Origin of the sequence: Pontixanthobacter sp. (assembly GCF_049682855.1) — a bacterium.
In the GTDB taxonomy this organism is placed as follows: Bacteria; Pseudomonadota; Alphaproteobacteria; order Sphingomonadales; family Sphingomonadaceae; genus Pontixanthobacter.
On record NZ_JBAUIK010000008.1, the window covers coordinates 115343 to 171324 of the forward strand.

62 protein-coding genes (1 of these 62 cut by a window edge) are annotated in these 55982 nt (G+C 57.6%); 33 read left to right on the plus strand and 29 right to left on the minus strand.

Annotation, left to right across the window (positions count from 1 at the left end; all coding sequences use genetic code 11):
- Positions 1-20: 20 nt before the first annotated feature.
- Complete coding sequence (locus WA922_RS04315) at positions 21-350, plus strand: hypothetical protein (protein ID WP_424770447.1); 330 nt, start codon at positions 21-23, stop codon at positions 348-350.
- Positions 351-360: 10 nt separating this feature from the next.
- On the opposite strand, the gene WA922_RS04320 is transcribed toward WA922_RS04315, so the two are convergent.
- Genes WA922_RS04320 through WA922_RS04340 form a run of 5 tightly spaced genes read right to left on the minus strand, consistent with a single transcriptional unit; the run spans position 361 to position 3710 of the window.
- A complete protein-coding gene (locus tag WA922_RS04320; protein ID WP_424770448.1) occupies positions 361-1557 on the minus strand; it encodes a GNAT family N-acetyltransferase in 1197 nt (398 codons plus the stop codon).
- Positions 1554-2327, minus strand: a complete 774-nt coding sequence (locus WA922_RS04325) for a glycerophosphodiester phosphodiesterase family protein (protein ID WP_424770449.1) — start codon at positions 2325-2327, stop codon at positions 1554-1556. Before WA922_RS04325 ends, WA922_RS04320 begins: the two co-directional genes overlap by 4 nt.
- Positions 2299-2760: a RidA family protein gene (locus WA922_RS04330; protein ID WP_424770450.1), complete on the minus strand. Its 462-nt coding sequence runs from the start codon at positions 2758-2760 to the stop codon at positions 2299-2301. The genes WA922_RS04325 and WA922_RS04330 overlap by 29 nt, the downstream gene beginning before the upstream one ends.
- A 3-nt stretch (positions 2761-2763) precedes the next feature.
- Positions 2764-3387 carry an HAD family hydrolase gene (locus tag WA922_RS04335; protein ID WP_424770451.1) on the minus strand — a complete coding sequence of 208 codons (624 nt, stop codon included), beginning with the start codon at positions 3385-3387 and terminating at the stop codon, positions 2764-2766.
- A complete protein-coding gene (locus WA922_RS04340; protein ID WP_424770452.1) occupies positions 3384-3710 on the minus strand; it encodes a DUF3572 domain-containing protein in 327 nt (108 codons plus the stop codon). Before WA922_RS04340 ends, WA922_RS04335 begins: the two co-directional genes overlap by 4 nt.
- Positions 3711-3747: 37 nt before the next feature.
- Between WA922_RS04340 and WA922_RS04345 the strand changes: the two genes are divergently transcribed.
- From WA922_RS04345 to spt, 3 genes are all read left to right on the plus strand, one after another.
- On the plus strand, positions 3748-4116 hold the full coding sequence (locus WA922_RS04345; RefSeq protein WP_424770453.1) for a response regulator: 369 nt from the start codon (positions 3748-3750) through the stop codon (positions 4114-4116).
- A 214-nt stretch (positions 4117-4330) separates the two neighbouring features.
- Entirely contained in the window at positions 4331-4570 is a 240-nt protein-coding gene (locus WA922_RS04350) for an acyl carrier protein (protein WP_424770454.1), read from the plus strand.
- Between the two features lie 2 nt (positions 4571-4572).
- Complete coding sequence (spt, locus tag WA922_RS04355; protein ID WP_424770455.1) at positions 4573-5811, plus strand: serine palmitoyltransferase; 1239 nt, start codon at positions 4573-4575, stop codon at positions 5809-5811.
- A 265-nt stretch (positions 5812-6076) separates the two neighbouring features.
- Here the strand turns inward: spt and WA922_RS04360 are convergent, their stop codons facing one another.
- Complete coding sequence (locus WA922_RS04360) at positions 6077-6718, minus strand: YqaA family protein (RefSeq protein WP_424770711.1); 642 nt, start codon at positions 6716-6718, stop codon at positions 6077-6079.
- A gap of 229 nt (positions 6719-6947) precedes the next feature.
- On the opposite strand from WA922_RS04360, the gene WA922_RS04365 reads away from it, so the two are divergent.
- The 19 genes from WA922_RS04365 (at position 6948) to WA922_RS04455 (ending at position 22715) form a co-directional block, all read left to right on the plus strand.
- Complete coding sequence (locus WA922_RS04365) at positions 6948-7421, plus strand: hypothetical protein (protein WP_424770456.1); 474 nt, start codon at positions 6948-6950, stop codon at positions 7419-7421.
- A 29-nt stretch (positions 7422-7450) separates the two neighbouring features.
- Positions 7451-8767: a DNA-packaging protein gene (locus tag WA922_RS04370; RefSeq protein ID WP_424770712.1), complete on the plus strand. Its 1317-nt coding sequence runs from the start codon at positions 7451-7453 to the stop codon at positions 8765-8767.
- Positions 8768-8811: 44 nt separating this feature from the next.
- Positions 8812-10008, plus strand: a complete 1197-nt coding sequence (locus WA922_RS04375) for a phage portal protein (protein WP_424770457.1) — start codon at positions 8812-8814, stop codon at positions 10006-10008.
- The gene (locus WA922_RS04380; protein WP_424770458.1) at positions 10005-10394 is read left to right on the plus strand and encodes an HK97 family phage prohead protease; all 390 of its coding nucleotides are present in this window, start codon (positions 10005-10007) and stop codon (positions 10392-10394) included. Before WA922_RS04375 ends, WA922_RS04380 begins: the two co-directional genes overlap by 4 nt.
- Before the next feature lie 62 nt (positions 10395-10456).
- On the plus strand, positions 10457-11623 hold the full coding sequence (locus WA922_RS04385) for a phage major capsid protein (protein WP_424770459.1): 1167 nt from the start codon (positions 10457-10459) through the stop codon (positions 11621-11623).
- A gap of 126 nt (positions 11624-11749) precedes the next feature.
- Entirely contained in the window at positions 11750-12295 is a 546-nt protein-coding gene (locus tag WA922_RS04390) for a head-tail connector protein (RefSeq protein WP_424770460.1), read from the plus strand.
- The gene (locus WA922_RS04395; protein ID WP_424770461.1) at positions 12292-12462 is read left to right on the plus strand and encodes a hypothetical protein; all 171 of its coding nucleotides are present in this window, start codon (positions 12292-12294) and stop codon (positions 12460-12462) included. Before WA922_RS04390 ends, WA922_RS04395 begins: the two co-directional genes overlap by 4 nt.
- 6 nt (positions 12463-12468) lie before the next feature.
- Positions 12469-12867: a tail completion protein gp17 gene (gene gp17 / locus WA922_RS04400; protein ID WP_424770462.1), complete on the plus strand. Its 399-nt coding sequence runs from the start codon at positions 12469-12471 to the stop codon at positions 12865-12867.
- A 6-nt stretch (positions 12868-12873) separates the two neighbouring features.
- A complete protein-coding gene (locus WA922_RS04405) occupies positions 12874-13281 on the plus strand; it encodes a phage major tail protein, TP901-1 family (protein ID WP_424770463.1) in 408 nt (135 codons plus the stop codon).
- Positions 13278-13661 (plus strand): gene transfer agent family protein, encoded by a 384-nt coding sequence (locus WA922_RS04410; protein WP_424770464.1) that lies wholly within the window; start codon positions 13278-13280, stop codon positions 13659-13661. Before WA922_RS04405 ends, WA922_RS04410 begins: the two co-directional genes overlap by 4 nt.
- Positions 13658-13855: a phage tail assembly chaperone gene (locus WA922_RS04415; RefSeq protein ID WP_424770465.1), complete on the plus strand. Its 198-nt coding sequence runs from the start codon at positions 13658-13660 to the stop codon at positions 13853-13855. The genes WA922_RS04410 and WA922_RS04415 overlap by 4 nt, the downstream gene beginning before the upstream one ends.
- Complete coding sequence (locus WA922_RS04420) at positions 13845-14423, plus strand: tail tape measure protein (RefSeq protein ID WP_424770466.1); 579 nt, start codon at positions 13845-13847, stop codon at positions 14421-14423. The genes WA922_RS04415 and WA922_RS04420 overlap by 11 nt, the downstream gene beginning before the upstream one ends.
- A 44-nt stretch (positions 14424-14467) precedes the next feature.
- Positions 14468-16801 carry a DUF2460 domain-containing protein gene (locus tag WA922_RS04425; RefSeq protein WP_424770467.1) on the plus strand — a complete coding sequence of 778 codons (2334 nt, stop codon included), beginning with the start codon at positions 14468-14470 and terminating at the stop codon, positions 16799-16801.
- Positions 16798-17613, plus strand: a complete 816-nt coding sequence (locus WA922_RS04430; protein WP_424770468.1) for a DUF2163 domain-containing protein — start codon at positions 16798-16800, stop codon at positions 17611-17613. Before WA922_RS04425 ends, WA922_RS04430 begins: the two co-directional genes overlap by 4 nt.
- A complete protein-coding gene (locus tag WA922_RS04435) occupies positions 17610-18023 on the plus strand; it encodes an NlpC/P60 family protein (protein WP_424770469.1) in 414 nt (137 codons plus the stop codon). The genes WA922_RS04430 and WA922_RS04435 overlap by 4 nt, the downstream gene beginning before the upstream one ends.
- A gap of 4 nt (positions 18024-18027) precedes the next feature.
- Entirely contained in the window at positions 18028-20214 is a 2187-nt protein-coding gene (locus tag WA922_RS04440; protein WP_424770470.1) for a phage tail baseplate protein, read from the plus strand.
- 61 nt (positions 20215-20275) lie between these two features.
- Entirely contained in the window at positions 20276-20734 is a 459-nt protein-coding gene (locus tag WA922_RS04445) for a DUF2793 domain-containing protein (RefSeq protein ID WP_424770471.1), read from the plus strand.
- Positions 20735-20930: 196 nt separating this feature from the next.
- Positions 20931-22058 carry an OmpA family protein gene (locus WA922_RS04450; RefSeq protein WP_424770472.1) on the plus strand — a complete coding sequence of 376 codons (1128 nt, stop codon included), beginning with the start codon at positions 20931-20933 and terminating at the stop codon, positions 22056-22058.
- Between the two features lie 165 nt (positions 22059-22223).
- Complete coding sequence (locus tag WA922_RS04455) at positions 22224-22715, plus strand: superoxide dismutase family protein (RefSeq protein WP_424770473.1); 492 nt, start codon at positions 22224-22226, stop codon at positions 22713-22715.
- On the opposite strand, the gene WA922_RS04460 is transcribed toward WA922_RS04455, so the two are convergent.
- The 6 genes from WA922_RS04460 to WA922_RS04485 form a co-directional block, all read right to left on the minus strand.
- Entirely contained in the window at positions 22712-24343 is a 1632-nt protein-coding gene (locus WA922_RS04460) for a spinster family MFS transporter (RefSeq protein WP_424770474.1), read from the minus strand. The two genes, WA922_RS04455 and WA922_RS04460, sit on opposite strands and share 4 nt — an antisense overlap.
- A complete protein-coding gene (gene queC / locus WA922_RS04465; RefSeq protein ID WP_424770475.1) occupies positions 24333-25028 on the minus strand; it encodes a 7-cyano-7-deazaguanine synthase QueC in 696 nt (231 codons plus the stop codon). The genes WA922_RS04460 and queC overlap by 11 nt, the downstream gene beginning before the upstream one ends.
- Positions 25029-25575: 547 nt before the next feature.
- Entirely contained in the window at positions 25576-26469 is an 894-nt protein-coding gene (locus tag WA922_RS04470; protein ID WP_424770476.1) for an Hsp33 family molecular chaperone HslO, read from the minus strand.
- 46 nt (positions 26470-26515) lie between these two features.
- A complete protein-coding gene (gene argF / locus WA922_RS04475) occupies positions 26516-27457 on the minus strand; it encodes an ornithine carbamoyltransferase (protein ID WP_424770477.1) in 942 nt (313 codons plus the stop codon).
- Entirely contained in the window at positions 27457-28647 is a 1191-nt protein-coding gene (locus WA922_RS04480; protein ID WP_424770478.1) for an aspartate aminotransferase family protein, read from the minus strand. The genes argF and WA922_RS04480 overlap by 1 nt, the downstream gene beginning before the upstream one ends.
- Positions 28648-28806: 159 nt before the next feature.
- On the minus strand, positions 28807-29556 hold the full coding sequence (locus WA922_RS04485) for a cold-shock protein (protein WP_424770479.1): 750 nt from the start codon (positions 29554-29556) through the stop codon (positions 28807-28809).
- 304 nt (positions 29557-29860) lie between these two features.
- Between WA922_RS04485 and WA922_RS04490 the strand changes: the two genes are divergently transcribed.
- The 4 genes from WA922_RS04490 to WA922_RS04505 all read left to right on the plus strand — a co-directional run bounded on the left by WA922_RS04490 (position 29861) and on the right by WA922_RS04505 (position 33392).
- Entirely contained in the window at positions 29861-30298 is a 438-nt protein-coding gene (locus WA922_RS04490) for a TIGR01244 family sulfur transferase (protein ID WP_424770480.1), read from the plus strand.
- A 102-nt stretch (positions 30299-30400) separates the two neighbouring features.
- Entirely contained in the window at positions 30401-30808 is a 408-nt protein-coding gene (locus WA922_RS04495; RefSeq protein WP_424770481.1) for a hypothetical protein, read from the plus strand.
- Positions 30801-31781, plus strand: a complete 981-nt coding sequence (locus WA922_RS04500) for a sterol desaturase family protein (protein ID WP_424770482.1) — start codon at positions 30801-30803, stop codon at positions 31779-31781. Before WA922_RS04495 ends, WA922_RS04500 begins: the two co-directional genes overlap by 8 nt.
- Before the next feature lie 24 nt (positions 31782-31805).
- Entirely contained in the window at positions 31806-33392 is a 1587-nt protein-coding gene (locus WA922_RS04505) for a GMC family oxidoreductase (protein WP_424770483.1), read from the plus strand.
- Positions 33393-33661: 269 nt separating this feature from the next.
- On the opposite strand, the gene WA922_RS04510 is transcribed toward WA922_RS04505, so the two are convergent.
- The 11 genes from WA922_RS04510 to WA922_RS04560 all read right to left on the minus strand — a co-directional run bounded on the left by WA922_RS04510 (position 33662) and on the right by WA922_RS04560 (position 44343).
- Positions 33662-34999: an ammonium transporter gene (locus tag WA922_RS04510; protein ID WP_424770484.1), complete on the minus strand. Its 1338-nt coding sequence runs from the start codon at positions 34997-34999 to the stop codon at positions 33662-33664.
- A gap of 29 nt (positions 35000-35028) precedes the next feature.
- Positions 35029-35367 (minus strand): P-II family nitrogen regulator, encoded by a 339-nt coding sequence (locus tag WA922_RS04515; protein WP_170014114.1) that lies wholly within the window; start codon positions 35365-35367, stop codon positions 35029-35031.
- Positions 35368-35529: 162 nt separating this feature from the next.
- Complete coding sequence (locus WA922_RS04520; protein ID WP_424770485.1) at positions 35530-36228, minus strand: endonuclease/exonuclease/phosphatase family protein; 699 nt, start codon at positions 36226-36228, stop codon at positions 35530-35532.
- Positions 36229-36238: 10 nt separating this feature from the next.
- Positions 36239-36829: a pyridoxamine 5'-phosphate oxidase family protein gene (locus tag WA922_RS04525; RefSeq protein ID WP_424770486.1), complete on the minus strand. Its 591-nt coding sequence runs from the start codon at positions 36827-36829 to the stop codon at positions 36239-36241.
- 46 nt (positions 36830-36875) lie between these two features.
- Positions 36876-37187 (minus strand): GFA family protein, encoded by a 312-nt coding sequence (locus WA922_RS04530; protein WP_424770487.1) that lies wholly within the window; start codon positions 37185-37187, stop codon positions 36876-36878.
- A 52-nt stretch (positions 37188-37239) separates the two neighbouring features.
- Entirely contained in the window at positions 37240-38766 is a 1527-nt protein-coding gene (locus tag WA922_RS04535; RefSeq protein ID WP_424770488.1) for a peptide chain release factor 3, read from the minus strand.
- A 3-nt stretch (positions 38767-38769) separates the two neighbouring features.
- Positions 38770-41181 carry a phenylalanine--tRNA ligase subunit beta gene (gene pheT, locus WA922_RS04540; RefSeq protein ID WP_424770489.1) on the minus strand — a complete coding sequence of 804 codons (2412 nt, stop codon included), beginning with the start codon at positions 41179-41181 and terminating at the stop codon, positions 38770-38772.
- On the minus strand, positions 41178-42278 hold the full coding sequence (gene pheS, locus WA922_RS04545; protein WP_424770490.1) for a phenylalanine--tRNA ligase subunit alpha: 1101 nt from the start codon (positions 42276-42278) through the stop codon (positions 41178-41180). Before pheS ends, pheT begins: the two co-directional genes overlap by 4 nt.
- Before the next feature lie 178 nt (positions 42279-42456).
- Positions 42457-42816, minus strand: a complete 360-nt coding sequence (gene rplT, locus WA922_RS04550) for a 50S ribosomal protein L20 (RefSeq protein ID WP_424770491.1) — start codon at positions 42814-42816, stop codon at positions 42457-42459.
- Between the two features lie 33 nt (positions 42817-42849).
- Positions 42850-43053, minus strand: a complete 204-nt coding sequence (gene rpmI / locus WA922_RS04555; protein ID WP_424770492.1) for a 50S ribosomal protein L35 — start codon at positions 43051-43053, stop codon at positions 42850-42852.
- Between the two features lie 504 nt (positions 43054-43557).
- Entirely contained in the window at positions 43558-44343 is a 786-nt protein-coding gene (locus WA922_RS04560) for an inositol monophosphatase family protein (protein ID WP_424770493.1), read from the minus strand.
- Between the two features lie 230 nt (positions 44344-44573).
- Between WA922_RS04560 and WA922_RS04565 the strand changes: the two genes are divergently transcribed.
- On the plus strand, positions 44574-45515 hold the full coding sequence (locus tag WA922_RS04565) for a helix-turn-helix domain-containing protein (protein WP_424770494.1): 942 nt from the start codon (positions 44574-44576) through the stop codon (positions 45513-45515).
- Between the two features lie 12 nt (positions 45516-45527).
- Here the strand turns inward: WA922_RS04565 and WA922_RS04570 are convergent, their stop codons facing one another.
- Both WA922_RS04570 and glpX read right to left on the minus strand, forming a co-directional pair.
- Positions 45528-46463, minus strand: a complete 936-nt coding sequence (locus WA922_RS04570) for a ribose-phosphate pyrophosphokinase (RefSeq protein ID WP_424770495.1) — start codon at positions 46461-46463, stop codon at positions 45528-45530.
- A gap of 139 nt (positions 46464-46602) precedes the next feature.
- On the minus strand, positions 46603-47586 hold the full coding sequence (glpX, locus tag WA922_RS04575; protein WP_424770496.1) for a class II fructose-bisphosphatase: 984 nt from the start codon (positions 47584-47586) through the stop codon (positions 46603-46605).
- Positions 47587-47653: 67 nt separating this feature from the next.
- Between glpX and WA922_RS04580 the strand changes: the two genes are divergently transcribed.
- A complete protein-coding gene (locus tag WA922_RS04580) occupies positions 47654-48103 on the plus strand; it encodes a hypothetical protein (protein WP_424770497.1) in 450 nt (149 codons plus the stop codon).
- Between the two features lie 31 nt (positions 48104-48134).
- Here WA922_RS04580 and WA922_RS04585 read toward each other — a convergent pair whose 3' ends face one another.
- The 3 genes from WA922_RS04585 to WA922_RS04595 all read right to left on the minus strand — a co-directional run bounded on the left by WA922_RS04585 (position 48135) and on the right by WA922_RS04595 (position 51058).
- Entirely contained in the window at positions 48135-49460 is a 1326-nt protein-coding gene (locus WA922_RS04585) for a homoserine dehydrogenase (RefSeq protein WP_424770498.1), read from the minus strand.
- A 26-nt stretch (positions 49461-49486) separates the two neighbouring features.
- Positions 49487-49906, minus strand: a complete 420-nt coding sequence (locus WA922_RS04590) for an acyl-CoA thioesterase (RefSeq protein WP_424770499.1) — start codon at positions 49904-49906, stop codon at positions 49487-49489.
- A gap of 306 nt (positions 49907-50212) precedes the next feature.
- Positions 50213-51058, minus strand: a complete 846-nt coding sequence (locus WA922_RS04595; RefSeq protein WP_424770500.1) for a hypothetical protein — start codon at positions 51056-51058, stop codon at positions 50213-50215.
- 335 nt (positions 51059-51393) lie between these two features.
- Here WA922_RS04595 and WA922_RS04600 point away from each other — a divergent pair, with 335 nt between their 5' ends.
- From WA922_RS04600 to WA922_RS04615, 4 genes are all read left to right on the plus strand, one after another.
- Positions 51394-52080 (plus strand): energy transducer TonB, encoded by a 687-nt coding sequence (locus WA922_RS04600; protein WP_424770501.1) that lies wholly within the window; start codon positions 51394-51396, stop codon positions 52078-52080.
- A gap of 77 nt (positions 52081-52157) precedes the next feature.
- Complete coding sequence (locus WA922_RS04605; protein ID WP_424770502.1) at positions 52158-52937, plus strand: MotA/TolQ/ExbB proton channel family protein; 780 nt, start codon at positions 52158-52160, stop codon at positions 52935-52937.
- A gap of 87 nt (positions 52938-53024) precedes the next feature.
- Positions 53025-53567 carry an ExbD/TolR family protein gene (locus WA922_RS04610; protein WP_424770503.1) on the plus strand — a complete coding sequence of 181 codons (543 nt, stop codon included), beginning with the start codon at positions 53025-53027 and terminating at the stop codon, positions 53565-53567.
- Positions 53568-53605: 38 nt separating this feature from the next.
- Positions 53606-54055, plus strand: coding sequence for an ExbD/TolR family protein (locus WA922_RS04615; protein ID WP_424770504.1), 450 nt, complete (start codon positions 53606-53608; stop codon positions 54053-54055).
- 115 nt (positions 54056-54170) lie between these two features.
- On the opposite strand, the gene WA922_RS04620 is transcribed toward WA922_RS04615, so the two are convergent.
- Positions 54171-55982, minus strand: partial view of a ligase-associated DNA damage response DEXH box helicase gene (locus WA922_RS04620; RefSeq protein WP_424770505.1) — the 3' portion only. The gene runs 648 nt beyond the window's last position; 1812 of the gene's 2460 nt are visible here — the last part of the coding sequence; its start codon lies off the right edge, out of view; the stop codon is at positions 54171-54173.

Genomic DNA, 55982 nt, shown 5'->3' on the forward strand with positions numbered 1-55982 from the left:
ATTCAAATGGGGGAAAGACCATGAAATTTACTACAGTCGATGCCAGCACGGCCGTCCCGGCCGATACCAAAATTGCTGACTTGCTCGTTGCCAACTGCCTTGCCGCAGCCGCGCAGGGCGACATTGGCGCTTATTATGATCTGGGCGTCGCATTCTCCACCGGAAGCCACGGCGCACCGTGCGATATGATCGAAGCGCATAAATGGTTCAATCTGGCCGCAACCAAGGGTCATGAAGAGGCCGCTTGGTGCCGCGCCGATATTTCTGACGAAATGACGGCCCGCGAAATTGCCGAAGCCCAGCGCCGCGCGCGCGAATGGCTGCGGTCCGGTGAGCGCAAAGCTGCCTGATTTTTTCCAGCTATGGTCCGTCAGGCCTTGGGTAGTCAGTGCGGCCTTTCTTGAACGGCGTCCGCCGATCAAGCACTGTCTGGTCCATCGCCACACCCCTGCGTTCGCGCTCCAGAAACTCGGCGACCGCATCGCGAAATCCGGGATCGGCAATCCAGTGCGCTGACCAGGTTTGCACCGGTTCATAACCGCGCGCCAGCTTGTGTCCCCCTTGCGCGCCCGCTTCAACGCGCGGCAAACCGCGTTCAATCGCCACATCGATGGCCTGATAATAACACAGTTCGAAATGAAGGAAGCGTTTGTCGCGGCTGCACCCCCAATAGCGGCCATAGAGCGCGGCCTTGCCAGCAAAATTAAGCGCCCCGGCAATCGGTTCGCCATTGTCCAGCGCAAGCATCAGAATGATCTGGTCACCCATCGCCCTGCCCATCATCGTGAATGCCTCGCGGGTGAGATAGGGCTGCCCCCATTTGCGCGCGCCAGTGTCTTGGTAAAACATCCAGAACGCATCCCAATGGTGCTCCTTGATATCGTCACCGATTAGATGGATGATATCCACGCCTGATTGTGCCGCAGCCCGCTCTTTGCGCACGGCCTTGCGTTTGCGTGATGCCAAAACGGCAAGAAAATCGTCAAAACTGGCGTAACCGCGGTTTTCCCAGTGGAATTGGATATCGCTGCGGCGCATCCACCCGGCCTTTTCAAACAACGGCAATTGGTCCGGTTCGACAAAAGTCGCATGCGCCGACGAAAAACCGTTTGCTTCACAGAGCTGCTCTGCCGCGCGCAGTAATGGCACCGCATAAATTGGATCGCGCATTAACAGCCGCGGGCCAGTGGCCGGTGTGAACGGCGCGGCAATTTGCAGTTTCGGGTAATATTCGCCGCCCGCACGCTGATAGGCATCGGCCCAGGCGTGATCGAAGACATATTCCCCTTGGCTGTGCCCTTTCAAGAATGCGGGCATCGCGGCAAGCAGTTCGCCGGCCTCGTTCTCGATGATGATTGGCGTGCTTTGCCAGCCCGTGCCCGGACCAACGCTGCCCGATTGCTCCAACGCGTGGAGAAATGCGTGGGAAACGAACGGGTTGCCGCCGCCGGCCAATGCATCCCACTGTTTTTGAGGCAACGCGCCGACAGATCCAGCCACTTTTGCGACCAGGCCGTTTGCGCTGGCGGCTTCACCGATCTGCGCGCCCCGTGTCACGAACGCTTCTCAAGTTCTGCGATCAACGCATCGGCATGTTTCATCGCGGTTTTGCGCAGCGCGTCGGTCTTCACAGTCCATGCCAGTACCGGCATCCCCCGTTTACGCTGGCTGGCGGCAAACCTGCTCGGTAAGTCGATCACGTTATACGCCAGAAAATCAGGTTTCGCGTGCCACAATGCGCGGTGCTGCTTGCGCGCTGAGCGCAATGCGGGATGGCCGGTTTCACGCATCACCAGCCCGCGCACCGTATGGGGCGAGTGTTGCCGAAACCAGCTTGAGACACTGGGGTCAAAGCTCATCACGGCATGCTGGCCCTGATACCCTTCCAGAGCGCGCTGGACGGCCAGACATAAGGATGCTGTGCGCCGATCAAAGGCAGATTTCAGTTCAATCAGAACCGGGACTTTCCCGCCAATCTGATCGAGTGTACGGCTAAGCTGGGGGATCGCGTCACTGCTGCCAGAGAGCATAATTGTTCCGATCGCAGCAGCATCGCGTTTGCCGATCAGACCCGTTTCATCGGTCAGGCGGTCCAGTTCCCAATCGTGAAACACAATTGCCCGCCCGTCGCGGCTGCGCTGCACGTCCAGTTCGATACCCAGGCCGCGGGCCATTGCATCAGCGAAACCCGAAGGTGAATTTTCCGGTACATTCCCTCCATGCAGACCGCGATGGGCATAATCCCATTCGGTCAGCCAGTGCACTCTGCCGGGATCAGGCGCTGGGGCGCGCCAATTATCAAGCGGGGTCCAAGGCAATGATTGCATCCACCTCTACTGCGGCGTGCAGCGGCAATACGGGCACCCCGACCGCGCTGCGCGCATGGCGGCCTTTTTCGCCGAATATGTCAAACATCAATTGCGAGGCACCATTGGCCACTTTCGGCTGATCGGCAAAATCATCTGCCGAGCATATGAACGCGCCCAGCTTGATAAGCTGTGCAACTCTGTCAAGCGGAATACCGGACCCGACCAGCTGCGCCAAGATCATCATGCCGCACGCCCGCGCGGCATCCGTGCCGCGTTCCATCGAAACGTTTTCACCCAGCTTGCCGGTCACCAGATTGCCATCAATAAACGGCAATTGGCCTGAGATATAAGCAATATTATCATGCACCACCACCGGGACATAACTGGCCACAGGCGCGGCAGCTTTGGGCAACACAATGCCCAGCCTGGTCAAACGTGCATCAATGCTCATAGATTATTCTCCGTGCAATTCTTTCAATAGCCAGGGCAGCGCCGCATCCCACTCATCGATCCGCGCATGGGCATGACCTGCTTCATGCGCGCAGTCGATATAGGGTGCAAGCATAGGCTCTCCGCACAGGTGCAGCCGTTTGACCTGCGGAACATCGAGCGAGACCGATTGATGATGCTGCGGCAGATCGTCGATGAAAATCGTGGTGCCGGGCCGGTATTCATCGACAATCCGTGCCAGAGCCGGTCCCTTGGGACCCTGGTTGGTGAATACGCGCGCATGCAGCCCATGTTTGGCGAGCTGCTCTGTCCGCATTTTCTGGCGTTCATCAGTAAGATTGGTCAGGATGACCACGTCGGCGTCCTGCGCGATGATGTTCATGCTCTCAATCGCACCTGCGATGGGGTTTTGCCGATCCATCTCCGTATCGAAGAAGCCGCCGAGCAGCCGCCAGATATCCTCTTCCGCGACGACATTGCCGCTATCGGTCCAGCGCATCGCATTGGCGAAATTGTTTCCCTCCATCTTGAACGTGACGCCTTGGCTTTCCGCCAGCCAATCGCGAAATGGCGCGACCATATGCAGCAACACTTCGTCACAGTCAGATATGAGCAGAGGCTTGGTCATCGTCGGGTCAGACTTTCATGCGCGGAAACAATATCATCGGGTTCAATATGCAAATCATCCGCCGCCTTGACCAGATCGGGTTCATGCGCGAGCAGAAATTCCAGTATAGCGACAAGGACACCCGGATCATCCAAACGCTCCCGCAAGATATCGGGAGTCAGCCCGGTCAGCGATAACAGCCTATCCGCGCGGTTCCCATCGCCCAATACCCACCCCAGCAACGCCAGCGTCAAAGTTTCTGGGCTGGCCTGATTTGAAGAGTGTTCGGGTGAAATAATTGTCAGCTTTCGATAAGGGGAATACAGCGCATCCGAATACGGCATATGCTTATGCCAAACATCGCAGGGAATACCGATGCCAATGCCAAAGAGAATACTGGTTGTCGAGGATAACGACCTCAACCGCAAATTGTTTTGCGATGTCCTGAAAGCCAAGGGATTTGAGACCGAACCTGTCGCCGATGGCGAGCTTGCCGTGAACGCAGCGCGCGCTTTTGCGCCGGATCTGGTGATTATGGATATCCAGCTGCCCAATATTTCGGGGCTGGACCTGATAAGCGCATTCAAGGCCGATCAAAGCCTGTCCGATGCGCCGATCCTGGCGGTAACGGCCTATGCGGGGAAGGGTGATGAGGAGCGTATCCGCGATGCAGGCGCAGAGGGCTATCTAAGCAAACCGGTATCCATCAATCCATTCATGTCCGCTGTGAACAAACTGCTGGGCGGCTAACCGCGATCTGGACGGTCTGGTGCGTATGTGTATCCTGCGGTGAATGCCGTGGGTGAATATCGATATGCGGCCCGGACCGCTATTTATGCGTGCACTGGTCTGTCATTGCGGCTATCGCCGGGCGATCACCGGGCCGGACCACAGTTCGGCCCTGTCATGCGGCGGGAAGCAGACAAGCCCCGCCCATCATAATTGTAGGATTGGAAATAGCCGCATGGACCGCGCTGATGTAGATACAAAAATCCGCGATTTGATCGCCCCGTTCAACAAAAAAGATGTCGAACTGACCGCGGGCACCACTTTTGCAAATGATCTTGAGTTTGATAGTCTGACAGTGATGGATTTTGTCGCCGAGATCGAAGACGCATTCGACATCATTATCACCATGAATCAGCAGGCTGATATCGAAACATACGGACAGCTTGTTGATGCCGTTACGAAAATGCAGGACTGACCATGAACGCGCAATCCGATATTGAAGCTGGCACTGCCGAAGCAGGTGATCTGTTCAGCAAGTTTGATGACATCATTGCAATGCGCGAAGGATTATTGGCCAGCGGCGTGAGCGACCCGTTCAGCCTGGTGATGGAAAAAGTGCTCTCCCCCACCCGCGCGATCTGCAACGGCAAGGATACCATTCTGCTGGGCACCTATAATTACATGGGCATGACGTTCGACCCTGATGTGATCGATGCCGGCAAACAGGCTCTGGCTGATTTCGGCACGGGCACGACCGGCAGCCGCGTTCTTAATGGGACGTATCAAGGCCATAAGGAATGCGAGGATGCGCTAAAAGAATTCTACGCGATGGATCATGCTATGGTCTTTTCGACGGGATATCTGGCGAATCTCGGCATCATCTCGACCATCGCGGGCAAAGGCGATTATATCATCCTCGATATCGACAGCCATGCCAGCATCTGGGACGGCTGCGCTATGGGCAAGGCGGAAATTGTGCCGTTCAAACATAACGATGTCGAAGCGTTGGAGAAACGCCTGAAGCGCGTCCCGGATGGCGCTGGCAAATTGGTTATCCTGGAGGGCGTCTATTCGATGCTCGGCGATGTTGCGCCGCTGAAAGAAATGGTTGAAATCGCCAAGAAATACGGCGCGATGGTGCTGGTTGATGAAGCGCACTCGATGGGTTTCATCGGCGAGAATGGCCGCGGTGTGTGCGAAGAGGCCGGGATTATTGATGAGTGCGATTTCATCATTGGAACCTTTTCCAAAAGCGTGGGCACCGTCGGCGGATTTTGTGTCTCCAACCATCCCAAATTTGAGATCATGCGGCTGGTATGCCGTCCATATGTGTTCACCGCGTCTTTGCCGCCAAGCGTGGTTGCCACTGCGGCGACCAGCATCCGCAAGCTGCACCACGGCCATAATAAGCGCGCGCATTTGTGGGAGAATTCCAAGCGGCTTCACAAGGGTCTGGCGGATCTGGGGTTTCAACTGGGTACTGCCGAACCGCAAAGCGCGATTGTCGCCGTCATTATGCCCGACTTGCACAAGGGCGCAGCGATGTGGGAGGCGCTGCTGGAGGAAGGCCTGTACGTCAACCTCGCCCGCCCCCCGGCGACACCGGCCAATATGACGCTGCTGCGCTGCTCCCTATGCGCAGAACATAGCGACGAGGAAGTCGGGACCATTCTGGATATGTTCGAACGCGCCGGAAAAATAACCGGAATTATCTGACCCTGACTGGCCATTATCCAGCAGCCGTCAGCTCTATCGCGCGGTAGCCGGTCAAGGCGCGACCTGCGATCTAACCAAAATGGTACGCCGTGCGACGGCCCGGCTCGAATAATGCGGGAAACCCATCATCAATACCCGGCACGGCATAATCCGCGCCGACAGCCTCATTGCTGGGCTGCTGCATATATGGCTGCGGATGCAGAGACGGGCGACCCGCCACTTACCGGCTGAATGCCCGCTTTCACGCCAGACAGGGGCGCCTGTATCAATCCGCCTCAATCTGGACGGCTTCTCGCTCGCATTTGTCGACGGTTTCCTTCGTACCCCCAGTAAGAAATGCGAGAGCCAGAAAACCGCCCACCACCAGAACAACGAACAGCGCAGTCACCATGCCCAGATATTGGTCAATGATCCGCTTGATCGGCGCACCAAACAGCTGAAACAGCACACCCACGGACATGAAGATGATCGAGCGCCCGGTCAAGCTGGCCCAAAAAAAGGTGACCAGATCCATCTCGATAAAGCCGGCGGTGATGGTCAGCAATTTGAACGGCACCGGGGTGGTCGCCGCGAGAATGACCGCCTCGGCGCCATATTCGCGCAAGGTGCAGGCCGCGACGGGGAAGCTCTCTTCCAGCCCCAGCATACCGATAATCCAGCCGCCGACACTGTCATACAGGCCCCATCCGATCGCATAGCCAAGCAAAGCCCCGGCAACCGATGCCGCAGTGGCAATAGCGGCAAAGCGCAATGCCTTTTTTGGTTCGGCAAGGCACATCAGGCCCAGCAACGGATGCGGGGGGATGGGGAAGAAACTCGATTCGATGAAACAGAAAAACACCAGCCACCACACGGCGCGGCGATGCGCAGCCTTGTCCATTGTCCAATCATACAGGCCGCGCAGCACATTCATCGCATGTTCCCCGATAATTCCGCCCGATTACGGCACCTGCACACCGCGTGCAATCGAATAATAATAACCTATATGGTACTTTCTTATTGACATCGTGACGCTCTTTGGTTAGAGGTACGGAACATCGCAACAGACCGATTCGAAACGGGCGGCCCTTAATTGGGTTCGCCCGTTTTGCGTTGCTGCGTCAATGTGCTGACCCACAATTGAATAAGGTACAATTATGACCAAGCCCCGCGGGTCCCGGACCAAAATCAAGCGCGCGCTAAAGACTGGTGAGAAGGATAAGCTAAACCGCCACTGGCGCGGCCTGTTTCTTGATAAGCTGGCCGAAACATCGAATGTCAGCGAAGCGGCCAAGGCTGCCGGAGTTAATCCGAGTCGCGCCTACAAAGTCCGGCGCGAAGAACAGGCCTTTGCCCGCCAATGGCACACCGCATTGGTAGAAGGATATGAGCACCTCGAGCTCGATTTGCTAGCTAGGCTTCGTTCCGGTGAAGCGAAAGAAGGCCCAAAATTCGATAATGGCGCGGCGCTACGTTTGCTCGCCCTGCACCGCGATACAATGGCGTTGGAGCACGCACAACGACGCAATCTGGACGTGATTTCTGCCCGTGCGCTCATTGATCAAAAGCTCGATGAATTGCGCCAACGTGTCTTGGCCCGGCGAGACGCGAATGGAGAGACTATTCAGTGAGCGGAACCACCGACGCACCCTATGATCCGATGGAGTTCATTGTCAGCGCAAAGCGTGAAGACATTGAAACTGCGCTCAATTCGCTGGATGAAGAAGACGCCAACCGGTTACTCAAAAATTGGGATGGTCATTTCGTAAATTTCGCCCACCCCGGACAAGTGGCTCCCAAAGGTGACTGGCGCATATGGCTGGTTATGGGCGGGCGCGGATTTGGCAAGACACGCGCCGGGGCAGAGTGGGTCTGCTCGATTGCTGAAGGCAATGCCTATGCGCGTATAGCACTTGTGGCGACGACGCTGGGCGAAGCGCGCAGCGTTATGGTGGAAGGGGAGAGCGGCGTGATTGCATGTTCTCCGCCTGACAGCACGCCGCGATTTGAACCGTCGCTTCACCGGCTGCGCTGGCCCAATGGCGCGCAGGCGTTTCTCTATTCGGCCAGCGAACCAGAAAGCCTGCGCGGGCCGCAGCACAGCCACGCCTGGTGTGACGAGATCGGCAAATGGTCACAGTCGCATCAGCGCGCGACGCGGTGCTGGGATAATCTGATGCTGGGAATGCGGCTGGGCCAAGACCAGCGCATCACCGCCACCACCACGCCGCGCAGTACCGCGTTAGTGAAACGGTTGCTGGATAGCGAAGACACTGTCGTCAGCGGCGGTGCAACGAAGGAGAACGCCGCCAATTTGCCGCCTGCTTTCCTTGGCGCAATGGACCGTGAATTTGGCGGATCAATACTGGCCCGGCAGGAACTCGGCGGTGAAATGCTGATGGATATCGAAGGCGCTTTGTGGACCAGATCGCTGCTAGAAAAATGCCGTATCTCCGGCCCTGATCTGCCGCCCGTAAGGGTGGTTGTGGCGGTTGATCCACCCGCTTGCGCGCATGGTGATGAGTGCGGAATTGTGGTTGCCGCACTGGATGAAGGCGGCAGCGGTATCGTGCTGGCCGATAGCTCGGTCAGCAAAGCCAGCCCCGAACGCTGGGCGCGCGCCGTCGCTGACACGTCAGAAGCCTGGTCTGCTGACCGCGTGGTGGCAGAGGCCAATCAAGGCGGCGCGATGGTCGCCAGCGTCTTGCGCGCGGCCAATATCAACCTGCCGGTCAAGCTGGTTCACGCCAGCCGGGGCAAGGTCGCGCGGGCAGAACCGGTTGCCGCGCTTTACGAGGCAGGCCGTGTCAAACATGCCGGGATGTTCGCCGAACTGGAGGATCAGCTGTGCGGATTGATGGCCGGCGGCACCTATGAAGGCCCCGGCCGCAGCCCCGACCGCGCCGATGCGCTGGTCTGGGCTTTAAGTGAATTGATGCTGGGCAGGACAGCGCAGCCGCGCATCGCCCAGATTTAGAAATACGCCGTCTTACTACACGCTCATTTCATTGGGGAAATCCTATGTCCTTCCTGTCCAATATCGCCTCTGCCTTCAAAGGCGGGGGCGCTGCCCGTGTGCCGCTTGCGCGCGGGTTTATCTCGCCCTGGGCGACCGCATTTGATGGCGGCAGCGCGCGTGCGCCATTTGATTACGGAAATGCTGTCCGGCGCAGCTTTGTGGAAAATCCCGTGGCGCAGCGGGCCGCGCGTATCGTCGCCGAGGGGGTCGGCAACGCGCCGGTAACGTCGGGCAACCCACATCTGCTGTCCCTGGTCAGCGCATCGAGTGCCGGGCAAAGCCTGATCGAAACGCTGGCTTTGCACGTGTTGCTGCACGGCAATGGTTTCGTCCAGATTATCAAGGACGCAGCGGGCCAGCCGGTGGAATTGTTCGCTTTGCGGCCAGAGCGGGTTGCCGTGGTGGCGGGTGAAGATGGCTGGCCCGCCGCTTACACCTACCGCCTGTCAGACCGCAGCTGCACCATCCCGCTGGAGGATGAAAATGGCTGGCCCAATATCATCCATATCAAAGGGCTGCATCCCGGTGACGACCATTACGGCGCGGGCAGTCTGGCCTGCGCGGAACAGGCCGTGGCGATCCACAATGCGGCGAGCGAATGGAATCGGGCTTTGCTCGAAAATGCGGCACGGCCATCGGGCGCGCTGGTGTTTGACGCAGGCGAAGGCAGCGCGTTGACCAGCGACCAGTTTGACCGGCTGAAATCGGAACTTGCGCATGCATATTCGGGCGGATCAAACGCCGGGCGGCCGCTGCTGCTGGAAGGCGGCCTGGATTGGAAAGCCATGTCGATGAGCCCTGCCGATATGGATTTTGCCACTCTGAAAGCAGCGGCGGCGCGCGATATCGCGCTCGCATTGGGTGTTCCGCCGATGCTACTCGGCCTGCCGGGCGACAACACATACGCCAATTACCGCGAGGCGAACCGCGCCTTGTGGAGGCTGACATTGCTGCCATTGTCGCGCAAAATCCTGAGCGGGCTGGAGCAGGGGCTGAACGCCTGGTTTGCGGATGGCAAACTGACCGTGGATCTCGACCAGATACCGGCGCTGTCCGAAGACCGCGAACGGCTGTGGTCGCAAGTGTCGGGCGCAGATTTCCTGTCGGATACCGAAAAACGCACGCTGTTGGGGCTACCGGCATTGGGGATGCCGACGCCCACCATGCCCGAAGCGCCGGCCCCGGAAGCATCGCGGTGAATTTCGCCGGATATGCCGCTCTGTTCGGTGTTCCCGATGCAGCGCAGGACATTATCGTGCCCGGTGCATTTGTGCACAGTTTGGCCAGTCGGCGCGGCGCAGTGCCCCTGTTCTGGCAGCACAAGCCCGACCAGCCGCTTGGGCTGATTACTTCCATTGCCGAGGATGCGCGCGGTTTGCGCGTTATCGGCCAGATCGACAATCCGCACGGGCGCCCAGCCGCTTTGCTGTCACAGCGCACATTGTGCGGCCTGTCCTTCGGTTACCGCGCGCGGCAATTTACCCGGCGCCCGCAAGGCAGAGTGCTGCTCGATATCGACCTGTTTGAAATCAGCCTCGTCATGCACCCGCTCCAGCATGGTGCGCGGGTGCATATGGTGTGCTGAACGCCGGACCAGTTTGTCAAAATTTCCAACCCCCAACCTGCCCACTGAAAGGTATCTTCCTGATGAATACACCTGCGCCTACCACAACCACACCCACCCCGGTCGCATCCACTCCAGACCAGCTCGAAGCCAGCTTCGACATTGTCGCGCGGCAGGACCAAACCGAAGCCGATGTCGCCGCACTGCGATCCGATGTCGACGATGTGAAGGCCCGGCTCGACAAAGTCGCCAAGGCTGCCACCCGCCCTGCCCTCGGCACCTCATCCAGCACTGCCGAAGTAAAAGGCTTTGTCGATGGATATCTGCGCCGGGGGCGCGAGACGGAAATCAAGTCACTCTCCGGCAACAGCCCATCGGATGGCAGCTATGCCGTGCCGCGTGAAATTGATGCGGTGATCGCCCGCGAATTGACCGAAATCAGCCCGATGCGCGCCATTGCCCAAGTCGTGCAAACCGGCACGGCAGGCTATCGCAAGCTCGTTTCAACCGGCGGCACCGCCAGCGGCTGGGTCAGCGAGACCGCAGCCCGTCCCGAAACGGACACGCCGCAATTTGCCGAAATCGCCCCACCCACGGGCGAACTTTACGCCAACCCTGCGGCCAGCCAGGCCATGCTGGATGATGCCGGCTTCGATCTGGAAAGCTGGCTTGCGAGCGAGATTGCGATGGAATTTGCCCGCGCGGAAGGGGCGGCCTTCATCACCGGCACCGGCAGCGACCAGCCCGAAGGCTTCCTGTCTGCGGCGACTTCCACTGCGGAGGATTCAGTCCGGCCGTTTGGATCGCTGCAATATATCGGTTCGGGCGATGATACCGGATTTGGCAGCGCGCCTGAAAGCCGCCTGATCGATCTGGTGCATACGCTGAAAGCCGGCCATCGGCAGGGGGCGAGCTTCGTCATGAACTCCGCCACCCTTGCCGAAGTCCGCAAGCTGAAAACAGATGATGGCGCGTTTTTGTGGCAGCCGGGCATGGTCGATGGGCAGCCCGATCGTCTGCTCGGCTATCCGGTGGTTGAGGCAGAGGATATGCCCGATATCAGCACCGGTGCCTATCCGATCGCCTTTGGTAATTTTCGCAGCGGCTATCTGATTGCCGAGCGGAGCGCGACGCAGATTTTGCGTGATCCGTTCACCAACAAGCCGTTTGTACATTTCTACGCAACCAAGCGTGTTGGCGGGCAAGTGCTCGATAGCGCAGCGATCAAACTGCTCAAGATCGAGCTGTAATTACCAGACCAGTTCCCGGCGGGCATGAGCCCCCTTCTCACCGCCGGACCCCGCGCCCGCGCAGCCGCATCCCTTCCCGGTGCTGGCCGCGCGGGCGCATTCATCTTTACAATCGGGAGACTGCCCATGAGACGGGTGATCCTGGCTCCGGCCGAATTGGGCGGGGCCGCCTTGAGCGAGCTCAAACAATGGCTTGCGATCCAGACCTCGCAAGAGGACGCCATGCTGATCGGTCTGCTGCGTTCAGCTGCGGATTTATGCGAAGCCTTCACCGGCACCATGCCTTTATCGGCGACGTGCGAGGAAATCATACCCGCCACGCGCAGCTGGCACCCGCTGAGCACCCGCCCGGTTCACGCCATTACCGGAGTGGAGGCCATTCCTGCAGGGCGCCCGCGCTACGCCTTGGCCGTCACTGCTTATGAGATTGATCTTGCCGCTGATGGTACCGGCCTGGTCCGGGTTCTCGCTCCGAGCACTGACGCCGCGGTCGCTGTGCGGTTGGTGGCCGGATTGGCGCCTGGCTGGGGATCGCTGCCGGACGGCATTCGCCGCGGCATAATCCGCATGGCGGCGCAGTGTTACCGTCAGCGAGACGGCGGCGATGCCGTCTCTCCGCCCGCTGCCGTATCCGCGCTGTGGCGACCCTGGCGCCGGACGCGCCTGACATGATCCGTGCGCGTGTAGCAGGCCCGTTAAGCGCGTTTGCAGACAGCCTGACGGCCAAGTCGGCACGGATTGCGACCGCTGCAACCCAGCGGCGCGGGCTTCGCGCCTCTGCGGGCACCGCGCATTGGCACAAGCCCGGCTTGCTGTGGCCTCTATTGGGCAAGGGGTAAGTACCTATGGACCATGCATTACGGGCGGCTTTGCTCACATGGCTGAATGCCTCTCCTGATCTCTCGCGCCAGCTCAACAGTATCAGCGAGGACAATGTTGCCAGCACGAGCGCGCCGTTTCTGACCATCGCCGCCAGCGCGGCGGCCGACTGGAGTACGAAAGACCGCTGCGGCCGCGAAATTCGCATCGCGGTGCAATTGTCGACCCGCGGTGATGATGCGGCGGCTGATGGCGAGCTGGTGCGTCGAATCGAAAAACGCATCAGCGATCTGCCCCGCGTCCAAAACGGTTTTGACATCATCAATACCCGTTTTCTGCGCGCCCGGACCGAGCGGCTGCCACGCAATCAACGCGCGGTCTTGCTCGAATATAGCTTCCGCCTGTTCCAAACCCCATCGGAGTGAACCGTTATGACTGCACAAAAAGGCTCTGCCTTCCTTCTTAAAATCAGTGATGGCGCACAGCCGCCTGGCTATGAAACCGTTGCCGGGCTGCGCACCACGCAAATGTCGGTAAATGGCGACACAGTTGTTGTAACGCACAAGGAATCGGGCGGCTGGCGCGACTTGTTGTCGGGCGCGGGAACGCGCTCCGTCTCGGTCAGCGCGAGCGGAATTTTTCTGGGTAGCACCGCTGAGGCACTCATCCGCAGCCACGCCTTGGCCGGAACCCTTGATGACTATGAACTATCATTCGAAGATGGCGAAAAATTGCGCGGGCGGTTCCTGGTCCAGCGGCTTGATTATTCGGGTGATTTCAATGGCGAGCGTAATTACACGATGCAGCTGGAAAGCTCCGGCGCGATCGTACCGGCATGACCGGCCCCGCCGCTGCTGCCCCGGGCACCGAGACAGGCCCAGATACTGGCACAGTTTCGGGCGCAAACACAGGCAGGGCCAATCCGCATCGCGGAGAGGCATTCCTGCGCATCGCTGGCCAGGATTACGTCCTGCGCCCCAGCTTTGGTGCGCTCGTCGCGGCCGAGGAGGAGCTCGGCCCGCTATTTGCCCTGGTTGAACGGGCGGGCGGCGGTCAGCTCGCGCTCGCTGACCTGGCCGGTCTGTTCTGGCATTGTCTGTCTGACCCGGGTCCGCTTGCCCGTGCCGATGTCGAGCAAGCCATTGTCACTCTGGGGTTAAGCGGTTGCGCGGCGCCGCTGCGAATAATTCTGGGCCAAATCCTCAGAGGCGCAGGGTGACGGGCACCTTTGGCGAAGCCGCATTGCAACTCGCCAGCCTGTCTGCACGTGCGCTCGGTTGGCGGCCGCAGGAATTCTGGAGTGCCACTCCGGTTGAACTCGCTGCGGCACTCGGCACGCCGCTCCGCTCTGCCGATACACTCACGCGTCATGATCTGAATATTTTACTGGAGCAAGATGGCAATGGACGCTGAAATTGATGAATTACTGATCGATGTACGGGCCAGCACCAGCGGTTTTGAAGCCGATATCGCAGCCATGCGAAGCAGCGTGGATACGCAGCTGGTCGATGGGTTTGCCAAAGCCGGGATGAGCCTTGAAAAAGGACTGCTATCGGCATTGCAGAAAGGCAGTCTGGGGTTTGATGATCTGAAACGTACCGCAACGCAGGTGCTCGACCAGATTGCCTCGCAGGCACTTCAGATCGGCCTGGATCAGATATTTGGTCGCGGCACTGGCCAAGGCAATGCCGGTCTGGGCGGACTGATTGGCTCTGTCGGAGCATTATTCGGTCTGCCGGGGCGCGCCACGGGCGGGCCGGTTTCGCCCGGACGGGGGTATCTGGTTGGCGAGCGCGGGCCGGAACTGTTTGTGCCGACCAGTTCGGGCCGGGTCGCGGCGAGCATGCCGCCATCCGGCGCCGCGCGCGATGTGAAAGTGGCCATCCAGATCGCAGCCCCGCGCGGGACATCCGCACCATCAGCGATGCAGCGGTCATCACGGCAGATCGCCAGCGCCATTCGCCGCAGCCTGAATTTCTGAACCGCTCAGTTACCCCACACAGCCCCACACAGAAGGAACGCCTTATGGCTTTTTGGCTCGCCCGAGGCAGAAACGGGCAGGATAGCGACTACATCCAACGCTTCGACCCGCGGTTTTGGACAATGAACTTTCCGCGCCCGATGATGGGATCGGTCACGACCATATCTGCTGATTCGCTACGGATTGATTGCGATTTCTACTCAGAAAACGATCTGGCTGGACTGATCTGGACCAGCGAAGATACGCTTAGCCACCCATTGCTGCGTTACGAAACCTCGCGCGACTATACCAGAACAACGCTGCGCTTTCACTGGCAGTCTGCGGGATTAATTCCCCTTGACCAGCCCAACGGCCCCACGCTGACCATTGAAGGCCGCGATGATACGGGTGCAGAGCGCGTCTGGTATGTCCGGCTGTGGAATTATGCCCAAGGGTCGCCAACCAACGCACAGATCACATTGCCTTTTTCCGATCTTGAAAGCGGCTATTCTCTGCCGGGAGAGCCGGTGCCTATGGCGGATATCGACCGGATGTTCATTTCTCTGGTTCCGCCAAATTACCGCGCAGGAAGTGACCAGCTATTGCCGGCCAGACGGCGAGGCAGGGCCATGATCAGCGCAATTTCGTGCGACGGGGACAAGCCGCTATTGGGCATCGGTGATGTCATGGTGCCGCCGCATGGTGAACGGATCGCCACGGCCTATGACGATGCTTATAACCAAACGCCGGCGCGGCTGGTTCGCGAAGCACTTGCGCTGGGATACCGTGACACTTTGCTCCATTATGTCGGCATGAGCCATTTCTTCCAGCTGGAGCAGAGCGGAAGCCGGCTGATAGCAACCGCAGACGGCCAGATCTGCGCATCCGCCCTGCGATGGCATCACTCGTTCCTGTCCGAGGCAAAAGCCGCCGGATATGACGTGGTGATATCGCTGTCTTACGAGCTGTTTGCAGAACATTGCCCCGAAGCATGGCAACAAGTGGCCTTCGATGGTGAAGCTGGCCGAACCGGATGGGAGCCGCCATCGGCACTATTGTCGCCCGCCAATGACAGTGCGATGGCATGGCTTCGCTCTGTGGCGGGTAATTTTATCGGGCTCCAAAGCGCCGCGGGATTGCCGGTCCGATTCCAGATCGGGGAGCCGTGGTGGTGGATTTCCGATGGATCCAAACCATGCCTGTATGATGCCGCATCAACAGCGGCCTTCACGGCGGAATTTGGTACCGAACCACCCGTCATCGAAACGTTACAAAGCGACCTGAATCTGGCGCAAACGGCTTTCCTCGACTGGGCTGGCGCCGTCCTGGCACAGTCGACGCTCGATCTGGCGCAGGCGGTGCGCGATGCGGCACCTGCTTCAGCCGAGATATCGCTGCTTGTTTTCACGCCGACAATATTGGACCCCAAAACCCCTGAACTGGTGCGCGCCAATGTACCGATCGGGTGGGCCTGGCCAGCTTTCGACCGGCTGCAGCTCGAAGATTATGATTGGCTGACAGACGGCGCGGATGGGTTGCGCAAAACTGCCTATGCGGCGTTTGACCAAAGGTTGGGTTACCCTGCCGCTCATCAGGATTATCTGTCCGGATTTGTTCTCAATCAGACCGATGCAGACCTCTATTGGCGGCGCATAGATCGCGGCCTGGATGACGCTGCGGAGCGCGGCGTGACGGTTCGCTATGTTTGGGCCCAGCCGCAGATCGCTCGCGATGGTTACACGCGCCTGCCCCCTATCAAGGACACTGACATGCTTGCCTTTGACGATGTACTCTACCCTCTGCCGTTTGGCAGCGATGCTGCTGTCAGCCCGGAATTTGCCACCACCATTGCCGTCACCGCCTCGGGCCATGAACGGCGTAATTCGCAGTGGTCAGACGCGCGGCTGCATTTCGATGTTGGTCCCGGAATCCGCTCGGAGCAGGAGCTGGGAACGCTCATTGCCTTTTTTCGCGCGCGGCGCGGTGCGGCCTGCGGATTCCGCATTGGCGACCCGTTTGATTACAGTTCAAACCAGATGACGGGTCTGCCCGCCCCCGATGACCAGCATATTGGTACAGGCGATGGTTTGCAGGCGGCATTCGCGCTGGTTAAAGCTTACGGCACCGCAGAAAATCCCCAAATTCGCCGTATCACGCGGCCACGGGAAGAAACCATTCTGATCGCCGTGAACGGTGAGCGGATTACGGACTGGCAGCATAGCGGCAAAGGCACGATTACGTTTGCCGCAGCGCCGCCGGAAGGCGCGCATATTACTGCCGGCTTTCTGTTTGATGTGCCGGTCAGATTTGCCGAAGATCGGCTCAACATAAACAGTGCCAGCTTCGCAGCCGGGGAAGCCGCTTCGGTACCGCTCATAGAAGTGCGCGAGGCTGTATGAGCCGCGTATTCTTTCGGTCCGAGCTGGAAACCGTGACCACCTATTGGCGCATCTTTCGCACGGATGGAGTGACGCTTGGTTTCACAGCGCATGACCGCGATTTGTGGTTTGACGGGATAGCGCACCGCTCCGCTCCCGGAATGGTTCCCAGTGCAATTCGCCACACCGTACAGCTCACCGGAGACAGTGCCGAAGTGTCGGGCGCACTTTCCCACGATGCAATTAACGACACCGATCTGCTGAGCGGACGATATGATCAAGCGCGGATTGAAATCGGCGTCGCCGATTGGAAAAGCCTGGACAATATGCTGCTATATGCAGGCCAGCTGGGCCGGATGTCGACCAATGACGGTCAGTTTACCGCAGAATTGCAATCTGCAAAATTCGAACTTGAGGCAGACATCGTCCCGCGCACCAGTCCCACGTGCCGTGCCCAGTTTTGCGGTCCCGGTTGCAATTTATCCGACGCACAATTTACGCAAATAAGTTCGATCACCGGCTTTGATCAAGGCAGCGGCCTCGTTACCATAGAAGCAGCCACCATAAGTGACCATGTCGGCGGCACTATTCGCTGGATTGACGGACCATTGGCGGGCCAGCGCAGCGGTATAATCAGTGCTTCGGAAACCGGCTTCCTATTGGACACGCCCGCATTGGATGAACGCATCATCGGCGCGCATATATATCTGCGCGAGGGGTGCGATCACCGCTACGTCACATGCAACACCCGGTTTGGCAATTCGGTCAATTTTAGGGGAGAGCCGTTCCTGCCGGGGAATGATCTGCTGGTTCGCGTACCGGAAAGCCGGTGAATAGCCGGATAGAGGCATTCGCCATAGCTGCCGAACAATGCGTGGGCGTGCAGTACCGGCTATATGGCCGCGACCCTGCATTTGGCCTCGACTGTGTCGGCCTGTTTCTTCACGCCCTGCGCGCATCGTGCGGCACGGTGCCTGGCACCCCGCGATACGGCCTCAGAAATACACGGTATGATTATCTCCCATCATTGGCGAAAGCCGCAGGTTTTGAAGCTGTCACCGATGATATGCGGCGCGGCGATTGTCTCTGCGCCGTTCCAGGAGCGGGGCAAATGCATATCGTGATTGCTCTTGGCCGCGATCTGTTGGTCCATGCCGATGCGAGCCAGCGAAAGGTCGTCTGGTCGGCCACTCCGATAATGTGGCCTGTTGTGCATCATTTTAGATTTACTGAAAGGGGATAAGCTTGTGGCGACTCTTCTACTGACGACAGTCGGAACGGCGCTGGGCGGACCGCTTGGCGGAGCTATTGGCGCATTTGCAGGCAGGGCGCTTGATAATGAAATTTTCGGAACGGGCAGCCGAGAAGGACCCCGGCTGGATGAACTGACCGTTTCGACGTCCAGCTATGGCACCGCGATACCCCGACATTTTGGTCTCATGCGCAGCGCCGGCAGCATCATCTGGGCAACCGAGTTATCCGAAAGCAGCGAAACGAGCGGCGGAAAGGGACAGCCAAAAACAACGACCTACAGCTATTCAACATCATTCGCTGTGGCGGTATCAAGCCGGCCGATCGCTGGCATCGGACGGATCTGGGCCAATGGTACGCTGCTGCGCGGTGCAAATGGCGCGCTGACCGTTGACGGCATGATGCGGGTTTACCGGGGCTATGGCGACCAGGCCCCAGATGCGCTGATTGCGTCACAGGAAGGATCTGCTGCTCCCGCGTTCAGGGGGCTCGCTTATGTTGTTTTTGAAAGTTTGCAACTGGCGGAATTTGGCAACCGTATTCCAGCACTGACATTTGAAGTGATCGCAGACGATACTCCATTTGCAATTGGCGATATTGTGTCATCGCGCTTGTCCCAAGCGACATCCCGGATCACATTGCCGCAATTGGCAGGCTTTTCAGATAATGGAGGGGCGGTTAGGCAGAAGCTTGAGGTTGTGGACTCCCTATTTCCGCTGGTTGCGACCGCGGCCCGCTCGGCCTTGAATATCGATGCGTCACCAGTATTTGAAAGCGTTGCGCGCGCGCTGCCTGAGGCTGTCAGCGGGATTGATGAAAGCGATTTTGGCCTCCTCACCGGCCTTGGCGCAAATCGTGACACTGCGGTTGAGACATCGTCATATGCGCTGCGATATTATGATACAGAGCGGGATTACTTGCCGGGCGTACAGCGCACGGCAGGACGGGCGATCAATTCGGGCGACACATTCGTCCAGTTCCCGGGGGCTCTCGCGCCGGATAATGCCAGGGCTTTGATCGAGGCGCGGCGGCTGCGCCATATCGGGCGGCAGACGACAATCCGCTGGCGAATGGTCGAACTTGATCCTGAATTGCAACCCGGCTGCGTGGTAACGGTGCCCGGACGGGCAGGAAAGTGGTTTATCCAATCGTCCGAATGGCGCGAAAATGGCATAGAACTGGAACTTATCAGCCTATTACCCAGCACTTCGGGGTCCGCAGCTGGTGACGGCGGCGCAATCATGCGGCGGCAAATTGCCGTCACGCCGCGAACTGCGCTTCGCGCGTTTGAATTGCCGTGGGACGGCAATGGCTCACCCTCTCAGCGCACAGTATTTGTCGCGGGCTCTGCCCTCGATAATGGACCCCCTGCTGCGTGGAGCGGAGCGGCATTGTTTTCCGAAACCGGCGGCAGACTTGATCCGGTCGGCAGTGCGGGCCCAGCGCAAGCCATCGGCGGAACGCTGTCGGCTGAACTCCCGCCGTCTCCATGCCTTCTGTTCGAACCGGATGCGGCGCTCGCAGTTACGGTCCACAGCGCAGAGATGACTTTTGTTTCCGACAGACTGGACGGCTTGTCTGCGGGAAATAACACTGTGTTGGTGGGACCGGAGCTGCTCCAGTTCGCAACAGCAGAGCAAATCGGTACGCGCGACTGGATTTTACGAGGATTGCTGAGAGGACGCGGCGGCACCGAAGCGATGGCCCGTACCTCGCATCAGCCCGGCGTACCAATAACGTTAATTGACCGTAATCTGATCGCAATCGGTAGCGGTGGCTTCAGCCCGGCGATGGCCGAACGCATCGCCGCAATTGGCAAAGGCGATGTTGAACCTGCTACCGCCATCATTGAAAATCCCGGTCTTGGCCTCAGGCCGCTGGCCCCTGTGCATGGTCAGCTGACGCAGCATACTGGCGGAGGCGTGTCCTTGTGCTGGGTCCGCCGGGCGAGAGGGGCCTGGAGATGGCTGGACGGGGTTGATAGTCCGTTGAACGAAGAACGGGAATTATATTGCGTCAGTGCCGGCTCCCCTGATGCGCCGGCATTCAGTTGGGAAACAGAGCGCCCGCTGCTCGAATTGCCTGACGAGTCGGCTCGGCTCCATTCTGGCCGCAATGTCTGGGTGCAGCAGGTTGGCGCACACGCAAAATCCGCGCCGCTATATTTAGGTGCACTTCCTTGATCCGTTTCAACTTGATCCGTTTTAATCGAACCAGCCCCCTCTTGATCGCGGAGTTTTCCAAATGACAGATTCTATTGCCTTTACCTCCACCTCTGCCCGATTCGGCCTGCCCTTTCTGATCGCAGGGCAGGCACAGAAAGAATTTACCGTCAATCAGGCGACCGCAATGACCGATGCGTTAATGCATGCCTCGGTCATTGCCGAACGAGCCGATCCACCGGCGGCGCCTGCGGAAGGGGATAGCTATATCATTGCCGCAAATGCCGGCAGCGTGTGGGCGGGCAAAACAGGCTATCTGGCAAGCTATCAAGGCGGCGTATGGATCATGGTAGCCCCGATAATCGGTATGCGCGTGTTCGATCAATCGTCGCGGCAAATGATCCATTTTGATGGAATATGGGTACGGCCGGTTACGCCAGTCATGCCGGTAACAGGTGTCACGCAGGATACTGAATTGCGACAGGCCTTTACGGACCTGATCGAAAGGCTTAAGGAAGCCAAGATTCTTACAGCGACATAGTTGGAACATTTGGGTTGCGACATGGTTCTGGAAGTTCACTCGAAGGAATATGGCAGGGATTTGGTTCAATAGCGCCGAAAAAGAGGCATTCTTGCAACAGTTTGGCATCATTGTTCACTTGCTACTCCTAAGAGGAAAAGTTAGAAAACTACCAATTCGGTGGCTCAAATTCGCTTAATATAAGGGGAACTACATAATGCGGAAACTCGTCATAGGAATGGCGATGGCCTCAACGGCCCTTGCTTCGCCAAGCCTCGCACGTGATGGACAATGGTATGTCGAGGCCAATGGTGGCCCGATGATCGTTGAAGATCCTGCGCTAGAGCTGGATAATGGTACAGGAACAATAAACGCTGACACAAGAAATGGTTATGATTTCGGCGGTATTGTCGGGTACGATTTCGGCGGCTTCCGTCTTGAGACAGAAGCCAGCTGGCGTGAGGCAGATATTGATGTGCTTCGGTCCCAAGCTGCGAACGTACCGATTTCGGGTTCGTCAACTTCGCTTGCGTTTGGGAACCAGGTAGCAGTTGGCGATGTAAATTCTCTAAGTTTCATGTTGAACGGCCTGGTCGACTTTGGCGATGATGATGGGGCTCAGGGATTCGTTGGTGGCGGCGTTGGTGTTGCTCGGACTGAACTTGAGGCTATTGTTAACCCAGACGTCCCGTTCACTGCTTTAAATGATTCGGACACTGGATTTGCTTGGCAACTTGTCGCCGGTATCCGTGCGCCGATCACAGATAATATTGACGCTGGCTTGCGTTATCGCATGTTTACCCACGAAAATATTAACATTGTCGATGCTTATGGACGCGGTCTTGAAACCAAGCTTCGTACACACTCCATACTCGGCACATTGACTTACAATTTCGGCGGAGCGCCGGAGCCGGTAGCGGTACCAGTGCCTGTAGCACCTCCACCACCGCCTCCTCCACCTCCGCCACCGCCTCCTCCACCAGCAGTGGTTGAGTGCAATAAAGGCCCTTACATCGTGTTCTTTGAATGGGATCAGTCGGATATTACTCCGGAAGCTGCTACCATTCTGAATAACGCTGTGTCGGCCTACGCAAATTGCGGTTCGGCTTCGGTAATGCTTGCCGGTCACGCGGATGCTTCCGGTACGAAAACCTACAATGTGGGTCTGTCCCAACGTCGTAATGCATCGGTCACGGATTATCTCGCTGGTCGCGGTGTTCCAATGGGCCGCATTTCGAGCGAAGCATTCGGTGAAACTGCTCTGCGTGTACCAACGGCTGATGGTGTACGTGAATTGCAGAACCGCCGCGTTGAAGTAACTTACGGTCCAGGCTCGGGCATGTAAGTTCTCTTAAACGTTCAAATCTTGAAAGGGGCTGGAGCAATCCGGCCCCTTTTCTGTTATGCAGGCCGTATTTCAACGGAGGCTTATATAATGATACAGTTACGCGCGCTTGCCGGTTTAGGCGTTCTTTCGATAATGTCTGCCTGTAGCGGACCCGCTTCTAATTTGCCTGCGTCCGACACGGCAACGTCAATCACACAAATTGGTAAAGCCGACCTTTTTCTGGCGGACGGAACGTCTGCGGGCACCGCTGCTATCCTAACTGATGATGGTGCCGTGACGCTTACTGTAGACGCAAAAAACCTACCGTCCGGCCCGCATGGTTTTCATCTGCATCAAACCGGACGCTGTGAAGCGCCCGATTTCGCGTCTGCAGGTGGGCACCTCAACCCGCTCGACAAAACTCATGGCTCACTTTCTGAAGACGGCAGCCATGTTGGTGACCTGCCAAACCTTGATATCACAGAGGACGGTACCGGCACACTTAACGCCCCGCTTCAAGGGAGCACCGATGAGCTGACCACCTGGCTTCATGACGAGGATGGCACGGCTGTTATGATCCACGTCGATGCCGATGATTACATCACCGATCCGACCGGCAATGCGGGCAGCCGCCTCGCATGTGGTATTTTACGCGTCAGTGATAACCCTGACTAGAGGCCGCTTTCGCCAGCCATCTTCGCGCGGGCGATCATGCTTTTTCCAGCTTGCGGGACCAGCTTGATCGCCGCGAGAAGCAGACATAGGCCCACAGGAGCAATCCACAGTGTCGCCGTAACACCTTTGGCCAGATCCCCGCCATTTTGCGCAGACACATAGCCAGCCAAAAATGGTCCCAAAGCCAGGCCCACCAATGTTGTTGACAAGAAAAATGTTGCGGTTGCCGCGCCCCGCATTCTTGGCAGAACCAACGCCTGGCTAGATGCCGCAGCAGCGCCGAGCGCCGAAGAGGCCAGACCGCCTGAGAAAAATGCGAGGATCAGAAATGTCGTGAGATCACTGGTCGAAAACTGCCACATCATCACCGGCACGGGCGACAACAGACCAAATAAAATTACAAAAATTCGGCCGGCCTGATATTTCTTGACCAACGCGTCGGCCATCCATCCGCCCAGAACAACGCCTGCAAAACCTGCCACGGCGCTCGGCCCGCCGACATATAATCCCAAATCAGCCTTACTGATATCAAATACGCGCTCGGCATATGGGGCAGTGAAGAACGATGCAGAATAGGCAATAAATGCCACCGTGCCATATCCCAAAATGGTGCAGAGAAACGCTGGCGAGCCCCAAGTGAGTTTAAACGTTGGCAAATCGCGGGCTCGCAGGTTCGTCGCCCAACAAAACACAGCGTAACAGCCGATCGTCATGAACAACCATTGGTCAGCGATCGTTATAGTATCTGTGATCAATCCCAGGATCCGGCCCTGCTCCATAGCGAGCACATTGGTGATCGCTATGGCCGTTACGAACAGGGCGGACAGCACCGCCAGATTAATCGCCAGTGCCAGCTTGCCACGCTTTGCGGCGCCAAGAATCGTGAATGGCGGAATGACCGTCATCATTTCCTGAAAGAAACCGCGGAAAGGGTGCGGATCTTCTTCGGTATGTATGCCATCCGTCGCACCCCGAACCGGCTCTTTCAACGTGATAACCCACAATGCCAAAAGCAGACCCGGCAGACCGACCGCGATGAAAGCTGCCTGCCAGCCAACAAGGTCCAAGGGGCCGCCGCCAGGATAGGCGTTGTTCCAGCTTTCAACGATTACACCGCCGATAAACAGAGACAGTCCGCCGCCGATGTAAATACCCGACGAATAGATCGCCAGAGCGGTCGCCCTGATCCGCGCGGGGAACCAGTCGGAGATTAGCGAGTAGGCCGCCGGACTGGCAGAGGCTTCACCCACGCCCACACCAACGCGGGCGAATGTCAAAGTCGCGGCGTCACGCGCGAAACCGGAAATGACTGTCATGGCTGACCATAAAGTCAGCCCAATCGTCATGAGCCGGACCCGTTTCCAACTGTCCGCCAAGCGGCCCAGCGGGATGCCAAACAGCGCATAAAAAATGGCAAAAGCGGTCCCGTATAAAAAGCCGAGATAGGCATCATCAATGCCGAGATCCGCCTTAATATCGTTAGCCAGGATCGACATTATCTGCCGATCGATAAAATTCAGAACATATATAACAACTAGAACCGACAATGCGTACCAACTATAGGGCGGAACGCTATCGTCAGCGGGGGGCGTAGCCTGAGTGATCGGGATGTCGCTGTCATTCTGCATAGATTACCCCATCTTCAAGACCGGCTTCCGCAAAGCCTTTTATCCGCAATCGGCAACTATCGCATTTACCGCAAGCGAAACCTTTATCTGTCGGATCATAGCACGACCAGCTCATCCCTGTATCAAGTTCCAGCCTGTGAGCCTCTGCCGCTATCTCGGCCTTGGTCATATTATGCAGCGGCGTGTGCACAGTGAAAGGCTGCCCCTCCACGCCAGCCTTGGTGCCGAGCCGCGCAGTTTCTGTAAAGCTGGCGATAAATTCCGGCCTACAGTCGGGGTAGCCCGAATAATCGAGAGCATTCACGCCAATAAAAACATCGCGCGATTGGGTGGCTTCGGCCCATGCCAGCGTGAGCGATAAAAAAACCAGATTACGCGCAGGAACATAGGTCACGGGAATATCGCCGCTTACACCGGTTTTGGGCACGGATATATCATCTGTCAGGGCCGACCCGCCAAAGGCTCGCAAATCGAGGGGAAGAATGACGTGCCGCTGACATTCCAACTGCTCGGCGATTTGTTTGGCGGATTCCAGCTCAATCCTGTGCCGCTGACCATAATCGATAGTCAACGCGTAGAGCGTATATCCCGCTTCCCTCGCCAGTGCCGCAGATACCATTGAATCCAGCCCGCCCGAGAGCAAGACAACCGCTGATGTGCCCGAAGTTTGAGAAGAATATGTCATCGCCTTCGGGCTAGTCGGTAATAGTATTTTAGGCAACGCGCTAGCTTAGCGCGCCTGAGACAAACTATTTGCATGCTCCGACGCGCCGCGCTTCGGCGCTAAACTGGAAAGGTGAGGAGCCAACCAACCCCTGCCCGTCAATCTGCAAGAGCGAACGAGTCTCGCGGCGTATGCTCGTTCTTCCATAGCCGTTATTTCCGCACGAATATTGCACTGTCACCTGGCTCTGGCCGTCTTCGACAATTGTTCGGCCACATGAATATCTGCGATGGCGCAGCTGGATCAGTTCCCAGCCTGAACGGACACACAGCTGAACCGAGCCAGTACCATCGCGGAAGCGAACTTCCCATTGCCCCCGATCAAGGCTTTGCAACATATTTGGAGTGGCCGGAGCCTGCGCCGTCGCAGGTGCGACTACGGTCGCGGCACCCAGACACACAATGGCAATGATCCTTTTCATAAAATTACTCTATCATAGTATTATGCGAATGAAAATCACTGTTGCATCTGCGCAAGACGATTGTGCCAGACGCGGTTATAAAAGCCGTTAAATGGCGATAGGGAAAACCTGCGAGCAAAACGCGCAATCGACTTTTATCACCCCATCATCGTCACGCATTTCGTTCAATTCCTGAGGCGGGAATGTGTTCAGCACGGACTGGTAATGCGCAATTGAACAGCGGCAACCGCGTATCACATGGGCGCCTGGTTCAACTTTGATGCTGTCTTCCTCGTGAAACAAGCGCCAAATAATCGCTTCCAGAGACAGCTCCTCATCCAGCAGTTCGTCATGCCGGATTGTACCGCCCATTATGGAAACGTGTTCCCAGTGCGGGTGATCGAGCCGGGCATGCAGTCGGTCGCGGCCATCCTCCCCATCGGGCAAATGCTGGATCAGAATTCCGCCTGCAACACATCCGTCGGGATCGTTGCGAACACCCAGCCGGATCAAGGTCGGCACTTGCTCTGACTGTACGAAATAATTTTCGCAAGCATTGGCTAGTGATTCGCCCTCTAGCGGAACGATCCCTTGGTACCGCTCACCGCCACCCACGCCGTCAAATGTTATGGCGAGGTACCCTTGCCCAAACAATGCGAATAGTGACGGATTGGAGCCCAGACCAGCCAAGCGTTCGGTATCGAAATCGACATATCCGCGTACCTCTCCGGCGCGGTAATCACAGGCCAGCAGCTTCACCACGCCGTCTTGCGTTTGTGCTTGCATGGTCATTTGCGCGCCAGCATCTTTCAGCAGGCCGCCAATCAGGGCGGCGAGGACCAAAGCCTCTGCCAATAAATGCCGGATCGGTGCAGGATAATCGTGTGCCGACAACACCGTATTGAGTACGCAGTCCAGCCGCACCGCTCTTCCGCGGGCATCGCGGGCCGGCAAAGTGAAATTGAGGATCTGGTCGGTGAATATTTCGGATTGTTGGCTCATGGCCACTATATGGGCAGCGCCGCCAGGAAAGCCAGCACTGCAAGATTTACAGCTTGCCTAAACACCACAACAGGATCGATTTTTGCGCATGCAGCCGGTTTTCTGCCTCGTCAAACACAACCGACTGATGGCCTTCAAAAACACTTTCGCTCACTTCATCACCTATGTGAGCGGGTAAGCAATGCAAAAACAAAGCGTCTGGTTTTGCGGCTTCTATCAGTGCATCATTGACTTGGAACGGGCGCATAGCTGACAGCTTTTCCTCTGCATCAGTCTGGCCCATCGATACCCAGGTATCCGTCACCAATATATCGGCATTGCTGGCCGCCGCCGCTGCATTGTGCGTCACATCAATCCGTGCGCCGCCGGCACGCGCCATATTGATGAATTCATCGTCCGGTTCATATCCTGAAGGCGTCGCTATCCGGACATTGAATTTCAACAATCCAGCGCCCTCCAGCAGCGAATGCAACACATTGTTACCATCCCCGAACCACGCCAGTTCCAGACCCGGCAAGGGCTTGCCATGCTCGATAATGGTCAGCAAATCAGCTACGATCTGGCACGGGTGCGATCGATCGGTGAGGCCATTGATAACCGGCACGGTCGCATGCTGCGCCATCTCGGTGATTTTGGCGTGATCATCTGTACGCATCATGATGGCATCGGCCATCCGGCTTAGCACGCGAGCTGTATCCGCTATCGTTTCGCCCCGGCCAAGCTGGCTGGTAGCTGACTCAAGAATGATCACGCTGCCGCCCAATTGCCGCATCGCCATATCAAAACTGACGCGGGTCCGGGTCGAGCTTTTCTCAAAAATCATCGCGAGTACGAACCCTGCCAGCGGCGCGTCGCTATCCGCCTGGCCTTTTGGCCAGCTCCCGCGCGCAGCTTTGCGGTCCTGCGCACCACTTATCATCGCGGCGATGGTATCACCGCCCGCGTCAGCCAGGTCGAGAAAATGGTGCAGACCGCCCGCCAGCGCCATCACGCAGCCTGCGGGATTGTATAATCGGCTGCACCAGCAGACAGTTTCTCGAAAAACTCGTCAATCTCGGCATCACCGATCACGAGCGGTGGGAGCAGGCGCAAAGTATTGTCGCCCGCTGCGACCATCAATAGCTGATGATGATCGCGCAGGTGCATGAAGAACGGCCGACTTTCGACTTTCATTTTCAGGCCAAGCATCAAGCCCTTGCCGCGGACAAGTTCAAACAAATCGGGATAATTGCCGATAAACTGTTCAAGACGGCTGCGGATACGTTCACCCTTTTCCCGCACCGAAGCAAGAAAATCCTCATTCGCGACCGCCTCCATAACCGCGGTTCCCGCCGCCATAGCAAGCGGGTTCCCGCCATAGGTTGACCCATGTGTTCCAAACGTCATTCCCCGCGCACCCTTTTCGGTGGCCAAACAGGCCCCCAGCGGAAACCCGCCGCCAATGCCCTTGGCGGTCGCCAGGATATCGGGTGCGATCCCATATTGTTCATACGCATAGAGTGTGCCGGTCCTGGCAACGCCGCACTGGACTTCGTCCAGTGCCAGCATCAGATCATGCTCGTCAGCCAGCGCACGCAAGCCTTGCAGAAATTCGTCGGACGCGGGGCGAATACCGCCTTCGCCCTGAATTGGCTCGACCAGAAAGCCCGCTGTGTTTGGACCAATGAGCGCCCTGGCTGATGCCAGATCGTCAAACTCGGCATATTTGAAGCCTTCCAGCAGCGGCATGAAACCATGATGCATCTTGGTTTGGTTAGACGCACTGATCGTCGCCATCGTCCGCCCGTGGAAAGCGTTGGTGAATGTGATGATCTCGTGCCTGTGATCATTATCATGCGACTGGTGATAGGCGCGGACAGCCTTGATTGCTGTCTCGACCGCTTCGGCACCCGAATTGGTGAAGAACACTGTATCGGCGAATGTATGGTCCACCAGCATCTGCGCCAACTTCTCGCCCTGCGGGCTGCCATACAGATTGGACACATGCATCAATGTTTCTGCCTGTTCCTGAATCGCCTTAATCAAGCCAGGATGCGAATGGCCGAGCAGATTTACCGCAATCCCGCTGGCAAAATCCAGGTAGCGGGTGCCGCTTTCATCGATCAAATGGCAGTGCTCGCCGCGCACGGGGCGGACACTGCACCGGGGGTAAACAGGCATGAGCGGGGTAATGGCCATTACGATAATTCCTAAGTTCGATCGGCGTTGCAAATGCCGCCAAAAATGAATGGCGACCCCATCGGGGCCGCCATCCATGAAGTATATTCATCTGCAACTATACCGGTCAATCAGGAAAGCCGTATTGCGGCATGGACCGTATAATTACAAATGCGGCTGTCACGCGTCCGCAGGGACGAGATTGACCGCCGAATGCTTGCCGCGTCGATCAACTTCAAGGTCAAACTTGAACCGTTCGCCTTCGTTGATCTCTGTCAGACCGGACCGTTCAACCGCGCTGATATGCACGAATGCATCGGGCTGGCCATCATCACGTACAAGAAAACCAAAGCCCTTCATTGCGTTGAAAAACTTGACTGTGCCCGTCGCGCTGTCACCGGTGAGTTCACGCTGCGGCGCACCGCCGCGGTCACCACCTGCGCCGCCGCCACTGCGTTTCTCGACCGGGATCACATCGCCGACAACCTGAATGTCCTGGGCGGATGTCTTGCCGCCCCGGTCAACCAGATTATATTCAAGACCCTGACCCTCGGCGAGCCCTTCAAGACCGGCGCGCTCTACTGCGCTAATGTGAACAAACACATCCTCACCGCCGCCTTCTTGCTGGATAAAGCCGAAGCCTTTTTCACCATTGAAGAATTTTACGACGCCTTTGCCCGTACCAACGACCTGGGCAGGCATGCGGTCTGAGCCGCCGCCCTGGCCGCCGCGGAAACCGCCACCACCGCCGCCGCCGCGATTGCCGCCGCCGCTATACCGGTCTCCGCCGCCGAAACGATCGCCGCCGCCGCCGCCATAAGTATCACCGCCGCCGAAATTACCGCCGCCGCCGAAGGGATCGAAACTGTCTTCACCAAAACCATCGCGCTTATCGCGGCCCCGGCCCCGACGCCCTCTATCATAACCCATAATCTAACACGTACCTTCGTCACCGCCCCGAAATTTGCAATGCTGGCAACGCGAACGGTGAACGTTCCAAGCAGGGGTCAGGCAGAAAACGATTCACGCCAAACCGATACAAATAAAACATAGCGCAAAAACCGCCGATGCGCGAATGATTTTGTATACTGCGCACGCAGGCAATAGAATATGCGGCGTTCGAGTGCTGAATACGATGCTGTTTTTTGCACTATTCTGCGCAAATTTTGCGCGGCGGGCCAAGCTGTGCCATTAACCACTCACGATAAAACAATGGAAATTTTTAGAGATAAATATGAGTGATTTCCGTCATTTAGATGATCATATTATGGTCAGCCCGCAAATCAGCCTATCCGATATTCATACCGCGAAGGCGCAAGGGGTGAGGCTTATCATCAATAACCGGCCGGATGATGAAGACCCCGGCCAGTTAACAGGTGCGGAGGTGGAAGCCGCCGCCTGTGCCGCGGGAATCACCTATCTATCGATTCCCGTCGGACATGCGGGATTTGGCGATGCGCAGGTCGCAGCGATGGCGAGCGCGCTTCACGGTGCCGATGGCCGTGTCCTTGCCTATTGCCGGTCAGGAACGCGGTCGACTTTATTGTGGGCGTTGTCCCAGGCACACCAGGGGAGAGATCCAGATGCGCTTGCGGCCGCTGCAAAATCTGCAGGCTATGATGTATCGCCTGTCCATCAGGCCATGAAGGCGCTTGCTGCGAAGACGGAATGAGCGGATAATGCCGAAGTTCGGCTGTAAAAACTCTGCAACGATGCCGGTTAGGATAGCCGTAAAGTCTCGACGGATAATGCCCGTTATGGCAGAAGATCGGGGATGGATTATCTGATTCAGCTCGGCGGGTCGTTGGCCGCCATTCTGGCTGTAGTCTGGCTGGTGCGCCGGATGAAACTCGGCGGTGATATCCGGATTACAGGCGAGGCACATGCGCGCCAATTGGCCGATGAAGTGGAAAGCGGGTTCGCGCCAGTTGATATTACCATCGACATGGCAGGATATGGCGCGTTGATGCGCGATGCGGATGGCCGCATATTGATAGTGCGCCAGCATGGCACTCACTTTGCCGGGCGGGTCATGACGCGCCGTCCTGATGCGCGGCTTGATCAGCATCAGCTGACTATCCGTCCGGACGATAATTGGTTTGGCGCAGTGACGCTCAATCTGGGGCAGGATGCGGCCATCTGGGCGTCGAGTCTGCGCCGGTTGGAGCCTGGCAATGCCTGACTTGCCCCCTGATTTCAGCCCTACTGAATATGCCGTTCCAGCCTTTCTGCTTTTGATAATGATGGAGATGGTCTGGGCTTGGCGAACACGCCCCGAAAGTTACGAGGCGCGCGACACCCTGACCTCGCTCGCATTTGGGCTTGGCAGCACCGTCTCGGGCGCACTGTTTGGCGGTGCGGCGGTCATAGTGTTCTTTTGGGCCTATCAATATCGCCTGTTCGATTTGGGGGAACAATGGTGGCTGGTGTGGTGGGCATGGCCGCTCTGCTTTGTGCTCGATGACCTGAAATATTACTGGGTTCACCGCGCAGGTCACCGCATCCGGTGGTTCTGGGCGAGCCACGTCAATCATCATAGCAGCCAGCATTACAATCTCAGCACCGCGCTGCGGCAAAGCTGGACAGGTTCTTTCACGCTTGGCTTTCTGTTCGCCCTACCACTGGTTTTGTTGGGATTTCACCCGGCGATGATTGCCATCGCGGGGGGCTTTAACCTCGTCTACCAATTCTGGATCCATACTCAGGCGATTGACCGGATGCCGCGCTGGTTCGAAGCGGTGATGAACACCCCCAGTCATCACCGCGTCCACCATGCGACCAATCCGCGCTATCTTGACCGCAATTATGCGGGGGTGTTTATCATCTGGGACAAGATGTTCGGGACATTTCAGGAAGAAACAGCCGAGGAACGCATTCGGTACGGCATTGTCAAACAGCTCGGCAGTTTCAATCTGCTATGGGCGGTCTTTCATGAATGGGCAGGCATGCTGAACGATATCAAACGCGCGCCGTGGCGGCACAAATTGTCCTATCTGTTCCGCCCGCCCGGCTGGACCCATGATGACAGCCGCGAAACCTCCGACATGATCCGGGCGCGGTGGCTGGCACGCATGGGCGCGATCGGTAATCAATCAGTCGCTGCAATCCCGGCAGGTGAGAATAAGGCAATTGCCGTAAGTGATCCAGCCGCCTAACCCTTGCCATGAATAGGAGAGGGTATGCAGCAGTTTGATATAGTCGTTATCGGCGGCGGTAGCGCGGGCAGCGCAGTGGCAGGCCGCTTGGCCGAAGATGGAAATACCCGTGTCTGCTTGCTGGAAGCAGGCGGCAAGAACGACAATTTTCTCGTCAAAACGCCGGGCATGATGCCGTTCCTGCTGAAAAATGCCAATTACCGCTTCGACACTGTCCCGCAAAAGGGGTTGAATGGCCGTATCGGATATCAGCCACGCGGCAAGGGTCTGGGCGGATCGTCTGCCATCAACGCAATGGTCTATATTCGCGGGCACCGCTGGGATTATGACAATTGGGCCGAAATGGGCTGCGATGGCTGGTCATATGAAGATGTATTGCCATATTTCAAACGATCCGAGGGAAACGTCAGAGGGGGGGATAAGTACCACGGCGGCGACGGGCCGCTGGCGGTTGCAGACCAGGGCTGGGTCAATCCGACCAGCCGCGCCTTTGTCAGCAGCGCCGAATCGCTGCAGCTGCGCCGTAATGATGATTTCAACGGAGAACGCCAGGACGGCTTTGGCATTTATCAAGTGACGCAAAAGGACGGCGAGCGGTGGTCGGCCGCGCGCGCCTATATCGAGCCAGCGCGCGAAAAACAGAATCTGACTGTTCTGACGCGCACTCTGGTTGAGAGGCTGGTGATCGAAAATGGCCTGGTTACCGGCGTCGCGATTAAGCGCGGACGCAAAAGGGAGATTATCTCTGCAACCGGCGGTGTCGTGCTGTCGGCAGGTGCTTTTAACAGTCCGCAAATCCTGATGCTGTCCGGTATTGGCCCTGCCGATCACCTGCGCGAACACGGCATTGATGTCGTGGCCGATACCCCCGCCGTAGGCAGCGAATTGCAGGATCACATCGATTATGTGTCCAGCTGGCAAACACAATCGAAAGATCCAATCGGTGACAGTCTGGCAGGTACAGTCCGTATGGCTAAAGCGATCATCGAACATCGCCGCAGCCGCACCGGCATTATGACCACGCCCTATGCCGAAGCTGGCGGATTCTGGAACGTGATGCCTGATGCACCTGCACCAGACATCCAGTGGCATTTCGTGCCCGCGATGCTGGAAGATCACGGACGCGAGAAAGTAAAGGGGCACGGCTTCTCGCTCCATGCCTGCGTTCTGCGCCCCGAGAGCCGCGGTACGGTGCGGCTCAATTCCGCGGACCCTGCCGATGCACCGCGGCTGGACCCGAATTTCCTTGATGATGCCCGCGATATCACGACCCTGCGCGCGGGCATCCGCCTGTCGCACCGTATTGTCGAGGCATCACCGCTGGCGGATTACAGACCGCAGGATCGCCATCCGGTTGATCTGAATGACGATGCAGCACTGGACGCCTTGATCCGCAAGCGGGCTGACACTGTCTATCATCCGGTGGGTACATGTAGAATGGGCGCAGACGCTAACAGCGTGGTCGATACCAAGTTGAAAGTGCGCGGGGTCAACGGCCTGTGGATTGCCGATGCCAGCATTATGCCCAAAATCGTCAGCGGAAACACAAATGCGCCATCTATTATGATTGGCGAACGCTGTGCAGATTTTGTGAAGGAATCTCGAAAATAGAGTTTTCTGTTTTCGACCCGCAAACGCCGGGCGCTCGTATCCGCAGGCTTGGCTACGCCTAGCGGCGGCACGCGGCTGGCGCGGTAATTCAAGCGACTGGATAAAAGAACCATCGCTTGAGGCAACCCGAAAACTCACCTCCCCAAAAAAAGGCCGGAGCAATAAGCCCCGGCCCGTAAAAGTGTTGTTCGCAGGAGGAACGTCGTGCGGCGGGAACGGGAGGGGAGAGGATCTCCCGGCCCCGCCGAACTTGGTGAATTGATTGAGCCCTAATTATAGGCGCGTTCGCCGTGCTCCGAGATATCGAGGCCGTCGACTTCGACTTCCTCGCTAACGCGCAGACCAATAAGAGCTTTGACGATCAGGCCAGCAACCAGAGTGCCGATACCGGCCCATGCAATTGTAACAAGCACGCCGTAGGTTTGGATGCCGAGCTGCGCGCCAACCCCAACCGAACCGTCGCCGGGGCCGCCAAGGAAGGGTTGATACACAATCGCCGTACCGATCGCGCCAACGATGCCGCCCACACCGTGGATACCAAAAGCATCCAGTGAGTCGTCATAGCCGAACTTGGCCTTGACCTTGGCAACAAAGAAGTAACACACAGCCGAGGACACAATGCCGAGCAGGATCGCACCGAACGGGCCGGAATTGCCCGCCGCAGGCGTTACGGCAACAAGGCCAGCAATCACGCCCGAACAAAAGCCCAGAGCAGAGCCTTTGTGGCCCATCATGCGTTCAATCACCATCCAGGTCAAAGCACCCGCAGCGGTTGCGACAAATGTGTTGATCATGGCAAGGCCAGCCGAGCCGTCTGCTTCAAGAGCGGAGCCGGCATTGAAACCAAACCAACCAACCCACAACAGACCGGTGCCGATCATAGTCATGGTCAGGCTGTGCGGCGGCATCGGTTCGCTCGGATATCCGCGGCGCTTGCCCAGAAGGTAAGCGAGCACGAGGCCGGAAATACCGGCATTAATATGCACCACTGTGCCGCCCGCAAAATCAAGCGCACCATCTTCAAACAGCAATCCGCCGCCTGCCCATACCATATGTGCAATCGGGAAATAGACGATAGTCAGCCAGATGGGCACGAAAGCCATAACCGCGCTGAATTTCATCCGCTCTGCTGTTGCGCCCAGAATCAGCGCCGCAGTAATTGCCGCAAACGTCATTTGGAAACTGATGAAGACATATTTGCTGATAACTTCATCGGTAAAAGTCGCTGCCGTGCTGCTTGCATCTGTGCCGGACAGGAAATAGCTGCCACCACTGACAAACAGCCCCAGAGCGCCCTCATAGGTGGTGTCACCAAACGCCAGTGAATAGCCCCACATCACCCATACCAGCATTGCCAAACTGGCTGTCGCGCCGATTTGCGTCATGGTGGAAAGCATGTTTTTGGAACGGGTCAGCCCGCCATAAAACAGTGTCAGGCCAGGAATTATCATCAACAGAACCAAAATTGTGGCTGTCATCATCCACGCGTTGTTACCGGGGTTGGCAACGGGCTCGGCAACCTCTGCTGCCTCTTGTGCCCATGCGGGCGCCGCCGCCAGGAGCGACAAACCCAGCGTGCCTAAGCCGCCAAAAGTTGTGCGGATCATGGAAGTGTCCTTCATTTCGATTTGCGGGATCATAGCGCCGTCTCCCCAGTCTCGCCGGTGCGGATGCGGGTCGCGTCGGCCAGATCGAGCACAAAGATTTTGCCGTCTCCGATTGTTTCATTGCTAGCAGTTTTCTGAATGGTCTCGACAACCTGCGCAGCGATTTCGTCGCTGGCGGCAATTTCGAGCTTCACTTTGGGAAGCATGTTTGTCGAGTATTCCGCCCCGCGATAGATTTCTGTCTGACCTTTCTGACGGCCAAAGCCTTTAACTTCGGACACGGTCATACCGGCCACGCCAATGGCGCCGAGCGCCTCGCGGACCTCGTCCAGTTTAAACGGTTTTATTACAGCGATGATGAATTTCAACGGTGCCCCCTTCAATTACATTACGAGCGCCGGACGAGCGCCGACTTCGCAAGCGCAGCAAACACCGTGCCAAAATCGAAAAGTTACCGAATCCCTAAGCGCGATGACAGGAGGGCGCACAGGCCGCGCAGTGCGCCGCGTCTAATTATTCAGCACCGCTTATTAAATAGGCAGGTGTAGCTGCGCCAGAACGGGCAAATGGTCAGATGCCTGTGCTGCGGCCGCGCTATGATGCACACCTGATGCCGAACAGCGCCATTCCGCGCTTGCCACAATCCGGTCGAGGCACGCCAAAGGCTGGCGGCTGGGAAAGCTTTTGCCCAGAGGCAGCGACTGCCAGGCCGGCCCAAACTCTTGCATCGCACCAGTGTGCAGGCCCCATTGGTTGAAATCACCCATAATCACAGCCGGATAATTGGCTGGCAATGCGTCATTGGCGCCAAGAATTGCTTTGATCTGGGCGCGGCGCCGCAAACCGGACAAGTCAAGATGAGCCCCGAACACACGAATGTGTGACCCCGCGACTGATAGATCAGTACGTACCGCGCCGCGCGGCTCGAGGCTCGGCAAATGCACTGCCTGCGCGTTCAATACTTCAATTGCGCGGCGCACCAGTATTGCGTTGCCATGCCAGCCAATGCTTCGGGGGCGAGTGGCCACCGGCACGATTTTCCAATCGGTATCATCAATGAGCGCGCGCGGCAGAACGCTGGCCCGCTGGCCGATCCGCAAATCCGCTTCCTGCAAGGCGATAATATCTGCGTCTATTTCCCTAAGGACCGCGATAATCCGCGCCGGATCACGGCGCATATCATTGCCGATAGCCTTGTGAATGTTATAACTGGCGAATGTCAGTATCACGCGCGTGCGATCATATATCGCCAGCGATGTAACGGTCCGTGGCGCGCGCAGGCAGACCATCAATGCTGGCAATCCGGGTCGACATCTTGGCCGCCCATTCCAGCGGATTTGACTGGGCATGCGCCTTTTTCAAAGTCGGTCGCTCATGCTCCATAGACATTACCGGCACGCCCCAGCCGCAACTGGCCCAGCCGCAACTGGCCCAGCCGCAACTGGTCTGCCCGCTGTCAACGGCAATGTCGAAAATCTGCCGTGTGCCAGGCATCATGGTAAAATGTTTGGCAAGCGCATCCCATTCCGCATCCTTCGGCAAAACCGGCACAGCGCGGCCATATATGCGCAGAATCATCGCAGGGTTTTCGAAGTTGCAAAACATTATCGTGATCCGGCCGTCTGCGAGACAATGAGCGTTGGTTTCATTACCCGATCCGCCCAGATCGAGATATGCGACTCTGTCAGGGGTAAGCACCCGAAAGGCATCATACCCTTTGGGGCTGAGATTGATCCGCGCATCAGCGGCGGCGGTTGCCACAAAAAAGACAGGCTGCGCCGCTATCATATCAATGTGCTTGGCGCAGAGTGTATCGAAAAATTCAGCCATGATTTTTCAAGCCTAAGGTACGTTTGCGCAATCGACAAGGAGCGCGCTAGCGCATGCTTTTACCATCAGTGGGACGGACCGGAATTCCGGCGCCATCAAATGCGTCCAGGCAATACACATTCACTCCGACATAATCCGGCGTTATGCGTTTGCGGTGAAACGGATAAATCCCGCATATCTTGCAGAAGAAATGCCGCGCGGTACGGGTGTTGAACTGATATTCAGTGAGAGCATCCGCGCCTGATAGCAGGTCGAAACCGCTTTCATGCACTTTCACCATAACCGCGTTTTTGCGGCGACAGATGGAGCAATTGCATGTCGTCATTTCAGCAAATTCGCCGGTGATAGCAAATGTCACTGCGCCGCAATGGCAGCGTCCTTCATGGCGTTGTGCAACCAACCAAGACCCCCTAACGCTCTTTTGTCGCGGAGAATTTAAGATCAGGATGCTTGTCTTCCTGATACCCGACATCCCACGGCGACTTGGCCATAAACACCATATCCCCATCGCGGTCTTTGGCGAGATTGGCCCGGTTGAAGCTTTCAAACTCGGCCAATGCTGCATCATTGCCTTTGACCCAGCGCGCGGTCGTGAAGGGGGCAGGTTCCAACGCTGCCTCCACCTTATACTCAGCCGAAAGGCGTGAAATGAGCACTTCGAGCTGCAATTGGCCGACGACGCCGACAATATGGTTCGCGCCCAGCTCTGGATAGAATACTTGGATCACGCCTTCTTCAGACAGATCATCCAGCGCCTTGCGCAGCTGTTTTGTCTTGGTTGGGTCTTTCAACTGCACCCGGCGTAAAATCTCGGGTGCAAAATTGGGCAGGCCGGTAAACCGCAGAGTGTTATGTTCGCTCAGAGTGTCTCCCACCCGCAACGTGCCGTGATTGGGAATACCGATTATATCGCCCGCCTGGGCGGTATCAGCAATTTCGCGGTCCTGCGCAAAAAACAGAATTGGCGAGTGGATCGCAATCGGCTTGCCTAGACCCGACGGCGTGAGTTTCATACCGCGCTTAAACGTCCCCGACACTTGCCGCATAAACGCAATCCGGTCTCGGTGATTGGGGTCCATGTTGGCCTGAACCTTGAAGATGAATCCCGTCACCTCGTCATGATCGGGGTTGACATGTGCATCACCGGCGGGCTGCGGCCGCGGCGGCGGAGCGTGTTGGGCAATCGCTTCAATAAGTTCGGTAACGCCGAAATTCTTGAGCGCAGAGCCAAAGTAAACAGGCGTGAGATCGCCATTGCGATAGGCTTCCAGATCAAACTCGGGATAGCCGATCTTCGCCAGCTCGGCTTCCTCGGCAAATTCCTGCGGCAAAACCGCATTTGCATCGCGCCTGCCCAAAAACTCCTTGGAATGCCCCTCCGGCCGCGCCACCAATCCACTGGCGTAATCCAGGATGCCTTCAAACTGACCGCCCATGCCGACAGGGAACATTTGCGGCGAAACATCCAGCGCCAGCATATCGGCAATCTCATCGAGCAATTCAAACACCGGACGGCCTTCACGATCGACTTTGTTGACGAAAGTAATGATCGGCACGCTGCGCAACCGGCACACTTCGAACAGCTTGCGTGTCTGCGGCTCAATGCCCTTGGCCGCATCGATCACCATGATCGCGGAATCGACTGCGGTGAGCGTTCGGTAAGTGTCTTCGGAAAAATCCTCGTGACCCGGCGTGTCAAGCAGGTTGAAGGTCACACCATCGCGCTCAAATGTCATCACACTGGAGGTGACGGAGATACCGCGCTGTTGCTCTATTTTCATCCAGTCAGAGCGTGCCCGCCTGGCCTGGCCGCGCGCTTTAACCTCGCCCGCCAGATGAATTGCGCCGCCCTGCAACAGCAGCTTCTCGGTCAGCGTGGTTTTACCGGCATCAGGGTGCGAGATAATCGCGAAAGTGCGGCGTGAATTGGTGGCCATGATCTAACCCCGCAGCTCCGCGCCCAATTTCCGCGCGGCAGCGATTATCGCGTCCGAGATCGCTGTCAGGTCCTCGTCAGTATAGCTTCTTCCATCTGGCTGCAGCGTGACCTCGACCGCAATGGATTTTTTGCCCTCCGGCACGCCCTGTCCTGCAAATACATCAAAGATGCGCGCATCGATAATATTGGCCTTGTCTGCGCCTTTCACCATCCGCTGGACATCACCGGCGGGCAGATCGGCAGGCACCAAGAAAGCAAAATCGCGCATCACGGATTGCAATGCTGGCGGGGCATAAGCGGTCCGGCCAAAGCCGCCGGCGCCCTTTCTACCCGGAATTGCATCGAGAAATATCTCGAGTGCCACCACCGGCGCATCAATATCGAAAGCTGCCAAAGTTTTGGGATGCACAGTGCCGAAGCGCGCAAGAATGTTCTTTGGACCAAGCCGCAAAGTTGCCGATTGACCCGGATGAAATTTTTCCCCTGCCTCACCCATAATCTGCAGCTTGTCGACCGGTGCCCCGGCCTCTGCCAGCAGGGCCAGTGCCTCTTCCTTGGCATCGAAAGCGTCAAAATGCACAGCCTTGCCGCCATTTACCTTTTGCACCCAGCCGCGCGGTGTTTTCTCGCCTACCAGCACGGCGCCAACGGTCGGTTGCTCATTGCTCGAACCATCTGCACTGCGGAAATATCGCCGACCAATCTCAAACAGGCGCAGAGAGGTCGCGCCGCGATCCGCATTGCGTTTTGCGGCCATCAGCAATCCGGGGATCATCGAAGGGCGCATCACCTTCATATCTTCACTGATCGGATTACCAAGAACCCACAGCGTCCTACCGTCCGCGAAGTGCTCCGCCTCTGGCACTGGCAGGAAGGACCATGTAACAGCCTCGTTCAGCCCGCGCCCAGCGGCTGCGCGGCGCACACGGCGTTCCTGTTTCTGCTCTGCCGATGCGGTAGGAACTGCCACCCCTTCAGCGCGCGGTAACGGGGCACTGGCAATGTCATCAATGCCGTAGATACGCACCACTTCTTCAACCAGATCAGCTGGCCCCTCAATATCATGGCGGCGCAACGGTGCGGTTACTGTCCATCTGTCCAAGGACGCGTCCACGGCAAAGCCCAGCGATTCAAGAATGGCCTGCTGGCGCGACATCTCAATCGACACGCCGCCCAGTCTTTGCGTCAGTCCAGGATCGAAAGCGATCGTCCGGGCATCCGAAGGCGCGGCACCGGCGTGTACAGCTTGCGATGCGCTACCGCCTGCCAGTTCAGTAATCAGCCCGGTAAGCAGCGCCAGACCATCATCTAGAAACGCAGGATCAACCCCGCGTTCAAACCGCGTCCGCGCATCGGAGGCGAGGCCGAGCTTGCGGCCGGTCTGGCCAATACGGTCAGGATTAAAATAGGCAATTTCGAGCAATATATCGGTGGTGTCATCGCTGCAGCCGGAATGCTCACCGCCCATAATACCGGCAATGTCATGCACGCCGCTATCATCCGCAATAACGGTCATGCCGCTATCGAGGGTGTAGGTTTTCTCGTTGAGAGCAACCACCTGTTCGCCATCCTTGGCACGGCGGGCAATAACCGCTCCGGTCAGCTTGGCCAGATCGTAAACATGCGCGGGACGGCCGAAGGCGAGCATCAGGTAATTGGTCAGATCGACCAGCAAGGAAATCGGGCGTTGACCCGCGCTCTGCAAACGCTGCTGCAGCCAGTCAGGTGACGGACCATTTTTGACACCGGTAATGACCCGGCCATAAAATGCCGGGCACCCCTCAGGGTCGTCAGTACGGATGTCCACAGGGCAATCGCCAGATGTTTCAAACTGTGGAAAGGCGATCGGTTTCAGCGTGCCCATGCCGGCCGCCGCCAGATCACGCGCTATGCCATAGACCCCCATGCAATCGGGCCGGTTGGGCGTGATCGCCACATCAAAAACCGGGCTGGACCCGTGATAATCGGCAAAGCTGTGGCCAACCGGTGCGTCATCAGGCAGCTCGATAATGCCGTCATGCTCCTCGCCCAGCTCCAGCTCGCGCACCGAACACATCATGCCATTCGATTCGACCCCGCGGATCGCGCTTTTGCGAAGCGCCATCCCGTTGGAGGGAACGACCGCACCGGGCAGGCCCAGCACGCCCATCATCCCAGCGCGCGCATTGGGCGCGCCGCATACGACTTGCAACGGATCGCCGGCGCCCGTGTCGAGGGTCAGCACCTGCAGCTTGTCTGCATCGGGATGCGGAGCCGCAGTGAGGACTTTCGCCACCGTGAAACCGGCGAGCGTTTCTGCCGGGTCCTCAATCCCTTCAACTTCCAGTCCAATGCGGTTCATTGCCGCTGCCAGCTCTGCCAGGCTGGCTTCGGTTTCAAGGTGGTCCTTGAGCCATGTCAAAGAGAACTTCATGCGCGCGCTCCTACACCGCCCGACAGGGTTGGCTGATCATAGGCACTGAAACCATAATGCTGCAGCCAGCGTATATCCCCGTCGAAAAACGCGCGCAGATCATCCATCCCGTATTTGAGCATGGCCAGCCGGTCGACGCCGACACCAAAAGCAAAGCCCTGCCACTCGGCCGGATCAAGCCCGGCAAACGCGATTACGCGGGCATTGACCATGCCGCTGCCCAGCAATTCCATCCACGCATGGCCCGGCGCATCGCCCGATCCGCCGAGTATGCGGCGCCCTTTCACGACTTCAAAACCGACATCGACTTCGACAGAGGGTTCGGTGAAGGGAAAATAGGACGGGCGCAGACGCAGAACAATATCGTCCCGCTGAAAGAACGCTTTGAGGACGGTCTCCAACGTCCATTTCAGATGGCCGAGATGAATATCCTTGTCGATCACCAGACCTTCAACCTGATGAAACATCGGCGTGTGTGTCGCATCACTGTCGGAGCGATAGACCCGGCCGGGCGCGATAATCCGCACCGGCGCGCCTTCATCCATCATCGTGCGGATTTGCACTGGCGAGGTATGTGTGCGCAGCAACATGGACCGGCCTTCGCCGTCTTTATCGGGGAAATAAAAGGTGTCATGCATCGCCCGCGCAGGATGGTTCTCATCCATGTTGAGCGCGGTGAAATTATGCCAGTCATCCTCGACTTCGGGTCCGGTTTTGACAGCAAATCCCAGATCGGCAAAAATTTCTGCCAGCTCGTCCATCACCTGGCTGACTGGATGGACTGTACCCCTTGGCAGCGCCGGAGACGGTAGCGACAGATCAAGCGTCTCGGTCGCCAGTTTGCGGTCAAGCTCTGCATCATTCATCGCCTGTTTACGCGCAGCAATCGCATCAGCCACGGCGGTGCGGGTTTGCTGGATCGCAGGTGCTTTTTCCTGCCGTTCGTCAGGCGTCATCTTGCCGAGTGTTTTGAGCAGTGCGCTGACCCAGCCCTGCTTGCCCACAGCCTCGACCCGCACAGCCTCCAGCGCGTCAGCAGTATCGGCAGCGGCAATCGCGGCCAGAGTGTCATCTCGTCGTGTCGTCAGATCTGTCATAATGAGAGGCGCGCTAGCGCCAATTGCGGTGCAAAGCAAAGCGGCAATTCACCCGGCCCGGCCATTCGGTACACCGCGCAACCGCATGAAGCAGACCGCGGTCGCTGCGCCGATAAGAAAAGGGCGACCCGCAGGCCGCCCTCATTCGCGCATTGCTGCGCGTTAGCATTTGCGCGAATTAGGCCGGGATGGCTTTTTTCGCCTGTTCGATGATGGATTTGAAAGCCGCGCCTTCATTCATTGCCAGATCAGCCATCACTTTACGGTCAAGCTCAATACCGGCCAGTTTTACGCCGTGCATGAACTGCGAATATGTGAGACCTTCTGCGCGCACTGCGGCATTGATCCGCTGAATCCACAAGGCGCGGAAATTGCGCTTCTTAATTTTGCGGTCACGATATGCATATTGGCCCGCTTTTTCGACCGCCTGACGGGCGACGCGAATCGTGTTTTTACGCCGACCGCGATAGCCCTTGGCCTGATCGAGTAATCTTTTGTGTTTTTGGCGCGTGGTGACGCCGCGTTTGATGCGTGGCATTTTTCAAGTACTCCTAAATTTCCAAAAACCGGCTCAGCTAAGGCCGTATGGGGCCCATTTCTTGATCGTCTTAACATCATGGTCAGAGATCACGGATGTGCCGCGGTTTTGGCGGATATACTTGGCATTGTGGTGCGTAAGACGGTGGCGCTTACCAGCAACACCATGCTTCACTTTGCCATTTGCGGTGATTTTGAAGCGTTTCTTCACACCGCTTTTGGTCTTCAGCTTGGGCATTTCATTCTCCTCAAAAGGATGTCGGGTCAAGAACACGTCCAACCAGCCCTGGCAGCCCTAACGGCCAGACCGGAAGATGAATCACGTGTCGGTGAAAGCGGGCCGAATACGGCGGCAGTGCCGCAATTGCAAGCGGAATCGCCACTATTGGCGTGCTACCGCTGTGCCTGCTGAGCCTGCTGAGCCATGCCAAAGCTGCCGGTAGGATGGCACGTCAGGCAGTGCAAACACAGGGGGAGACGATCGCGTCGCAAAAAGCGGACAAAGGTGACACCGTGTCACTTTCACATCTTGGCGGTAAAGCACTGGATTTCAGCGACAATATAGCCCGTCAAGCGAGCGGACGGACGGGGATGCAAGGCTTCATCGCGCGTCCAGAGCAATCAGGTCCAGGATGCGCCTGCGAACATCGTTTGCCTCAAGCAGACAGACAACTACAATTTCAAAGAACTGCCGCAACCTAGCAAAGCCCATCCATGTAGGACAGTCAAAGGCAAGCGGCATTTAGCCCATCGCTTCCAGAACATCGTCCAGCCGCGCCGGATCGCCTAGTGCCAGCACATCGCCATTGCTGTCTGCATCGAGCGGATTGCCTTGCCAGTCCGACATGGTCCCTCCAGCCCCCTCCACCACAGGGACAAGCGCGGCGTAATCATACACCTCCAATCCGGCTTCACAGACAATATCGATATGCCCGGATGCCAGCAGCCCGTAATTATAGCAGTCCCCGCCATAGACAATCATGCCCTGCCGTTCATTACCGCCGACAGCCGCGGCAACTCTCATATAGGCTTCGGCCTGATCTGCACCGAAATAATGCGGGCTGCTGGTCGCCAGCTTGGCTTCGGCCAATTCGCGGCAAGACGCAGTAGTGACGGGCGCGCCATTGAAAGTCGTCCCGCCGCCGATTTGGCCAACCCAGCGTTCGCGTGCAACCGGCTGGTCAATCACACCCAGCACCGGCCAGCCATCCTGCATCAGAGCAATCAAAGTACCAAAAATCGGCCGCCCCGCCATGAAGCTGATTGTGCCATCTATGGGATCAAGCACCCATTGGCGCCCGGCGCTTTCATTATGCTTGCCATATTCCTCGCCAATGATCCCGTCATCGGGGCGCTCCGCCTCCAGAATGGCGCGCATGGCGGCTTCCGTCGACCTGTCAGCAGCTGTCACCGGGCTGCGGTCGGCCTTGCGGCTCTGTTCAAAGTCAGACCGGAATAAGGGGCGGATCACACTGCCGGCGATGTCCGCCAAATGTGCCGCGAGCGTGATATCGTCTGAAAGGTTCATACCGCACCCTTAGTGGCTGCATAGCAAGAGATCACCCCCGGATTCCCGCAAGGACGCTTTGATCCATACTCTGGCAAGCGGTCTTGCCAAAAAACTGCGTCAGCATAAACTATGTTACAAATAAGCGGGATCGAAATCACACGGCCAAATGGCCACGAAGGGGCGCAATCGGCTTTATGGGCAATGTAAACTCTCCCGGTCATGTGAAAATTGGGATTGGCACGCATCCTATGTCAAAGGAAGGGGGCGCTGAAACCGGCATGTCGAGGGACGGCATTCCATTATCGCTCAACCGGCCGCCTGCTGAAGATCTGGAGCCCTGGATTTCCCGAATGATGGTGGCCGTGGTCACCCTTGATAATCAACAGGTGACGCACGGCTTATTATGCAATGATGCAAGCTATGTCCGCACGGCGATTGGTGCCGACTGGTCGGTGCAGACTGCTGATGGTACAATTGCATTGCGCGACGAAACCTTTGTCAGCGGCCAGCATTCAAAAGCCATGCCGCTGCGCTTCGCGGGCGGAATAAAAGTCGCCGGTTTCATGTTGCGGCCCGGCGCGATCCGATCGATCTGGAATGTCGATGACGGGACATTGATCGACCGGATCAAACCGGCTGCATATATCGGGTTTGACGATGCGGCGCTGACCCGGATTTATGATCCGGAAATGACACCTGCTGAATGGCTGGTTGAAATGGAACACTGGCTGCGCGGTACGATTGAGCGGCGTTGCTGCGACGTGCCCGATGCCATATCACAGCGATTTGAAGTGGCTGCCTTTGCCGATCCGAACCAGTCTATCGCCGAATTTGCGGACGCAAACACGGTGACACCGCGTACGTTACAACGCATTATCAAGCGTGACTTTGGTCTGACACCCAAACAGATCATGCGCCGCGCCCGTACGCTGGATTTGGCGGCAAGGATTTGCGGCGTCGCGGATGAGGCAGAGGAGGAAGACATGTATCTCCGCTTTTTTGATCAATCGCACCAGATCCGCGAATTTGTCGCCTTTTTTGGCATGACGCCGCAGCAATTCTTGACCAGCCGGCAGGCCTTGTTGACGCTCAGCCTGGAAATCCGCCAGGCGCGCCGGCTGGAACTGCTGCACCGGATTGATCCAGGCGCGATACGTCCGTGGATGCGCGACCCCTTTCAGGCCGCCTGATATTTTGCGCGCTCAATCAAACAGCGAGCTGACCGAACTTTCATCCGCAATCCGGCGAACGGCCTCACCCACCAGCGGCGCTATCGTCAAAATCCTGATCCGATCCGAATCTCGCGCCGCGTCAGATGGCAGAATCGTTTCAGTGATCACCAGCTCGGTAAGGGCGGATTCGTTAACCCGCGCAACCGCTCCGCCCGACAGAACGCCGTGCGTGATATACGCGGCGACACTGTTTGCGCCCTGGTCCAGCAAGGCCTGGGCGGCATTGCACAAAGTGCCGCCCGAATCGACGATGTCATCAATCAGAATGCAGTGGCGGCCCTTCACATCCCCGATGATGTTCATCACTTCGGATTCGCCGGGCCGGTCACGCCGCTTATCGACAATCGCAAGCGGCGCATTGTCCAGCCGCTTGGCCAATGCCCGCGCGCGAACCACACCGCCGACATCGGGGGAAACAACCATCAGATCCTGATCGCCGTACCGTGCCTGGATGTCGGCTGCCATGACCGGTGCGGCATAAAGATTGTCGGTTGGAATATCGAAAAAACCCTGAATCTGGCCAGCATGCAGATCGACCGACAATACGCGGTCTGCACCTGCTTCTGTAATAAGATTGGCCACCAGCTTGGCAGAGATTGGTGTGCGGGGGCCGGGTTTCCGGTCCTGCCGGGCATATCCGAAATAGGGAATAACCGCCGTGATACGCCGCGCAGAGGCCCGTTTAAGAGCATCAATACAGATCAGCAATTCCATCAGATTATCATTGGCTGGATAGCTGGTGGACTGCACCACAAACACATCTTCGCCGCGGACATTCTCGTGAATCTCCACGAAAATCTCTTCATCTGCAAACCGCCTCACGCTGGCATCGCACAGCGAAATTTCCAGATATGCAGCAACCGCCCGCGCCAGCGGGAGATTGGAATTGGCGGCCATAATTTTCATGCAAATTTCCCCACAGCACGCCAGTCACTTTTGGCGATTCTCATACATCAGGGCTTAGCCCAGGGGATCAGCATTGCAACAGAGGGCGGCCGGGCTTTCCCCAAGGACGGCGAGGGTGCCTGACCCATCGGGCTCTCTCTTAAATGGCGCGGTGCTCACCCCTGATCCAGCGGACCGTGCCCGAACTGGCCCGCATCACTACGCTCTGGGTGGTCATAACACCGCTTCGCCGGCGCTTCACACCATCGAGCAGCGATCCGCTGGTCACGCCGGTTGCAGCGAAGATACAATCACCGCTGGCAAGATCTTCCAGCTTGTAAATCCGGTCAAGGTCTTCAATACCCCATTTGCGCGCGCGCGCTTTTTCATCCTCGTTACGGAAGAACAGGCGGCCATTAAATTGTCCACCCACGCAGCGCAGCGCAGCCGCGGCCAGAACGCCTTCCGGCGCGCCGCCCTGGCCCATATACATATCAATGGTGGTGTCTTCATCGGTGGTGGCAATAACACCTGCCACATCGCCATCGGGGATCAAGTGAATGCCGCAGCCAATACCGCGCAGCTCGGCGATGATATCCGCGTGGCGCGGACGGTCGAGGACACATACGATGATCTCCGCAGGCTTCACACCCTTGGCATCTGCAACCGCAGTTACGTTTTCGGTGACGCTTTTTTCGAGGCTGATAATACCTTCGGGGTAGCCGGGTCCGACTGCCAGCTTGTCCATATAGGTATCGGGCGCATTGAGCAGGCACCCTTCCTCGGCAGCAGCCAGCACCGCTAACGCGTTTGGTCCGGCTTTGGCCGTTATCGTTGTCCCCTCCAGCGGGTCGAGAGCGATATCTATTTTGGGGCCCTTGCCTGGTGCGCCGCCCACTTTCTCGCCAATATACAACATGGGCGCTTCGTCGCGTTCACCTTCGCCGATCACGACCGTCCCGTCCATATACAGCTCGTCAAAGGCGCGCCGCATGGCTTCTACGGCAGCGGCATCGGCGGCCTTTTCGTCGCCGCGGCCGATCTCTGCCGAGGCTGCAATTGCGGCTGCTTCAGTCACCCGGACCATTTCCAGTACAAGAACCCGGTCGAGAGTTTTGCTGGGTGAAATTTTGCTGTCGTTCATGTCGAATTCAGTCCCTTTGGGCTGCTGTGGGTAAATCGTACAATGCGCTTAACCAGAGAGTGTTACCATGTCGAGAAGCGCCTTACGCGGTGTCCCCCTATCAATGCTGCTGCTGTCGGCTGCGGCCGCCCAGGCGACGGCGCAAAATCAGGGCCAGATTACCGCAGAAGACGCGCTGGCCAATGCGGAGGCCGCCTATGGCCCGCCGGAACCAGACAAAAAATGCGATCCTGCAAACGGGGATGAAATTGTCGTATGCGCAGACAATGATGGAGACCAGTCCGCGTTTCGCGTCAAATCCACTGCCGAATTGGATCCCACCTCGGAAGAGGCGCTTGACGACGGCCTGCCGCGTGCGCCCGATGTGGCCGGGCCGGGAATTTTCAGAGGACCGCCCTCTTTCAGCTTTGGCGCTCCGCCGCCGCCCGCACTTATTATCGACGTGACGGCTTTGCCTCAGGCGCCGGAGGGATCAGACGCTGACAAAATTGCCAAGGGCGAAATACCTTCTCCCTGAGGCGACCAAAGTTCCGCTATTGGGAGCAATACTACTCCCCCAGCAGCCGCATAATCAAAGGCGGCGCGGTCAGGCTGGCCGAACCACTGAGCAATTCGGCGGCCTTGCTAATATTACCCTCCGGCCCATCATGCGTGACCATTGCGACCAGTACCTCGCCGCCATCATGCGCGCGGCCTTGCTGGATCAGGCTTTCAATCGAAACATCGGCATCGCGCATCGCCGCCGTGATCTCTGCCAGAACGCCGGGCCGGTCGGTTACAGTGAAGCGCAGATAGGCCTGCCCTGTCCGGTGATCCGATTGCGCGGGCTGCATCGGGATCAGTTGCTCGGCCGGAATGGAGAACGGGCTACCGGCTTCTCCGCGGGCAATGTCGATCAGATCAGCCACCACCGCGCTCGCGGTTGGACCGTCTCCGGCACCAGCGCCTTGAAACAGTAACCTGCCGGAAAAATTCCCCTCTGCAACCACGGCATTCGTCGCGCCAGTGACATGCGCCAGCGGGTGCCCCTTGGGCACGAGACATGGCTTTACCTGCTGCAGCAATACCGCAGACCCGTCGGCAGTGCGGTCCACATCGGCCATGCCGATCAACCGGATCACATAGCCCAGCGCATCCGCCTGAGCGATATCAGCTGCGCGCACAGCAGAAATACCGGCGCAGTCGACCGCAGCGAAATCAATCTGTGTACCAAAGGCAATCGCCGACAGTATCGACAATTTATGCGCCGCATCCACCCCTTCAATATCAAAGGTTGGATCAGCCTCGGCATAGCCAAGCGCCTGTGCCTCTTGCAAGGTCGCGCCAAAATCGGCCCCGGTCTGCTCCATTGCCGACAGGATATAATTCGCTGTGCCATTAAGAATGCCGTAAATCCGCTCAATGGCATTGGCCGCAGCCCCTTCACGCAAACCTTTAACGATGGGAATTCCGCCCGCCACAGCGGCCTCGAATTTTAGCGCAGTCCCGGCATTTTCAGCTGCAACCGCAAGGCTGTGCCCGTGATGGGCGACCATCGCCTTATTGGCCGTGACCAGCGCTTTTCCGCCAGCGATGGCGCCGCGCGCCAGAGCAAGCGCAGGGCCATCAGACCCGCCCACCAGTTCCACCACCGCATCGATATCGCCGCGCGCAGCCAGAGCGGTCATATCATCTTCCCAGGCATAGCCAGACAAATCGACACCGCGATCGCGGCTCCGGTCACGCGCACTGACTGCAACGATTTCCAACCGCCGGCCGGCACGTGCGGCGACCAGATCGGCATTGGCTTTCAGCAGGCGAATAACACCCGCGCCAACCGTACCGATACCGGCCAGGCCAATCCGCAGCGGGGCAACGCTAGAGTGATGGGTCACGACGGGTTCCTTTGAAAGATATACAATTATGCCAGCGCGTTACGGACGGAATCGGGAATGGGAAGAGAGTGACCGGTCGCCAGATCGACATGCACGTTGACCAGTTCAATGTCAGCCCGCAGGTCATCTTCGCAGCTATGCATGTCTTGCAACCCGGTGGTCCCATGCAGCTCAATGGCCGTAGTCATACTGCTATGCCCGAAGCGGGTGGTACGCGCACGCCCTTCGATTATTTCCAATGAACGGATCGGTTTGCGGAAATTCACCGACGCATGGGCGACATGAAATTGCAGAGCGCCGTCCCCAAAGGCGCGAATATTGCGGGCCTGCCAATATTCGGTGATCACCAGATCGGCATATTCAAGGTAACGCGCATTGAACACCACGCCTTGCGGATCAAGTTCTGCATAACGGACACGGAAACGGTGAGTGAAACATTCAGGCATATGCGCCTCTTAGACCGGGAAGCAGGCGCTGCGGAACCACAAATTCTTTGGCTGCCCCCAAACTATCTCTGCGCGCTCAATCCCGCCTGTTACCCCGCCTGTTATCCTGCCTGGTATTGTGGCTGTTACTCTGCCTGTTACTCTAGCTGTTACTCTGCCTGTTACTCTAGCTGTTACTCTGGCTGGCTATCACCATAATATGACCAGACAATCTGGCCGGTGGCCTGAGCGATGATGAGCGTTGATTTGAGCGGCGGTCTGGAGCGGGGGTCTGGAGCGGCGGTCTGGAAGGGGGGGGGGGGGGGGCTAAGCGCGGTTACGCGGGCATGGGCCCAGCCGCTCAAGGATAAAGCGATAATCATCCTCGGCGCGCATTTTTGACTGCGAATCGCTGGCCAGATTGGCCGAAGGCGGCAGCGTTGCCGGGAGGAAGCACGCCAGCCGGTACCATTCCAACGTGTTTTTCTGCGGAGGGCGCGCGGCTTGATCGACGATATCTGACCAGGACACGCCCCACATCGGCGCCTGTCCCGGGCGCCGGATGACGGTCAGCGAAACCAGGCCGTCATTGACGGTTGAAAGGAATATCTGCGTTTCTGATTCGCCCGCCAGATTGCCGGCAATTGACAGGGCATCGCGAATATCGGTGATGGCCGGTTTGGCTTGGGATGCCGCAAGTTCAGCAAGGATGGGGCGTAACTGCGCTTCAAGCGCGGGGCTCCAAGCAAGCTGGGCAGTGGGATTAATCAATTGGATATCTCCGCGCCGTGCGGCCGGAGTACGCGCGAACAAAAGGACCTCCTGCTTGCGCAATTTCGGCGCGCGCCCTTTCGCGTCAAGGGGCACATCCACCAGATAACGCAGAGATTCGCCGATCGGAACGGAGCCGCTGATCAGGGCAGCGGTTTCCGCCTCTATATACAGACGCGTAAATCCCGGGCGAACATTGGGGGCCCGTTCCGGCTCCAATTCGGCCTGTTTGCGAATCTGTGCACGCACGACCAGGTCAGCCTCGTCCGCAAGATCGACAAGATCGGCATAGGTTGCAATTTGCATCTGATTATATTCTTGTGCTGCAGCGGCGCTAAATGCAGACGGCCCGCCGATCAACGCCAGCAGCACGACCGCGTATTTTCCCAATTTATATCTCATTTTCAAACTGTTATAGACCTTTATTCGCGCAGCCATCACACTCTGGCTACGTCTGTATAGCGGAGCAATCTGTGAATTGTGCGTTAACCGATAAAGCGATTGCCCCTGCTTCGCATCATAGCTAAAGATCGACACAGCAACGGAAAATAAAAAATAATACCCGTCAGCTGGCCCAAACCGGGTCTTTGGGGATCCGGTAGGCCAAACGCCCGCCAAACCTTGATGACCGGTTGGGGTGGACAAGCAGGATTAGACTCTGGCACGATTGGAAATTGTGCCAAGGGATAAACAGCCGGGCTTTGCCTGGCGCTGATATTATGGAGTGATGCGACTGAATGGCTTATGCTGACCAACAGATGAGTGGTAACAAGATTATCGCCATAATCATCGTGGCGCTGATCCATATCGCTATCGGATATGTCCTCGTAACCGGACTTGCCTATGAAGGCATCAAGAAGGTTGTCGAGCGCGTTACGACAGTGGATATTGACGAGCCGGAACCAGAACCGGAACCGGAGGAAGAGCCACCACCCCCAGAGGAAGTGCCGGAAACTGCGCCGCCGCCAATCGTTGCGCCGCCGCCTCCAATCAATGTGTCGGTAACTCCGCCGACTGTGCGGACACAGCCTACTATCCCACCGCCAGCGCCGGTTGCAGTACGCGTGCCGCCGCCAGCCCCGGTTGGGACACCGCCACCACCACCGCCGCCGCCGCCGCCGGCATTCCAGCCCAAGGAACCCACCCCGCGTGGCAATCCTGGACGGTGGGCCAGCCCGCGTGATTATCCGTCACGCGCGCTACGGGAAGAGCGTGAAGGCGTCACCCGGTTCCGTGTCAGCGTCACTGCTGACGGGCGCGTTTCCAACTGCCAGATCACCGGGTCAAGCGGACACAGCGATCTGGACGAGACGACCTGTAACCTCATCACCCGCCGGGGGCGTTTCAATGCCGCTACCGACGGCAATAATCGGGAAGTGGCTGGCACATGGTCAAGCGCCGTGCGTTGGGAAATTCCGGAATAATACTCAGTTGGGCCGGCAAGGGGTCGGTCCAGTTATTCATTACTTAAATTACGCTTCTTTCTGAGAGGAAACTCGCAATGACTATCGAACTTCTAGCGGCAGCAGCCGACGTAAAGAACCAATTCGGCTTCTGGGAAGCCATGAACCAGGGCGGCGTTATCGCCTGGTCAATTTTCACTGTGCTTGTGATTATGTCGATCGGTTCGTTCTACATCTTGATCACAAAGCTGCTTGAGCAGCAAAAGGTGATGAAACAGTATGACGCCGTACGCACTAATTTCTGGCGTGCGGGTTCGCTCCAGGAAGGGGCCGCGAAACTGGAAAAGAACAGCGCGTGGCGCCAGTTGGTCGATGATGCGCTCGCCGCCAATGCGCAGCACGGTGAAATGACAGACAGCCTGGAGGCGCATGACTGGCTTCACGGTTCACTCGCGCGTTCCGAAGCGTCGATCAACGCCAAGCTGGCTGGCGGTCTGCCGTTCCTCGCATCGGTTGGTGCGACTTCGCCATTTGTTGGTCTGCTCGGTACCGTTATCGGTATTTACCGCGCGCTGATCAATATCGGCCTCGCTGGTTCGGCTTCGATCGATAAGGTTGCCGGTCCGGTTGGTGAAGCCCTGATTATGACCGCTATTGGTCTGCTTGTGGCTGTTCCTGCGGTTCTTGCTTACAACTGGCTGTCTGCCCGTAACAAGCGCATCTCCGGGATGCTCAGCGGGTTTTCGACCGATCTTCTCGCAAACATCAATTCCGGCGGCAAAGTGAAGCCGGCAGTGATGACTGCGAAAGCGCCCGCCAAGAAACCTGCTCCTGCGAAACCAGCGACAACGGCTGGCGGTGTGCAAGCCAAGAAATAAGACCTGTGCCGGGCGGGCTGGCCAAGAGGCACATCCGCCCGGCTGTCTTTCCGGCTTGAACACGAATAGCAAAGATAGGATTTAGTTATGGCTATTTCAGCAGGCGGCGGCGGCGGCGAAGAGCGCCCCATGTCAGACATCAACACCACGCCCCTGGTGGACGTGATGTTGGTTCTCCTGATCATCTTCCTGATCGCGGTTCCGGTCGCGATCCAGAATATCGAAGAACTCAAGATTCCGGTTTTGGAAACCACTGAGTCCAAAGATAAAGTTGAAAACTTGCTCATTACCGTGACGACTACCGATGCTGCGGGCCGTACGGCGGACACTGTCGATACAGCGTTTGATGGCGCAACCCGCGAAGGCGAATGCCGGGTATATTTCAACAATATCACACCTGTCAGCTCGCAGGAATTGTATGACAAAGCTTTCCAGCGTCTCGATTCAATCGTTCAAAGTGCTGGCGGGGTGGATGCGATCATGGATAATCCGGAGCTTATCCCGCAGGTGCATATACGCGGTGATGTCAATGCACCGTGGCGCTGTGTTGCTGGTACAATCTACAACGTGCAGGCGGCCGGCTATCCGACCGTAGGCTTCATTTCCAATCCGGTTGACCCCAACGGGTAATCGGTTTCGGAACGCAAGTAATTCAGGAGTAAACCACAATGGCAATGTCAGGCGGCAAAGACGATGGCGAGCCGATGATGGACATGAATACGACGCCGCTTATCGACGTCCTTCTTGTTCTTCTCATCATGTTCATCATTACGATTCCCGTAGCAACGCACTCGGTGGATATTGATCTTCCGCAACCCAATCCCAACCCTCCGCCGGAGAATGAGATTGATCCGATCAAAAACAAGATCGTTCTTACGCAGACTGATCAGATATTGTGGAATGGTAATACTATCGATCAGTCGGAACTGGTCCGCAATCTCAACATCACCAAAACGATCGTCCCAGAGCCGGAGCTGCAGTTTGAACCTGAGCCGAGTGCCAGTTACGACCTGTCCATTCGGGTGTTGAATGTGATCAAGATTTCCGGCGTGTCGAAATTCGGCTTCGTCGGTAACGAGAAATACCGCTCATTCGGAAGCGTTGCTCCCGCACAATAAGCGTAGATATTCCTATCTGAAAAGGGGCGGAGCGATCTGCCCCTTTTTTGTGCCTTACATCTACATTTTCCTCCACATCCGCATCCATTCCATCGTGAGACGGGGTCGAAGGCGCCTAATCCTCGGGTCTGGTGCGCCGTACCTCCATCGCCGCATCTGCGAGACGTTCCGCCTCCAACAGCAGAGCATCATCAATCGCACCTTGCGGGACAGTTTCACGGCCGATCATCACCATGATCGGCACAGCAAGCGGGCTGACCCGGTCCAGCGTGACGTGATGCAGCTGGTGTGCTGATCGTTCGAGCAGATCTGCCAGGCGGCCAACATCGGTCATCCGCGCGCGGGCATCCGCCCAAGCCGCCTCGAGCAGGACATGATCCGGCTCGTGCTTGCGCAGCACATCGTAAATCAGATCAGTCGAGAATGTTACCTGCTTGCCCGATTTGCGCTTGCCGGGATGCTGCCGTTCAATCAGGCCTGAAATAACCGCAACTTCGCGGAAAGCCCGCCGCAGCAAATGCGATTCCTGCACCCAATCCACAAATTCGTCGGTCAAGATATCGGGCGATAGCAAGGGCGCAGGATCACTCACCGGCCTCAGCCCCCACACCCCCAGCGAATAGTCATTGGCGACAAACCCTCCTGGCTGAAGCCCGCGATCCTCCATCCGGCGGGTAATCAGCATGCCGAGCGACTGGTTCGCATTCCATCCCTCAAACGTGTAATAGACCGTGTAATGCCGCTTCGCATGCGGGAAGCTTTCCACCAGCAACTGTCCCGGCCTGGGCAGGACCGAGCGATAATCCTGCACTTCCAGCCATTCACGCACATCGTCGGGAAAACGCCCCCAGCCCGCCCGATCATCCAGCAGTGCCTGAACGCGGTTCGCCAGATGCGTGCTCAGCGGCATCCGCGCGCCGCCATATGAAGGTATCATCGCGGCTTTGGATGATGCCCGCACCACCAGATCCATATCTTTGATCTGCACCACTTCCAAACTGGTGCCAGCAAAGAAAAACGTATCGCCCGCTGCCAACGCCGCGCCAAAATTTTCCTCGACGCGCCCCAACGATCGCCCGTTCTTAAACCGGACATTGAGCATCTCTGCATCAATGATGATACCCGCATTCAACCGGTGCCGCGCCGCGTGCTCGGGATGGGTGAGCCGCCATATACCATCCTGGTCGCGCACAATACGCTTGAACCGGTCATAGGCACGCAGCGCATACCCCCCCGATTCCACAAAGCGTAAAACGCGCTGCCAGATATCCCGGTCGACCCACGCATAGGGAAGCGACGAGCGCACCTGCGCCAGCAAAGCATCCTCGTCAAACGGACCGGCACAGGCGCAGGCCATCACGTGCTGGGCCAGAACATCCAGTCCGCCATCACGAAAATCCTCGCCATCGCGCTGGCCCGCCTCCACCGCATCCTTCGCCGCCATCGCTTCCAGAAATTCGAATCGGTTGCCCGGCACCAGCAAGGCCCGGCTTGCCTGGTCCAGCCGGTGATTGGCGCGTCCGATACGCTGGAGCAACCGCGATGACCCCTTGGGCGCACCCATTTGCACCACACAGTCAATATCCCCCCAGTCGACACCCAGATCGAGGCTGGCCGTTGCCACCAATGCTCTGAGCTCACCGCGCGCCATCGCGCCTTCTACTTTGCGGCGCGCCTCCGCGCTGAGTGACCCGTGATGAACCCCAATCGGCAGGTTGGCATCGTTGGCGTCCCACAGGCTCTGGAAGATAAATTCCGCCAGAAAGCGCGTGTTGGTAAAGATCAAGGTCGTCCGGTTGGCGGTGATCGTTTCGATCAGCTGCGGGATGGCCCAGGTCGCCGCATGGCCGCCCCACGGCACCCGCTCCGCAAGCGGCAACAGCACGTCCAATTCCGGCTGCGCCCCTGCCTCGCCTTCAACCAGAGC

What these genes read in the sequence shown, in the direction of transcription:
- WA922_RS04420 (WP_424770466.1), top strand. Translation starts at nt 13,845, where the DNA reads ATGGACGCTGAAATTGATGAATTACTGATCGATGTACGGGCCAGCACC.
- WA922_RS04375 (WP_424770457.1), top strand. Translation starts at nt 8,812, where the DNA reads ATGTCCTTCCTGTCCAATATCGCCTCTGCCTTCAAAGGCGGGGGCGCT.
- WA922_RS04590 (WP_424770499.1), bottom strand. Translation starts at nt 49,906, where the DNA reads ATGCCTGAATGTTTCACTCACCGTTTCCGTGTCCGTTATGCAGAACTT.
- WA922_RS04490 (WP_424770480.1), top strand. Translation starts at nt 29,861, where the DNA reads ATGAGTGATTTCCGTCATTTAGATGATCATATTATGGTCAGCCCGCAA.
- WA922_RS04485 (WP_424770479.1), bottom strand. Translation starts at nt 29,556, where the DNA reads ATGGGTTATGATAGAGGGCGTCGGGGCCGGGGCCGCGATAAGCGCGAT.
- WA922_RS04365 (WP_424770456.1), top strand. Translation starts at nt 6,948, where the DNA reads ATGACCAAGCCCCGCGGGTCCCGGACCAAAATCAAGCGCGCGCTAAAG.
- WA922_RS04600 (WP_424770501.1), top strand. Translation starts at nt 51,394, where the DNA reads ATGGCTTATGCTGACCAACAGATGAGTGGTAACAAGATTATCGCCATA.
- WA922_RS04340 (WP_424770452.1), bottom strand. Translation starts at nt 3,710, where the DNA reads ATGCCGTATTCGGATGCGCTGTATTCCCCTTATCGAAAGCTGACAATT.
- WA922_RS04505 (WP_424770483.1), top strand. Translation starts at nt 31,806, where the DNA reads ATGCAGCAGTTTGATATAGTCGTTATCGGCGGCGGTAGCGCGGGCAGC.
- WA922_RS04425 (WP_424770467.1), top strand. Translation starts at nt 14,468, where the DNA reads ATGGCTTTTTGGCTCGCCCGAGGCAGAAACGGGCAGGATAGCGACTAC.
- WA922_RS04450 (WP_424770472.1), top strand. Translation starts at nt 20,931, where the DNA reads ATGCGGAAACTCGTCATAGGAATGGCGATGGCCTCAACGGCCCTTGCT.
- WA922_RS04335 (WP_424770451.1), bottom strand. Translation starts at nt 3,387, where the DNA reads ATGACCAAGCCTCTGCTCATATCTGACTGTGACGAAGTGTTGCTGCAT.
- WA922_RS04315 (WP_424770447.1), top strand. Translation starts at nt 21, where the DNA reads ATGAAATTTACTACAGTCGATGCCAGCACGGCCGTCCCGGCCGATACC.
- WA922_RS04570 (WP_424770495.1), bottom strand. Translation starts at nt 46,463, where the DNA reads ATGAAAATTATGGCCGCCAATTCCAATCTCCCGCTGGCGCGGGCGGTT.
- WA922_RS04405 (WP_424770463.1), top strand. Translation starts at nt 12,874, where the DNA reads ATGACTGCACAAAAAGGCTCTGCCTTCCTTCTTAAAATCAGTGATGGC.
- WA922_RS04615 (WP_424770504.1), top strand. Translation starts at nt 53,606, where the DNA reads ATGGCAATGTCAGGCGGCAAAGACGATGGCGAGCCGATGATGGACATG.
- WA922_RS04445 (WP_424770471.1), top strand. Translation starts at nt 20,276, where the DNA reads ATGACAGATTCTATTGCCTTTACCTCCACCTCTGCCCGATTCGGCCTG.
- WA922_RS04535 (WP_424770488.1), bottom strand. Translation starts at nt 38,766, where the DNA reads ATGGCCACCAATTCACGCCGCACTTTCGCGATTATCTCGCACCCTGAT.
- WA922_RS04580 (WP_424770497.1), top strand. Translation starts at nt 47,654, where the DNA reads ATGTCGAGAAGCGCCTTACGCGGTGTCCCCCTATCAATGCTGCTGCTG.
- WA922_RS04330 (WP_424770450.1), bottom strand. Translation starts at nt 2,760, where the DNA reads ATGAGCATTGATGCACGTTTGACCAGGCTGGGCATTGTGTTGCCCAAA.
- WA922_RS04605 (WP_424770502.1), top strand. Translation starts at nt 52,158, where the DNA reads ATGACTATCGAACTTCTAGCGGCAGCAGCCGACGTAAAGAACCAATTC.
- WA922_RS04525 (WP_424770486.1), bottom strand. Translation starts at nt 36,829, where the DNA reads ATGGCTGAATTTTTCGATACACTCTGCGCCAAGCACATTGATATGATA.
- WA922_RS04595 (WP_424770500.1), bottom strand. Translation starts at nt 51,058, where the DNA reads ATGAGATATAAATTGGGAAAATACGCGGTCGTGCTGCTGGCGTTGATC.
- argF (WP_424770477.1), bottom strand. Translation starts at nt 27,457, where the DNA reads ATGGCGCTGGCGGGCGGTCTGCACCATTTTCTCGACCTGGCTGACGCG.
- WA922_RS04345 (WP_424770453.1), top strand. Translation starts at nt 3,748, where the DNA reads ATGCCAAAGAGAATACTGGTTGTCGAGGATAACGACCTCAACCGCAAA.
- WA922_RS04460 (WP_424770474.1), bottom strand. Translation starts at nt 24,343, where the DNA reads ATGCAGAATGACAGCGACATCCCGATCACTCAGGCTACGCCCCCCGCT.
- gp17 (WP_424770462.1), top strand. Translation starts at nt 12,469, where the DNA reads ATGGACCATGCATTACGGGCGGCTTTGCTCACATGGCTGAATGCCTCT.
- glpX (WP_424770496.1), bottom strand. Translation starts at nt 47,586, where the DNA reads ATGAACGACAGCAAAATTTCACCCAGCAAAACTCTCGACCGGGTTCTT.
- queC (WP_424770475.1), bottom strand. Translation starts at nt 25,028, where the DNA reads ATGACATATTCTTCTCAAACTTCGGGCACATCAGCGGTTGTCTTGCTC.
- spt (WP_424770455.1), top strand. Translation starts at nt 4,573, where the DNA reads ATGAACGCGCAATCCGATATTGAAGCTGGCACTGCCGAAGCAGGTGAT.
- rplT (WP_424770491.1), bottom strand. Translation starts at nt 42,816, where the DNA reads ATGCCACGCATCAAACGCGGCGTCACCACGCGCCAAAAACACAAAAGA.
- WA922_RS04385 (WP_424770459.1), top strand. Translation starts at nt 10,457, where the DNA reads ATGAATACACCTGCGCCTACCACAACCACACCCACCCCGGTCGCATCC.
- WA922_RS04350 (WP_424770454.1), top strand. Translation starts at nt 4,331, where the DNA reads ATGGACCGCGCTGATGTAGATACAAAAATCCGCGATTTGATCGCCCCG.
- WA922_RS04565 (WP_424770494.1), top strand. Translation starts at nt 44,574, where the DNA reads ATGTCAAAGGAAGGGGGCGCTGAAACCGGCATGTCGAGGGACGGCATT.
- WA922_RS04495 (WP_424770481.1), top strand. Translation starts at nt 30,401, where the DNA reads ATGGATTATCTGATTCAGCTCGGCGGGTCGTTGGCCGCCATTCTGGCT.
- pheT (WP_424770489.1), bottom strand. Translation starts at nt 41,181, where the DNA reads ATGAAGTTCTCTTTGACATGGCTCAAGGACCACCTTGAAACCGAAGCC.
- WA922_RS04325 (WP_424770449.1), bottom strand. Translation starts at nt 2,327, where the DNA reads ATGCAATCATTGCCTTGGACCCCGCTTGATAATTGGCGCGCCCCAGCG.
- WA922_RS04430 (WP_424770468.1), top strand. Translation starts at nt 16,798, where the DNA reads ATGAGCCGCGTATTCTTTCGGTCCGAGCTGGAAACCGTGACCACCTAT.
- pheS (WP_424770490.1), bottom strand. Translation starts at nt 42,278, where the DNA reads ATGACAGATCTGACGACACGACGAGATGACACTCTGGCCGCGATTGCC.
- WA922_RS04390 (WP_424770460.1), top strand. Translation starts at nt 11,750, where the DNA reads ATGAGACGGGTGATCCTGGCTCCGGCCGAATTGGGCGGGGCCGCCTTG.
- WA922_RS04470 (WP_424770476.1), bottom strand. Translation starts at nt 26,469, where the DNA reads ATGAGCCAACAATCCGAAATATTCACCGACCAGATCCTCAATTTCACT.
- WA922_RS04510 (WP_424770484.1), bottom strand. Translation starts at nt 34,999, where the DNA reads ATGATCCGCACAACTTTTGGCGGCTTAGGCACGCTGGGTTTGTCGCTC.
- rpmI (WP_424770492.1), bottom strand. Translation starts at nt 43,053, where the DNA reads ATGCCCAAGCTGAAGACCAAAAGCGGTGTGAAGAAACGCTTCAAAATC.
- WA922_RS04395 (WP_424770461.1), top strand. Translation starts at nt 12,292, where the DNA reads ATGATCCGTGCGCGTGTAGCAGGCCCGTTAAGCGCGTTTGCAGACAGC.
- WA922_RS04560 (WP_424770493.1), bottom strand. Translation starts at nt 44,343, where the DNA reads ATGAACCTTTCAGACGATATCACGCTCGCGGCACATTTGGCGGACATC.
- WA922_RS04610 (WP_424770503.1), top strand. Translation starts at nt 53,025, where the DNA reads ATGGCTATTTCAGCAGGCGGCGGCGGCGGCGAAGAGCGCCCCATGTCA.
- WA922_RS04500 (WP_424770482.1), top strand. Translation starts at nt 30,801, where the DNA reads ATGCCTGACTTGCCCCCTGATTTCAGCCCTACTGAATATGCCGTTCCA.
- WA922_RS04410 (WP_424770464.1), top strand. Translation starts at nt 13,278, where the DNA reads ATGACCGGCCCCGCCGCTGCTGCCCCGGGCACCGAGACAGGCCCAGAT.
- WA922_RS04370 (WP_424770712.1), top strand. Translation starts at nt 7,451, where the DNA reads ATGGAGTTCATTGTCAGCGCAAAGCGTGAAGACATTGAAACTGCGCTC.
- WA922_RS04480 (WP_424770478.1), bottom strand. Translation starts at nt 28,647, where the DNA reads ATGGCCATTACCCCGCTCATGCCTGTTTACCCCCGGTGCAGTGTCCGC.